Raw genomic sequence first — 57,671 nt, 5'->3', positions numbered from 1 at the left:
CTTTGGCTTTGCGCAGGGCTTGTTCAATGACGGTTCGGGCGAACCGGCCGTTGGCGGCGACATCGATGAGCATGTGTGGTTCACCGGGGCGTGTACTTGGCGTGTTGCATAGCCACTCAGCGTTGCTGCTGAAGCGCGAAAGAGCGGAGGGTTCGATGGCCACATGGAACCGCGCTGCGAACAGCTCAGCGATCCGTACCAGGTCGTCGGTGTCGCAGGAGGTGAATTCGAGCTGGAACGGGAACCGTGACCGCAGTCCCGGGTTAGCGCTCAAAAGCCGGTTCATTGGGCTGGCGTAGCCAGCCATGGCGATCATTGTGTCGTGGCGATGGTCTTCTGCCCACTTCATGATGACGTCAACGGCGATGTGGCCGAAATCGCGCTCATTATCCGGTTTGTAGAGTTCGGGTGCCTCGTCGATGAACAGTGCACAGCCTTTGGCAGCTTGCAAGATCGCTGATGTTTTCTTCTCGGTGCCACCGATGTGCTCGTCGACAAGATCCTTGCGGGAGACTTCGATGAATTCTGGCGATTCGAGGATGCCCAGGCCGAAATACATCTCGCAAATCAGCCGTGCTATCGAGGTTTTCGCGGTCCCCGGCGGGCCGACCAGAGTCATGTGCAAGGTGTCGCGCTCACCGATCTGGACGCCGCGCTCGGCCATCTTCTGGTCGTAGACCTTGACGAACTTGAGTTCCTTGACATGCTCTTTGACGCGGCGGAGCCCAATGAATTCGTCGAGTTCGCGTTCGGCGCGCTCCAGCACACGTACGGCTTCCTTGCGTTGCCGGGCTCTGCGCAGGTCGGCCACGCTCGGTCCAGAATCCGGGTCCCACCGATTGGACCGGGCGGCAATCACGTCTGGGGTCGTGACGGTGACGCCGTAGCCGGGGTCATCGAGCGCGGCGGCGGCGTCCGGGCGCAGTTGACCGTCTACGCTGGCTGCGCTGAACTCTTTGCGGGCGGCGGCCTCGTCCCCCAACGCGCGGTGGCACAAGCCGCGATATACGGCCGCCTCGGCCAGCAGGTGCGAGGTATCGATGCCGCTCTGGTCGAGCTTGGCCTGGTCGGCCTGCGTCACGACGGATGTCAATGTGGCCAGCGCCGCCTCGAACTGTCCCAGCCCGGTTTGGGCGATTCCTTTGAGCAGCCGTGTGGCGGCCTCCACGATTCCACCGCTGCTCGACGAGGCCTGCGAGGTCCACGTCAACAAGTCTGGCCAGCGGCGCGTCAGGAAAAACATTGTGGCCCCGATGAACCGGTGTATCTGCGCTTGCGCGGGCTCGACGGTGAGGTCAACCCCGTCGAGGATCTTTTCGGCCTGGTCGTAGTCGCCTTGGCTAACAAGTGTCGCCGCGTAGGCGATGGTGATCCCGGTCGGAGTGTGCGGGTAAAGGTCAATGAGGAATGGCGTAGACACGGTTGGCGCTAGCGCAGAATCTGCCAGGCCAATCCGACGCGTTTCGCGATGCAAAGTCGATAGCGCATCATATGCGCCGCGCATGGTGTTAAGGCTGACGTCGCCAGCAACCGCCAACCCCATCCACGCGTCGCACATGCCGGGATCCATGTCGGTGGCCTGCGTGAAGGCTTCGCGCGCTCCCGCGTGATCGGCCACGGGCCCACCGAAGCCCAGGCGGCTAATCCCGATGTCGAAATAGTCACGGGCACTCACTGGTGATAGTCCCTTGCTCGTGGTCGAGGTGGTGACGGAAATTCTACGGGCGACTCAGACAGCTCGAACGATCGCTGCTGCTCAGATGATGTATCTAGCGGCAGGCCGGGGTCCTCATCAGGGGTTGCCGACGGGGGCGCCTGGTGGCGACCCACGCCCTGGGCCGGGCGGCGCGGATGGCTCGGTAGCGATGGCAGCCCATCTGAGCCGGCCATCGGCGCCACCTCGCCTTGATCTGGTTCCCCTGGCTGGCCGTTGCTGAGGGCATTGGACGCCGCCAGGTGCGGGCTGGTGTCGCTGTCCGGGACGCCTTGTTGGGACCCGGGGTCTGAGCCGTTGCGGTGGTGGTGTCCGCGGATGTGCTGGACGGTCTTTTCGGTGATGACGGCGGGAATCACCACCTCTGGCGCGGCGGCCGCGGCGGCGCCTTCTGCCGCTGTGGCGCCGGCCCCCTCTGCTGCCGCAGCCGCGGCATGTCCACCTGCGGTCGCCGCGGCCTCGCTCGCCCCGGCCTTTTCTGCTGCCATCCGGGTGGTGGTGGCCCCGGTCGTCCGGGTCGCCGTGGTCTCCTCCTCACCGCGCATCCGGCTGGGCCGAGGTTTGACCGCATCGAACCCCGGCGTTGAGGTGTCGGCGTCGCCGTTAGAACCGTCATCGTCGCCGGCGCCATCGCTATCGCCGCGTCGCGCGACCCGTCGAAACAGCCCGCGCGCTTTGCGTCCCGCCTCGGCGTAATCGTTGTACTCATCGCGCACAGCGCCGCTTGTGGAGCACCACGCCCCAGTGATGTGGTGGGCGATCGTGCCCAAACTGTCTGTGTAGAAATGCTTGTCGATGTAATGGAACAAGAAGATGCCTACGACCGAACCCAGGCTCACCAACAACAGGCGCGGGACCGCGGTGGCGCCATGCCCCAGTTGCGGCGTGGTGAGCGCCCACCCCATCCCGACCGCACTCAACGCCAAAAAGACAGTGAAGATCATCATCTCGACGCCATGCAACAACACCTGCGAGACGCAGCGCACCGCGTATTTCTTGCCGCGCTGCCAACCGCTCATGCCGACCATCGCCGCGGGAACCACCACGATGCAGTAGTAGGTGGCTTTGGCACCGACCAGCAACGTGCTCACCCCGACGTACCAGATGAACAGGCCGATCCAAAACGCGGCGAACAAGAACACCAGCCCCAGCACAAAGTCGTTGGCCCCCAATTGTTGAGCGTGCGCCAAGGCTTGGGGAGCACCGCATCCGGCCATCGCGTGCGCCGGTCCAGGACCTTGGCTATGCGCGGCCAAGATGGCCTGGGACCAGGCCTGGCGGCAGGTGCCCACATCATCAACGACCATGCCGAAGTTCTGTAACTGTAGAGCTGGTCGCGCCGTCGAAGACACCAGCTGCGCCAGCAGGGCGTCGAGCTGGGTATCCAATGACTGGCCCGGAGCGTACGAACTCTGGCGGGCGTCCTGGGCGATCTGAAAGCCTGTCGCTCGACCCATGCCCAGCAGGCCGTGATCGCTGACTAGATCGTCAATGGGGTCACGAAAGACCGTCCACACCAATGCAGCTAGCACCGCGGCGGTGCCTAGCAGATTGCGGGCCTGGGCCGGCCGCCCTCGCTGTTGGTGATACCCCGCCAACACCACACAAACCGCGACCGCCAATGGCCCCAGCCACATCTGGTTGACGAGCATGTTCACTGTAGCGAAAACGGGGCGCCCGATTTGAACGAGGGCCAAGAGCCACGAGCTCGACATTGCAAATCGCAGAAGCCACAGCGCAATCCCGATAGCGAATACGACAAGAGCAGCTTCATTGGTCAGCCACCAGGCTGCGGTGGTATGCGCGATCGCGGTTTGGGTGGCTTTGACGATCCACGACCCCCACGATTCGGGATCGAACGCGCTGACGTGTTGGCCGTTGTTGAAGGTGGCTTCGGTGGTATCGACCATCGAGAGGAAGTAGTCAGCGATCGGCACGTTGTCCAAGTCATGCAGTCCCGTCCACCCCAGAGCAGCGGCACCCACCGCCGCCGAGGCTTTAGGTGCGGCCACCACCGCCCACAGACACAGCACGTAGACACCTGTCATCGCGCCGATCACGCGGCGCAACCGTGGGTGCTCAACTAGCCAGACTGCGAGGGAATCGCTGGCAGTCATGCGATCACCGATGCGGTGCTATCGAATGCGCGTGCCTGCTCTTCGGTTGGCGCGCCGAAAAATTGAACGCGTGCGGGACGTCCAAGTTCGTCGACTAAGAATCCCTCGCCGAGTCGGGCACGATCGACCGCCCCGGCCTCGGTGGCGTAGCCGCCCCATTCCCCGCGATCAGAGAACACGTCTTCATCAGCGGTGGAGCCAGGACTGGTGTCCTCGCTTAGTGCGCTGACAAGCTCTGGATACATTTCTGGGTCGATGCGCGCCCACTTCAGTGTCGCGTAGGCCAGTTCAGGGTCTTGAACACGAAAGATCCATTTTTGTGTGACAAACTCATCCCCCATGCGGGCAAGGTCCCTGAAATCCTGTGTGATGAACCAGATTCCACTCGCGTGCTTACGGCCCCGCCGAGTGAATTTGTGCGCAATGCGTGCCGTGGTGGGAAAGGCAAGCAGTTCGGCGCACTCCTCGAAGATCATGACGTCGAATACGTCGAGGCGGTCGAACATGTATCGCTGCTCTAGCTCAATGAGCAGGCCATAGATAGCCATTCCGGCGCGCTGGGTCCCCGACAGTTTCGCGTAGAGATCGGCGTTGGTGAGATCCTCGGTGCTGGGCAAGCCCAGGTTGCCGGTCAGGTAGACCGTGGCCGGGGAGTCTTCTGGCCGGTAGGGCGGCAAGTGGTCATCGAAAAGCCCGGGAAAATCCTCCTGGGCTGTTTCTAAGCGCAGCAGCAACTCGTCGTTGTCGGCGTCCGGCTGTGAACGCAGATAGTCCAGCAGTGTGCGGTGGCTCGTAATCCCTTGCCTGGCCCGGGTTTCCGGTCGCACCAAACGTCGGTAACGCTTGGCAAGCAGGCTGTCATAAGACAGCCCAATCCAGGGCAGGATGTGCGAGGCCGCGATGCGCCCTGCCAGGTGCGCTGGGAAGATCACCAGCGGGTCATACAAGTACTGCGGCGTTGTCGGGTCGATGAACCGTACACCCTCGATGGGTGTGAGGGCCTGCTTCCATTCAGCGATTGTGTCTGGCTCGAACACCACAACGCGTCCGCCACGCAGGATCAGTTCATACGCCGAGAGTTTGGTGCGGTTGGACTTCCCGCCGCCGGGATCGCCGACGACGGCCAGCCCGGTGTTCTTGTTTCGGCGCGCAGTTCCCTCGGGATCGTGAAGGATGATCGCCGGTCGCATCGTGGTCTGGTCGATGGCCAGCGCACTGCCCTTGACGTTGCCCACGCGGCCCGAAATCAGCGGCAAGAACAGCGACCACTTATGTGCGCTGGTGGGATTGCGAAATTCATCGAGCGGGCAGGTGTTTTCACTTCCGGTATTGAATGCCTTCCACAGCAACGCCTGGGCGCCACGGTGGCGTTTGACAGCGATGCCGACTGTGTCAAGCTCCTGGCGGACCTGTTTGACCGCATCCTCCAAGACCCGCGGTGAGTCGGCACCGACCGCAATCATCACCGTGTGGTCAAGCTCGCGTTCGGCGGGATTGCCGTTCAGATGCGATGTGTAGGCCCGCGTGCGCGCTAGCTTCCTTGGCAATTCGTCGTTTTCAGCTCCGCGGTGACCACGCTGACGCATCTGGTCTTTGATGTTTTTGGTGTAGCGGAAATTGCGGGCTTGCGCATCCTGGGGTGTGCGAATGTAAATATGTTGGGTCCACTCAATACTGGCCTGGGTGTTCACGTTGAGCAGCGCATTCAGATACGAAGCGCGTGGAAAGGCCAGGCCTGTCTCCGGGAAGTGCTCGACGGTCAAAAACGACTGGTAGCTCGATCTGCAGGTGGGCTCGTGGGGATCATAGACGCGAACCAAGGCTTTGAAACTGGGTCGCCACCATGGCCGCCCGGCGTTGTCGCCTTCATCGAAAGCGATGGTAGGGAAATCGTGAGCGCTCAGTGAGGACGGCCCCGTGCTGGCCGCTGGCATCGGCTCATGGATGACGCCGAGCATGGCGCGATGTCGCCGATACCAATGGATTTGCGCTGGACTAGCCGCGCGAACGTGAAACTCATCAGGTAGGGCACCACAGATCTGGCGGGCAACACTGGCGTAGTGCTGAATCGATGTGCTTGAGTCTTTGTCACGCCCGCTGACCCAGTCCCAAGCCCGCCTGCCCTGTCCGAGCGGTGTGCGTCCCGCGGTGCCAGCATCGACTGGCACCGTTAGCCAAAACCGTGGGCGCACGGGACCGCGATATCCCTTGGTGATCCACTTGTTCGCTTGGGCGATAGTTGGGACCCAGTGCTTGCACTGCCCAATCCATGTCGACTTGTTGGTGTGCGGACCCACCATTGCCCGCATGATGGCGTTTTGGTCCTCGGCGACCAGCAACCCGCGCACTTGCGAGCCTGAGGGCAGGTAGCGCCCCAAGTTCCGCGTCAGCCTGGCGGCTCGCCGGCGCGCGTCAAGCGAGCGCATATTGACCGACAAACCATCGATCAAGAATTCGGCATAGACGCCTCCGCCGGTGAAGACCAGATTGTCCTCGACACGTTCAGGAGGGTCAAAACTGGAGTCAACACGCAGCTTCCTCTCAGCGGCACGAGGCTGCGAGGTGATCAGGTGAGGTGGCCGAATAGTGTTGCGGGCAAAAACGAGACGTGCTGAAAGAGATGGACGTCCCTTGGGCAAAAGTAGCCGCATCAGCCCAACGGTCACCACACAGAGCACCACCCCGCCGGCGAGGACCGGAAGCGTGGTTCCGGCGGGCTGGCTGTCGACCCATAGCAGCGTGGGACCCGCGATCGCGGCAATGGCCACCCATTCCACCCCGCGGTAGGGCCCGCCGGGCCATTCCTGCCCGGGAGCGGCTTCCCCGATCTGGATGTCGATGTCGCGGATGCCCGACCACGCTTCGGCCTTGTCGACGGGCCGTGGTGGGGCAACTGGGCCGGTGGTCACCATCCGCGGGTATTGGAGTGGCCAACGCTGCCGGGCAGGTGCTCAAATTCCTGGTTACCGCGCTGATACAGCCCGACGATGTGGGCTACGACAACTGCAAGAGCCACCCCGCCGGCGATTGCCGACAATCCGGCACCGGTGCCGCGCTTCCAATGGTCTCTCATACCGCGCACGATGCCGCTGCCCAGGAAGTATGTGCCGCCGACTGCGACGATGATGTAAAGCACTTCGTGGCTCATGTTGATCACGCCGGCCCCGGCAGCCACATTTGTCGTGTGGGTAGCCAACGTCTGTAATGTTAGCTGTCTAATCATGATCAATCCCTCTTTCTCTCAACGTGAGTGATGGTCAGTGCGGTGCTACCGCCGTGGTGGGCACCGGTGTCGGTGTCGCGTCAGCCAACAGCGGGATCGCGTCGATCTGGGCAACAAACCAGGTGCCGCCCACCGAACGCAGCGTCAGGGAATAAGACAGCGATACGAGGGTGTAATCGGATCGGCGCGCCGAAACATCGATGTGCGTGGCTAATTCGTTGTTATCGGAGGGAGCATCGGGTGGAGTGTTGTCGGCCTGAGCAGCAGTCACTGTGGCCGAGGAGTACGACCCTACGGCTGTGATGCCCGAGTCGGTGGTGATAAACCGTTCCAGTCCACCCGAGGTGGTTAAAAACGACGTCGCAAACCCAGACAGCATCGTAAAAAGTGGGCTGTTGGCAGCGATTGGTGCTGAATAGCCCAGCGGCACATAGGCTCCCGGAGGCGGCATATCGACTCTGCTGATCCGATCAAGAGCCTGAATGCCCATATCCCGGTATACCGCCACCGGCAGCTGGTAGAAAGCCGTCGTCGGCGGCGCCGACGGGTAGGGCAGTTCGTCGATTTGAACCTTCACGCTATAGAGCACGATGTCGTTGGAAGAGGTCTTGCGCTTAGATGCCCACGCCGCCGGGTTCGACACCGTCATCGACGATGTCGTGGGCAACTCGTACTTTTGTCCCCCGGGAAAGCAGCGTGTCAAATTCGAAGCACCCGAGGTGGTTCCGACAAGTAGCCCTTTCACGCAATTCACGGCGAAAGCCTTCACGGGATCGGTCTCGTTGATCACGTCGCGGGCCACCGCCGCCACTGGTGCTGGTTCAGGGGGAAAGACAAACCCCCACAGCAGGGCGATACCGTTGATGGACGAACTGGCCACAAGAATCACAAGAGCGACCCGGCCGGCGCTGTGGCCCAGCACCGTGATGCGCTTCTTCCATACGTTGCTGATTCTCACCACATCGTCCTCATGTCGCCTGGTGCCCAATGACTTTGATGCTCGACACCGCGAAGGTTCCATCACTGGGATCGGTGTCGTGTCCCGACCCAAAGCCGGTCGGGTCAGGCCCGTTGGTCGGTTCCGGGCCGGTGGCCGGGGTGGGCCCACCCAGGATTCCGCCGAACGGTCCGCCGTCTGGGGCCGACACGCTGGGCTGGGGGGCTGCGACCGGACGGCTGGTGTGCCGAATGATCACAGTGATTTTTGAGGCGCTGATCCCGGGAATCAGTTTGACCGCTTCGCCGTGAGCATTGCCGGTGTCCTGGTCGACGACCGTGTGCGCAGTGTCATTGAACTGCCACTGCAGCAACGTGACCACCCGATGCTGTAGCCATGGGTCACCGCCGGACCCCTGGGCCGCAGCAGTATCCCCCGGCACGATACTGACCGCCGTGATCACGTAAGCGCGTTCGATTCCGGCGGGCCCGAGCGTGATATAGAGCGGTTGTCCATCCGTATGCCGCACGCAGATCCACGGCGATGGCTTGTCGGGATCGGCAATCGATTTCGCCGAAGTTGAGGCGCCCGCCGGGCAGTCGGCTGAGGCGGTAAACGGCAGTGGGTGATCGCCGCCATCAGCAGGAGTCGGCGCTGGTGCTGCCGCCATTGTCGGTGCGGGGCCCGATTTGACTGCGTGCTGGCGCAGACTCGGCGAAGGGTTGTCGGGACCTGAGAGTGTGACGCCCAGCGTGGTTATCACCGTTGCCAACAACACGACGCCAGCGAACGCGCCGAGTACCCACGGCGTAAATCGGCGCGTACGCCGCTCCGCCTCGTGATCTAAATCAGCGTCGGCACCGGGGCTTTCGTTTTCTGCCGAGTCGGTGTGGTCGTCGCCGTCGGAAACGAACGCACCCGCAAAGGCGTCGGCACTTTGATCCTCGCCGAAGGGTGCGGCGTCGTTGTCGCTGATCGCGCCATCATCATCGGGATGCTCGTCGGCTGACTCCCCGGCCGCGCCGCTGTCGAGGGTGTCTTGGTCGTGTTCTGCATCGGCGTCGAGATTCACCCCAATCTGACGCAGCCATTGCTGATCAGAAACCGAGCTCACGGCCGCCGCCGCCCCGAACGGTGCCCGCTAGCCCGGCGCGGCGTGAATTTGCGCCGGTGATGGTAGGTGGCCGGCAAACGCTGCACACGCGGCAATGCCGTCGCCGAAACCTTGACATAGCCGTCGTCGCGGTCAGAGGCCAAGCCGGTGTCCTCACCGCGCACCACATACATGCGTTCGCGATGAGCAATTACCGGCGGCAGCGGTGTGGATGGCGCCGCCTGCGGTGGGCCTTGGGGAGCGGTCCGGCTCCAGTCCTGCTTAAGACGCTCCTCGTCGGCCGCCCCTCGGGCGCGGTGTGCGCCTATTAGCTTGGCCGCTCCCCACAAGCACGCCGCCGCGACCAGCAACGGAGCGAGTTTGATGAGCAGTTCGACGATCGCCAACACGATCGCGGCGATGACTGTCATCAGCACTGCGGCCGTCGCCACAAGCCCCTTCATCGCGGTGTCCCTTCGTCGTCTCGGCGCCGCTAAATCGGGTGGGCGCCTATGCACGCAACCGTAAGCGGTAATAGGCAAGGTTGTCCACATGGTTAGACGATAATGGTTGCGTTTAGGTAGTTTTGTGGGCGTGATTGCACCTAATGATGGGCCAGCGCGACTCGACTACTTCGTCTCTGAACGGCTGGCGGTCCTGCACATGTCCCGTGTCGAACTGGCCCGCCGCGGCGGACCCAACCGCTCGACACTGCACAAATCCAGTAACGGCTCACGCACCATGTCGCTGGCCACGCTGGCCCGACTCGATGAGGCGCTCGGGTGGGCCCACGGGTCGTCAAGGGCGATCCTTGACGGCGGGGTCCCAGCCACACCACCGCCCCAAGACACCCACGTACACACCGTTTTGCACGCCGTCGAAGGCCTCGTCGAGCAATGCCACTCAATCTTGGCCGACGCCCGTCAGCTGCTCACCGAACTCCTGACAAGCCGGGACCCGGCCGAGCATGCCCGCTGACATTTTCGACGACCAACGCCGAGCATGGATAGCCGCACACGCTGGGATATTTGTCTTCCAAAAGCGTCGCGCCGAGCTGCTCGCCAAAAAGATTCGCGCTCGCACACGCAGCCATGTTGGTGCCCGACCCGACCCACACGACGACGTCGTCGCCCTGCCACTACCGATGCGCTCCGCCACCTCAGCCAGCGGATCATTTGAAGTCGCACTGGTGCTAACCTGTGCGGCCATCGCGCCGCTGGGCTGGTTGGCCGGCAAACTCGCCTACGGACTAATCGTCACGCTCATCCCCGAGCGGCTCCGCGCTTACCCGATACCGGCACTGCTCTGGGGCGCCGCGCTCGCAGCGCTGCCCTTGCCGTTCTATAACCCCTCCCCTAGTCTCTGGGGCGAGCTGATCATCCCCTGGCTTCTAACACAACTGCCCGCAACCCTGCTCACCGCAGCCGTCTGCGGGGTCCTCGAAGGCTGGCTAGCCGTGGAAGGATCCAGCGACTGGTGGCCACTGACACCCCAAGCTGTCGAGGTTGACGACGACCTCATTCTCGGGCCGACGCTGCCCATCACCACCGTCTTAGATCCACTCCCCGAACCGGGCTCCGCCCGCCGCATACCGCCATCCCTGCACGCGCGCCGGCGAACCCCACCACCTATCCACTGGGTCCCCATCCTTGGCGGGACTGCGGTCATCGCAGCGATCTCCATCTGGTGTCTCATTTGCGCAATCAGCGTCCTGTTCGGCTCCACCAACCAGCACCTCGACACGGTCAGCTCCCGGTCAACCTCGATGCAGCTATTCGCGAACTGAGTTCGCTGCTCGGGGCCAACTCTGGCGCGCTGATGCCTACACCGCTTTGCAAAAATTGGGGTGTGAGCGGGGGGTGGCGGCACAGATACGGTTCAAGGTATGGATCGGGGTACGACCGTAGACGCAGTTGTGCATCGGGTGTTAGCCGCGCTCGAGCGAGCTGGCCAGGTTTGTGACACGCCGCCGGGTTCGCAGTCGCTCGAGGCGATGCGGCAACAGATCATTGCCATGCTCAGCGATCCGCCGTGGTATCTCAACACCTCGGCCGGGCAAGTGCTGTTCTTGAAGATCCTGCGTCAAATCGCCTCAGACGCAAGCGATATCGTGAAAAACACGCGTCAGGACCCAGGGTCATGTGAGGGCAACATTCGTCGGTAGGTCCGCAGCTGGAGTGCTACTGCGGACACGGCCAGCGTCGAGAAACGCTTGATCGCGTCGACAGCAAATTAGTTGCAGCACAGGCAGATTACACGGTGCAGCTACCCGGAGCTGCCCAGCGGTCGCACTTGGGAAGCTGGACGCGAGCACCGAGACCAATGCGTCAGTCATAGATTGCGCCCGTCGCGGCAACCGCCCGTCAACCCCACTGCGCCTTTTTGATTCGCCGCTGAACCGCCTGGTCGAACAGAGCCAGGAACTCGGTCCAGTCTGGAATATGAACTCGCTCGCCAGCCGTGCCGCGCTGCAACAGCTGGGCTTCTTCCCGGCTTTGGGGAAGCAGTTCCTGCCAACCGATCGCCTGGCCGAATTGCGACGATTGGCCCCGACTCCCCCCTGTGGGCTCATAGGCTTCGGTACGTCGGGTTGTCTCTCCCAGCCAATGTGAGGCCTGTTCGAGCAAATGGCGCTCGTGAGCTCCATACATGATCAGCGTGCCCGGAAACATCTCCCGCAGCGCTTCAGCGTACTTGGACCCAAATACAACGTCGAAATGCGCCGACGCCTGCACCGTCGCCAAGATGTTGACACCCAGTCCCGCTGACTCCCCCACGTAGGTCAACAGATCCGGCAACGGACATGAGTTACATACCTCGTCGAGTTCCAGCAGCAGCGGATGCGTCAGTTGATGATTGGCCATCTTGCGGCGGAAATGACGCACGATGGAATCGATCAGAGCCACCGCGGCTCCGGCGACCGAGCCGGTGTTCGGGGCGATCACAAACAATGTGGCGTCCGGCTCATCAAGCATGTGGACGTCGAATGACTCCACAGCGACACGTTCGACCGCGCTCAAGTACGGTGCTCCCTCGTCGGCGCTCAAACCCAAGCGCAGCCACGGTGTTACGGCCTTGGACACCGTGATCTTGATGCTGTCACGCAGCCGGGAATCCATCCCGGCGATAACAGAATACAGCGGGGCCGCGAGTTTCGGTTGTTCGCAAAGCCCGTAAGCGGTCAGCCACGACGGGCGTCCGAGCTCGGGGATGGGTTGGTCGCCGCCGGTTTCGTCGATACCGAAATCCTGCACGGCATCGAGCACCCAGGGCATTCCCAAACTGTTGCCCTGCGGGCTGGCCGCGTACAGCAGGCATGCCAACGGCGGTGCGGCCTGACTTTCCCAAAGCCCGCCCGCAGCAACAGCGTTGCCGCCCGATGCGCCACTGAAACCCACGCCCGAGGTCGCGAGCATGGTCTCAGCAACGGTCAGTGCTTCATGGGCGCTGGCGATCGTGCGGGTCGGGTCGGTGACCATACGCCTAACCCCGGCCGGCCATACCTCAGTGTGCTCAGGCCGCAGATCAATCACACCGGTAATCCCGATATTGCGTCGTGTTAGAACAAGCTCTGCCAGGTCGGGTTTCGACGACACCAAAACTTCCGGCCCAGGATGCACGAGCGCCGCCGGGGCCAAAATCCTGCGTGTTTTACCCGTACGTGTTGGTGCGCTTACCAGAATGTGAGGTGCTGTCTCCGCACGCACGGCAACGTTTTGGCGATTGTAGGTGAGGCCGCAGTACGGGGTGTACGGTTCGTTGACCACTACGTCATCATGGGCGCCACTGGCCGCGAACGTCTATCAAAGCAGCGACATTCGCGATCGCCGGACGTAGGTCACTGCGGCGGAAGCTTCGGGTTTACACCGCCGCTGCCGAGTGGAGCGCCGTCGCCAGTATCCGGTTCACCGTTGTGTGGTGCAGCTTGAGTTCCTCTGAGATTTCACCCGGCTTTTGCCCGTCAGCGTGGCGGCGCAGCACAGCGTCAATGATTTCTGCAGGCTGCTTGGTTCTTTTCGATGCCATCACTGTGCGTACGGCGTGTTCATGACGCTCTCGCGGGGGCACAGCGGCGTCCACTCTTGGAACCGATGACAGCGACCGGTCCGGCTCGACCGCCACCATGGCCCTATCACGCTCACCTGCTGAGGACCCAGCGACTGGCAGAGGTGTCGCCGACAGGGACACCGGGACGTCCTCCTCGACGAGGGCCGGCGGCGCCTCGGCGCGGCTGTGTAGGAGCCGGGTCAGGGCTACCAGCGCAACGGTGGCCTGCGCGGTCGTGACGTCAATGATCAGCGGCCACAACCATGCCAAGCTTGGGCGGATACCGCACCGGATAGCCAAGCTGCACAACGCATCAAATGACAGGCGAAACGCACCGGCCCCCAGTAACAGCGTCATGATCACCGCCGCCCAGAACGTCAAGGTGGGCCGGCGGTGCACCTTGATGAGCAGCGAGAGCCCTTCCGTGGACCCGAGCAATACCAGAGGTGGGGCCGTGGCCACCGCGGCCGCCAGCGCCGGGGCGACGTGATCGGCCTGCACGATCGCGTGTAACGCGTTGCCAGCGATCGAGGCCGCGCTTGCTCCTATCAACACCACCCAAAAGAAACGCACTGCGCGCCGGTGGGTTTTCGGATCGGTATCGGCGGGAGTGCTGCGGGCGCTATCGCAAGCCATACCCGCAATCGTGCACTCCCACCCCGGTATTCGTCTACCAAAGTCAGCCACATTGGGAGGATCGATTACCGCAGATAAGCATCCTCGTTGCGGAATGTCACAGACCTCAACGTGGTGCGAAAACGCTGTGTTTTCACGGTGATTCGCTCGCCCCGCTGTTCGATACGGATATCGGGTGCAGCGCTGGCGGGCACATCGCCGACCGTGATCGATGTGCGCGCGGGTGGGTAGTTGTTGACGCGACCATTGTGTACCACCATCGTCGGAGGACGTGGCGGCTGGGCTGTGACGTCGCGCGTCGTCCAGATCCGTGGGGAAGCAGACGTCATTGTCCAACGCCCAGTGGGGTCGTAAACGGCGACCTGTTCGCCTGCTGCGGCCGCCCGGCGAATCAGCCGTTTCACCGCCTGGTCATCATCGGCGTGCAGAGCAATTCGGGTGGGGGCCGCGGGATCTGATATCGGCATCAACAGCATAGCGTCTCGCAGTTCACCCAGCAGAACACCCGATGCGCCGGCTACGACAGCTGTGTTGAGTTCGGTAGTTACTGGCGTTGATGGCAACCTCAGCCGCCTGCACCCAGGCAAGGTCAGCGCCAACGCTTCCCACTGTCGGCCCGCCATCGGGTTGAGCACCAGCCGCGGCGAGCTGGCAAGCGGTTGCACGGTGGTCAACCGGACGAGGGCTGAAGCCCGCACGCCGGCAGGATCGCTGCGCAACGCGATCACCAGGGTCGTGTGGTCGCTCTGGTAGGCCCACACGTCGTCGAGTTGAGCAGAGCGCACGTCACTGGCGCTGAAGAAATACGCTGTGACATAGGCCTTCCCGCCGCGCTGCAGATTCGTCCAGCGGTCCTGGTAAGAAGCTGTCGCGTTTTCGGGCCCACCCAGGCTGGCCGCTACCGCGTCGTTCATCTGCGCTGCGGTCAAAAGCCTTGCACGACAGTTTGTTTGGCACAGCGCTCTGGTGATGCGCTGAGAAGCCGCCACCGCCGCGCCGATCGTGTCTCGCCGCCACAGCAGTCCAGGCAGAATGCGGTCGCTGCGCGTATCGAAGCGGACTACCAACGTCACGCTACGCTGACCGGCCGCCGGCAGCCCCCGTAGCGCCGCTTCATACAGTTCGGCATAGTTGTCTCTGGCTGTGCGGCTGCCCTCGCAGATGATGTCGACATCAACACTCAACCCGCAGCGCTGCATCTCTTGTGCGATTACGCTAATCGGCACGGTATTAAGTGTTTTGGTGTGGTCGGCGTGCAATAGGGTGGGGATGTAAGGCTTGCCCAGCACAGTGATCATCGTGGACACGGTGTGCCCGTCGATCACAACACCGACTGTGTGCTCGTTGAGGGTGACATCGACCGGTTGAGGCAGCTGGAGTCTGCGCACCCGGCGGCGCGTCCAGGACATGGCCCGCCACGCCCACTGCCACACGGTGCGCTCCCGGAAGGTCAGCACACAGATCACCAGTCCGGTCGCGGCGCCGCTGGCGACGGCGATCGGCCACGAATCCAGCGTGGCGCTCAGTGCCAGCGCAACCAGACCTGCGACCACTTCGCCGGTGACCACGGCGCGGGGTGCGATACGGGCCGAGACAAACCGTTGCTTCATCAGATTCGCTCCCTGCGACGCGAGACGGTCAGGCCCACAGCAAGTCCCAATACGCTGACGACGGCGAGACCGGTGATGGCCATCGCGACCCAGCCCGGACGTGCGTCGCGTGGCGGGGGCGGGGCCGGCACTTTCAACTGGGCGCGCTGAACCCCGGGGGCAAACGTCTCACCCGGCGGCACATCCCAGGTCAGCGCCGCAACGGGGTCCACAGTTCCATAACCGACCACGTTGTCACGTCCACCAGCGGGAGGGTGCGCGGTGGCCTCTAACCGGTGGATCACTTGATGGGCTGTCAGGTTGGGAAATTTGGCCCGCACCAAAGCCGCCACTCCCCCGACGAACGCCGAGCTAAACGAGCTACCAGCGATAGGGTGCAGCTTGTCGTCATCGACTGAACCGTTGATCACCTGCCCGCTCGTCGACAGCCCCACGATGTCGGCTCCCGGCGCAGCCAGTCCTACCCACGGGCCGTGCAATGAGGCGGCGTCGCCGCTGGCGGGAACGCCGGTCGAATCGGTGGCCGACACCGCCAACGCGTAGTCGCTAAACCATGCTGGGGTGGCGATCGTTTTGACTGACGACCACCCCCGAGTGGGATCACCCGGTAATGGGTCCGGGTTTTGCCCATTGCAGCCCTGGGCATGAACGTTGCCCGCCGCGGTCACGATCACCACGTCGCGGTCAACCGCGGCATAGTGGACCGCGTCGGCCAAGGCGCTTTGATCCTGGGGCTTGGCTGTCGAGATGCACGACACCACACTGATGTTGATCACTTTGACGCCCAGATTCGCCGCGTGCACGATCGCGCGAGCCAACGAATTGATGTCACCGGCGCGGCGAACATCCTCGGGGTTGTCGACCACGCCGGGATCAACCAGGCCGAAAGTCTGCGCGGTCTGGCGAATCGACAGCAGCACCGCGTCTGGGGCGATGCCGATCAGCCCGTCTGGACCACCACCGGGCGACGGTTCCAGCGGCGCCGGCCCGCGAGCGTGGCCGAGAGTAACCGGAGACGGCGGCATACCCACCCATGATGGCTCGTCGGGCGGCGGCGGCGGCGGCGGTGGTGGCGGCGGCGGCGCCACCGTTTGGGTCACCGTGACCGTCGGCGGAGGCGGTGGCGGTGGAATCGCGCGCGGCGGCGGAGCCCCGGCCGGCGGGGCCGCAGGCGCCGCCCACGCCGGCTTGGGGACCAGTGCGAGCCCTGAAGGCGCCGCCCCAATCAGTGAAGCCACTACTGTGCCGTGCCCGTCGCAATCCGATAAGCCGTCGCCAAACGGGCCCATGACATAGTCCCCGCCAGAAACTAGGTGCGGCAGCCGAGGTTGTGCAGCCACGCCGGTATCGATAACCCCGACGACCACGCCAACACCGGTGGATTCTTTCCACGCTTCTGGCATGTTCATCAGCTGCAGCGCCGCGGGCAACTCACGCAAATCACTGCCGGGCAACACGCCGGTTGTTGTGCACGCCGCGATCTGGCGCATCGGCTGATCCGGCCCGGGTGCGGGATCGGGCGGGGGTGGCCCAGGCGGCACCACCGGGGGATCAATCGCGCCGGCCACGCCGCCAGATACGGCAACCAGTGCTGCGGCGAGCCCGATCGCGCCCAGCGTACTCACGGCTTTAATCATCAGCCGTGGACCGCATTTCGTACCACCCACAGCAGATTCAGCAGCCAGATCGCCCATGGCACAACGAAAATCAGCAGAATGTACTCGCTGACTTCGACGGCGCGGTTTACCGGTGCGCTGATCCGCGCATTGGGCACCACCAGCGCTCCAAGCAGGCCCGCCCCGGCCAACATTAGCGCTGCGCCAACACATATCAGGGTGACAACCGGCGAAGCCGGGTTGGGAGCGCTTGCGTATCGTCCGATCACCACCGCTACCGCGACGACCGCACCAACGGCCAGCATCACCGATTGATTGCGATCAACAAACGAGCGCGCCCGGAGCAGAAAGATTGCGCAAATCCCCAACGTGAATGCCAAAAACCGCCACCCGCCGCCAGTTTCGGGCATCACTGCATAGCGCGCGGCCGCCACCAACACCACAGCGCCGCCAGCCAGCAGACCCGTCACGATGGCGGTGCCGCGCCGAGCCCACGTCGCGATCTGCTCAACGGTTTCATTGCCCGGACGCTCCACCGGCGACACCGTGTTTAGGGCAGCGCCTTCTCGAGTCTCAAACACCCCCCGGTTAGTGACCGAAGGAAACCATGGCCCGGGCACTCCGGCCCCCACGATCCCGATGCTGGTTGCAAACGTCACTAGCACCAGGTCCGCTACCAAGAAGACGACCGCCAGATGCGCTGGCAGCACTCGCCAACCGCTGGCGTGGATCGCCGCCACCGCGCCCGCAGATAACCCGACCACAGCCATCCCCGCAAACACAGTCAGATAGCGGCCGGTCAGCATCGTCAATGCCGCCACGCCGGCCAACACGGTGGCCGTCGCGGCCACCACATGCCAGCCACCGGGTGGTCCCGGCACCGACATCGCCGCGCCTGCACCGGCGCAAATCAGCGCCGACCACACCAGGAAGTCCGCCGATCGGCGTCGCTGCTCATCTCGTGCCCGCGTCGCCGCCCTCGCCGACACCAAGAAAACGGCGGCTAATCCCCACGACACCGCCGCGGGCAGCCAGCCGTGCTGTTGCCACCACAACTGCGCCAACATCACCTCGGCCCACGCGACCAGCGCTGCGAAAAGCCCCCCGGCTATCCGACGCGCGACCGTGACATCGACTGTGGCGAACTGCTGGCGTGCTGAACGAGCCAGCGCCGTCGACACCTCCTCAATGACAGGTGCGAAGCGTTCGGTGGCGTCAGTAGGCAAGAGACACAACAAGTCCCCGTCGTAGACACGGCTGTCATCAAGGGATCGCTGCGGATCGAGCGGAGTGGCGTCTGCACGGCACAGTTGAAAGGTCAACGTGTCATCAAGAGGTGCCCGCCCGCGATCTTTGAGAATCGCATTGACCCGCGGGATGAGGTCCTCGATCACCGCAATCAACGCCACCCCAGCAGGCAGGACGTAATCGATGAGCGTGTCATCCCCGACCAGCAAATGAACCTTGCACAGCCGAGGGACTTCCGGCGCCTGTTGTGCGGAATTGGCGGTGGTCATCGGGCATCGGCCGCTGTCGAGAACCCTGCCGCCAATGCGGCGGCGGTCTTAAGCACCGCCCTGGCGGTCTTAGGGTTGACCCTTCGAAGGTCCAACTCGCCCGCCGAGGCGATGTGGGGGTCAAAGGGTACCTCGATAATGCGATCGTTTTTGACCCAGCTCCCGAAATGCTCCCTGAGTGTGGCGACCAGTTTGGCCGCCTCCTTACGATCCTTCCGATTGCGCGCCGGGCGAATGTGGTTGATCACCAACACTGTTCGCGACAGCAACTGGTGATAGCCTTCGTCGCGCAACCACTCGAAATTGGTGCTCGCGCCTTCGGCGCCGTCCGGGACGGCCGAGGCCACCATCAACACCGCATCGGCGCGCTCGAACACACCCTTCATCACCTCGTGTTCGAGATCGACACCGCAGTCAACGAAAAGCACACTGTAGAACCGTTGTAGACGCATATGGCCCTTGCTGAACTCATCAGCGGTCAACCCCTCCCCGCGAGCGCCTCCATGGCGCGGGGAAGCCACAACGTCTAAACCAACTTGGTTGTGGCCCGTCAAGGCCCCAACATCGGCGTAGCGATGAAGATTAAGGTCGTCGTTAATCGCACGCAGCGATGACGCCTTGGGATCCACCCGAGCCGCCAAATTTGCGGCCTGTGCCGGATCGGCGTCGACAGCGACCACTTGGTCGTTACGATTGCGTGCAAACTCACTGGCGGTCGCGACAGTCATCGCGGTCTTGCCCGAACCGCCCTTGCCACCAAGCACCACGACGGTATAAGTGCCACGCAAATTGGCCCCGATCGCAGCCTTGAGGCCACGCACTGTGCGCTCGTCGCTGGACTCACCGACGTTAATCAGCCCACCAGAAACCTTGAGCAACGCCCTGCGCCACCCCTTGGATGGCGCCTCCTTGTGTGGGGCAATCAAGTCCGTGGCGCGCAGGTGCTCTCGCAGCGCGTCCGAAGACCGTGGCGTGCCCGCGGTGCGAGGCGACGGTTGGGGTGTTGGCGCACGCCAACCATGTTCTTCTGCCGGCGGATACGGACGCGCAACCTGGCTGGGATCTGCGTGACCGGCTGGCTGCGGTGCGCCGTGACGCCCACCGAGCGCCGCCTCCGACACTCCCTGCGGTGGGCGGCCCAATTGACTTGAGGAACCGTAGCTTTCGCTGGGCGTCCCCTGCTGATGGGGACCGGCCTGCTGCGCCCACGGAGGTGGCGGAGGGGTGTCTTGGCCCTGGGGTGCCAAGGTGCCCTCCGGGGGCGAAAACCGCGGCGGCTGCCAACCCGGGGCTTGTTGGGGCGCCGAAGACGGCGCCGGCGTCGCATCCTGGGCGGGGAGCCCAAGAGCGGCCTCCGGGGGTGAAAACCGCGGCCGCCCATCATCGCTCGTCGGTTCGCCGCTGTTGTTGGGATGGCTGGGCTCAACTGCGCCTGGCGCGGGCTGCGTCTCGGGCGGCGGACCTGCCGCCAGGCCATTGAAAAAGTCGCGTTCCTCACGCTCATGCGGACTTGTCATACCGTGTCCCCTCGTCACCAGACGTATTCGAATTTCGCTTAGCGCCACATAATTTGGCCACAGCGCGACAGTAACAACCACGGTTTTCATCCGTCTACAACGGACACCATATTCGCCTGTATCGAAATTTTATGTCCGCTGATGAGTCGCCCAGCCGCGTCCCGAGGGCAAAGTTTCGAGCAGCTCGACCACAGCCGTGTGGATTGCGTGATCGGCGCCGGGCAGCAGTGTGGTCCATTGCCTGCCGTCAGGACCAACGCTGTTGCTGACAACGACGCGGCCGATCAAGGTGTCAGCCACGGTCACCGCCATCGGCGCCCGCGCCGGGCCACTGATAGAGAATTCGGCCGCGCCGATAACCGCGCGGGTGGTGCCCCGGTCGGCGACCGCTTCGACTAGCCGCGCCTGGGGAACTGAAAGTCCAACCTCTACGAGGCCCGCGATGATGTCGATGGCGGGGTTGGCCTGCCAGGCCGACAGAACTGTATTGAGTACCGCTGCTTCGCTATTGATGCCGTGGAATTGGGCCGGGTCGGCCGGCCCTATCGTGTCGACGACGACGTGCGCGATCTCGGTCCCACCCAGCGGGGTGACCACAACCTCATCGCTGGTGTCTTGGCCCGGGCGCCAGAGCCGCGCGGCGGCCACCCACGCGTTATCGCGCCGGCACAATGTCACAACTCGCTGGGGAGGCCGCTGGGCGTACCACCGTGCCAGCGCCTCGGCGGCCTCAATCGCGTCCTCCGGGGCGGTGAAGACCGCTGGTGGGCCTTCAAGCCGCTCCGGTCGGATCTCGGGGCGGGTAATCGTCACGTCAATCTCGACGTCGGGACGCCCCAAGGCCCGCACCCAAGAGGCCACGCTGGGGTCAACCTCGCCGCCCTGACAAATCCCCGCGTTTTCGAGCACCTCCATCCCGGGGTGAGCCGCGATGGTGGCCTGCACCGCCCCAATGGGCCGGATCTTGAGGGCAGGTGGCAATTGAGCCACACCGCAAAGCGCGGCTGTCAACCACAAACCTTCCGACGTGGTCGACAGCCGCGCTGCAACCGCGGTTCCGGTCTCGGTCACAAGCCCCGGAAACCAGCCTGGACCGCGTGGTCGGTGCCCAGCGCATTCGTCGACGCGTGCCCCTGGGCCTGTCCATGGCGCTCGATCGTGGTGAACACCGCCTGGAACGCCTGATCGATCTCGTGCATGGCGACCTGGGCAGCGTCAGAACCATGCTGCGTCCAGACTGTGGCGACCTGGTTGATTGTTCCCATGGCCCGGGTACGCAGATCGTTCATGTGAGCGACCAGCTGCGCCTGGGCCGACACGTGATCGGCGATCATGGCGTGGTCGTAACGCATTGAATCCATAACCATTCTCCTCTGAAAGTCGTTCGATGTCTGAAAGATTGGCCGCGGTCAGGTCGACTGGATGGAGCCCAGCGCCGCGCGGTTCTGCGCGTTCGTTTCTTGGTACTGGTGCGCCGAGCGCTTCATTATGTCGATGACGCTCTGAAACCGCTGGCTGACCTGTTGGCCGGTCCGGTTGATGTCCTCGGTGGTGGCCATGGAGGCCAGCGCCGCATCACCACTAAACCCAGTACCGGTGAGGTTCTGGTTCATGGTGACATAACGGCCCAACGCCGACAGCACCTCTTGTTGAATGTTCGACAATTGACTTGCGCCCGAAAGCATCTGGGCGACATCGGCGTTCAACGCCATGATGGTGTATCTCCTTCACTAGCAAGTGGTTACCGCTGGTTCGATCAGTTCAGCAATGACCCGGGCCCCTGCCGGGAGTTATCCTCCCTGCCCGACGTGGACCACGCCCTCAGACGTGAGCACCGGCGCCGCATGCGCGGAGGCCGGTAGCGTGATCGTCTTATCCTGCTCGCTGACATCGGCATATTCACTGCCGCGTCCGGAGCGCCCCGTTGCCGCCATGGGTCCATACATTCCGGGCGCCATGGCTCCTCTGCCCGCTGCCGCGCCGCTTCGCAGTCCCGCAGCCGGTTGCTCGTCTGTTTCAGCGCCATCAGCCACGTCGGCCCACCAGCCGCCCGGCACGCCCACAGGCCCACCTAGCCCGCCAGCAGACGGTTTCGTCAACGCCGCGGCAACCGCTGACGCGCCCCCGGCGAAGCCGCCGTTGGCGCCACTTAGTCCCGACCACGGTGCACTGGCTGCGCTGAATCCCGGTGCTCCCCCGGCTGGGGGCCCACCCAATCCACCGGACATTCCACCGGTCAGCGCCGACAACGGGCCCATCAGGCCGCTTAGTTGGCCACTGGCACTCGACGGGAGCTGCCCCAGTGACTCCAGTGGTGAACTGAGCGAACTCATCATTTCGGTTGGCGCCTGGGTGAGTTGGCCGAGCAACGACTGTCCAGACTCTTCCAGGGGCGGCTGACCGCCTTGACCCGCCTGCAACGGTGGAGCTTTTCCCTGCGGCGCGTTACTCGTGACGCCCTGGCCGGTGCCCGTCGTTGCGGGCACGCCCTGCCCCGCGGTCGTGCCGGTGGTCGCTGGCTGCGGTGCCGGGGTTTGCCCACCAGTGGGCGACCCTGCGGCCTGCACGCCTGCTCCCGTGCCGTTGAACACGCCGCTCGAGATCCCAGTGGCCACGCCTGTGCTGATCCCACTGCCAGCCGACACCACTCCCCCACCGGCGCTAATGCCCGACCCTAAGGCCTGCACGCCAGCACCAACCCCGTCGCCGACCAACCCTGCCAAGCCGGCCGTCGCCCCCAGCGGATTGCTCATATCAGGCAACGTCGGCAAGGGAACGGTCAGCGCGCTCACGACAGGGGCCATAGCGCCCAAGTAGCCGACCATGGCCCCGGCGTTCTGCGACCAATACTCCCCATATTCAGCATTCGCCTCGGCGATCGCTGGGGTGTTGATCCCCATGAAATTTGTTGATTCCAAAGTGGCCTCGCGGACCCGGTTGGCCACCACCACTTCATGAGGAATGGTCGCGGACACGGCCGCGCTGTACGCAGTCAACCCAGTTTGGATGGTGGCCGCCGCAGTCTCTGCATGCAGCCCGGCGGTCTGCTGCCAGGCCGCCATCGGCGTGGCACTATCGAGCATCCCCATTCCGCCAGAGCCCTGGAAAACCGGCGCGGTCGCGATCGCGGTCACCGACTGCTGCATCCCTTGCTCGAAGTGCGTGGCCGCAGCAGCCGTGTAGGCGGTGATCTGTGGGACGTGCGCCGTTGGACCCGCGCCCATCCTGGTCAACCGAAATGCGTTGATCTCTGGTGGGATACCCCAGTACATCAGTGCACCGCCGCGCTACAGCGACAGCAGCGCCTTGCCGACCGCATCCATAGCGGTGTAGGTGGCCGCCGACGTAGCCACGGTGGCTGCGAACGCCTCCCGCTGAGCCACACCTAGAGCACCTGCCGCCAAGAACTGCGCGCCGTGCGCGGCGATAGCTTGAGCGAACATTGCCGACACTTCCTCGCCGCCCATCGGCAGCACAGCGCCCATCGCTGGTGCCCCAGCGGCAAGAGTGGCCGCCGTGGTCGCCCCGCCTGCGCCCTCTGATGCTGCCTGCGCCGCCAGCGCCGGCGCCTCAATGAACATCATTGCAATCCCACCCCTGTCCACATATCCCATTCGCCCCACGAGCAATAAAGCCGCCGTTTGATGCGACGATAACCGCCCCCAGGGACACCGGCAACCAAACCTCCGACATTCCACACAAGGCAACACCCCCTGTTTCCCGACACCCTCTACGGCGCCGCTCACCTGGCGAAATACCGCCACGCATCACCGAGCGACAAAGGCCCATGCCGACGCATGAATCGGTCCAGATCGACCGCTTAATCAGCTACTGAACCGCCCAGCACGAACTGCGCAGCCGCACGCGCACGCTCCTCGATGGTTTTCAGCCGCAGAATCGACTGCTCGGCAGCACCGGCGGCCGACCGCGCCTCCTCGGCAATCTCGGTGAGCCGCGCTGCGACGAGCTGGGCCGAGCGAGTCACCGGCGCGCGTGGACCCGGTAGGGGTTGGCCGGCCAACAAGGCCGCACACGTCCCGGCCTCCCAGCCCAGCGCCGAGCCGATCCTATCCAGCGTGGCCGCACGAGACGGGACCATGCCATGGTTGATCAGCCGCGAGATCGTAGGCCGCGCCACGCGCGCCAGGCGTGCCAGATCATGTTTGGACAACCCCTGTTCTAAGCGGGCTTGTTCCACCGCGTGGACGAGCAGCCACGCGGGGTCATCCTCGCTCAATGGGCGCTCGCCGGGAACGCGATCTGCACCGGCGCCACCATCCGGTCAGTGACGTACAGGCCACGACCGGGGTCAGCTGGCACGGCTTTCGTTTTGCCGACGATCGGCCCTTCATCAGGGTCGCCGTCCATTACCACGACAGGTGCTTTGGCCTTGAGCAACTCCCCGATTATCGGATTGGTCAGCGTGCGGCCCCACTGAGCGATCCGCCGCGACACGACCAGGTGCAGGCCGACCTCTTTACCCCGCGCAATAAACCGCGCCAGCGGGCCCAACGGGTATCCGGTTCCTGCCACGAACCCACCAGTGTCCCAACTAGCAAGGGTCTCTTCACGATCGATGAAGACAAAGATCTCTGGCCCGCTCCAACGCCGCGTCCCCGCAGCCAACTCCGCCTGGCTTAGGTCTGTCATCGGCATACGTTCAGTCAGGATCGCCCCCAGGCTGTCACCCAAGGCACGCACCTGGTCCTCCCGGAAAACGTAGGCGCCCAAATGTTCACCTTCGACCACGCGCAGCAACTCATTATGAGGGTCCACCACATAGATCTGGGCCTGCTCGGGCCCGTACACCCGCATCACAGCTTGGGCCACCGTGGCCAACCCGCTCGACAATCCACATTCAGGCCGACCGGTAAGCAGCAGATGCGGGGTCGCAGCGAAGTTCGCGACCGCCGGCTCCAAACCGATTTCTGAAATCCCGAACGGCACGACACCACTCCAGTCGACCCCACCCGGCCCATGCTCACGCTGCTCCCATTGCGCGAAGACCTCGTCGATACCGACGATTTTGGGCAGCATCCGTACCCGCGCGGCCGCACTGTCAGGTCCAGCGAGCCGCTGAATTGGCTCAACGGCTGCTGCCACGTCGGCGCGCCGCCCTTGCACGGTTATCTCCGGTAACCCGGCCTGAAAATGGTACCCCTCCATCGTCGTGCCGCGGCCCCTGATCTTGACCACGTTGACCTGCTCGACCTCACCGCCAGTGTCGTCCTCTTCGTCGAGGAACATCTTCTGCTCCCCGAAGGGAACGTCGCGCGCGACCTTCACATTGTTGACCGTCATGTCATCGTTGTCACCGAGCTTGAGCTCCACGTTGCTGGTGAAATTCTTGGTCATTCCTGACGGGAATTTGTTGGCCACCCAGCCACTGGTCGACACAATGGCGTGCACCCCAACATCGGGTCCTTTAGCCAAGATTCGTTCCACGTCAGAAACCAACAGCTCCCAGTTCTTCACAAACGTTGGCCAGCCATCGATCACCAAAAACACATCGCCGAACGAGTCTTGAGGCACCTCACCTGGCACGCCGCCAAATTTGCGTTCACGCAGCTTGGTTAGCGTCAGACCTAGCTTGGTGAACGCCTGCTCGCGCTGATCGATCAGCGCCAGCATCTCGGCGATGATTCGTTTGACCTGCTCGGGGTCCACCTCGCGTGCGAAACCACCGACGTGCGGCAAACCAGCTACCAGGTTGAGGTCCGGCCCGCTGAGTGCGATGACGTAGAACTGAAGCCGCCGAGGATGATACAACAAAGCGGCACCCGAGATCATCGTCGCGATGGCCACCGTCTTACCCGATTGCCCCATACCAATGACCGCGCAGTTACCTTCGGCCAGATTGGGCGCATAGACAAGCTGGCGGTGGTCGCGCGGCCTGTCTTCGATCCCGACCGGAAACATCAGCCTCGAGAGCTCGCTTTGGGCCGAGCCATAGTCGACATCCCACGGTTGGCCCCGCAACCGCCGCACCAGCTCATCAGCAGGGACCGGCTGCAGCGGCGGCAGCCACATCGCTTGCAGTGGAGGAAGATTCAGCCGATTCAAGCAATCCACCGTTGCCTGCACCTGTTTGACGGTGCGGCCATCGGCGCCAATGATGGCGCGTGGTTCCGGGATTTTGGTCTGCTCGCCCTCGCCGTCGCGGGCCATCTGCAGAGCAGGCATACCGACCGCCTGGAACTCTTGTGGCTCAAGGTAACCGGCTTCCTGCCTGGCCGCAGCAGCTGCTGCCCGTTGGGGCGGTACATAGCTCTTGAGCACGAACGCCGTCTGAAACCTCGTCAGGTTCTTGTTGGCACCTACCTTCAAAAGCCCAGCCCCAGCAGGTTTTTTGGGCAGATGATTGGCCTCATCGCTACCCAACACCTCGTGGGAATCGGTGTCGCCGACAGTTCGCAGCGCCACCCGCACCGGGATGTTACTCATGATGCCGCCCTGCATCTGGTGGCCCAGCCGCTGCGACCCCATCACGAGGCGAAGCCCCTGCGAGCGGCCCTGGCGGCCGACCTCGTCCATGACCGCTTTGGCTCCGTCATGTTCAGCGAACATCTGCGTGAACTCATCGACAATCAGCAGCAGGTGCGGCATCGGCCGCAACTTCTCCTTCTTGTGAATGCGCAAATACTCATATTCAGCGATGTCACTGACCCCAGCCCGGTCAAGCCAAGACTTGCGGCGCTCCATCTCGCCGTAGAGGACATCTTCCATCCTCACAATCCACAGGCGATCGTTACGCAAGTTGCTCATCGCCGCGACGCAGTGCGGGAATCCCGCCACCAAATGCGCCAACGCACTACCCTTAAAGTCAAACACCGCGACCTTCAACGAGTCTGGCGAATGCGTCAAACACGCCGACGTAATCAACGCCGTCAAAAACACCGATTTACCACTCCCAGTCGTGCCGACGACGACGACGTGATGGCCCATCCCCTCGAACTCGTGAGTCTCCTTCAAGTCGAGGGCCACGGGCTGTCCATTGCGTGGATCAATACCGATCGGGAACCGCATCCACTCCCGACCCCACTGCAATTCGCCCTCGTCGTCTTGCAGCGGCGGACCCAGCCGCGTCGCCGCCCAGGCCTCCTCCACATCGATATCGCCCGGATCAGCGTGGCCGAGAATCTCATACAGATCCACGACCTTCGATGCGGCGGCAGTCGAACTTTGCGTTACCCGCGAATCTGCATGGTATCTAGCCATTTTGCGCGCAAACGCGACCGCGGACGCCGTGTCCAGCGTATCGGGGAGCGCGAAAAACCCCTCCTCGTCATATGCCCCGTCGCGCTTGACATGCAATGTGAACTCAGTTGTCATCCGCCGCGCCCTCCTTGACCACTACACGCACAAAGGTCACGCCCGCGACCCCCCCAACGCCCCTGCGATTCAACGTGTCCCATTCACTATCCACACGGAGCTGGTCGTTGATCACAAGCCAATGCGGACGTACCCCGTCCGCGGCGCCAGGGTCCCCGTAATTCTTTCGAGCGCCATGCAATTCGTGACCAACCGCCGCATCCATCGCCGTCGGCGACGTCCACACCATTCGCAACGGCCCGCCACTATCAAAGAGCTTGTCGTGTTGGCAATGCGGCAACCACTTGACCCAATCCCATCGTGCTGGTTCGTCGGTGACGACCATGACTTTCAAGTCCTGCGGTGAATGGAAGCAGGCCGCCTGACAAATCATCGCCCGCACCACACCGTGGACTGTGTCCGGACCATCCTCACCCACCAACGTCATCAGCGGAATCACCTTGAGCGACAGCGGTTTAGCGATCCCACTAATCTTGGACTGCTCCAACAAAAACTTGCGCAGCGCGTCATAGCAGACTGGCTCATAATCGGCCGACTCCCCCAACCGAGGCTTAGCCAGCTTCTTCGCCAAATCCGAAGTACCGGTTCCGAAACGGACAAAACCAAAGTGCATCGCCAAGTCCTCAGCAGAACCCGATCGCTCCCACATCCGCGGCGACCCGACCAACCCACGCAGCATCGCCGGTTCGGGATGCAAGAACTGGTAATTGGCGAACTGACGCTCGGCGTCACTTTGAATCACATCACGTGTCTGGTCGAGCTCGTCCATGTAGGCACGGCGCTCTTCTTCCAACGCCTGCGGAGACAACGCCTTATCACCGCCACCAAAACGGCCCTGCATAAACACCCCGGCGAACGACACAATCATCATCACCGGCACAAACAACGAAAACAAACTCATCGGCCCCGAGCGCAGCCCCGGTTGAGTCAAGATCATGGCCATCATGCCCAAAAACGCCGCGCCCATGACTGCAGGCAAAATGATCTGCGCCTTCGTCATCGGCAACCGGCGCGGCGCGATCGGAGAATCGCGTACCGACTGCATGCCGCCATCAACTTTGGGCGCCCTCAGCCGCCGAGACGGGCTGAAACGAATCGTCGACAACCTTCTCCCCCTCCTATCCGCCGGCCCGTACGTTGGTCTTCGTCGGCAACACAGCCACCGCGTCCGACGGGCTATGCACCGTCAACGCGGCCGCCCGCGACAACTCCGGTCCCGCAGGCCACACCTGCAGCATCGACCACGGCGCCGGACGAACCTGAGATAACACCAGCCCCAACGCCTGCACGCTATTGTCGTCAAACGGCACACCATAGCGCGACCCGGTGGAGCTAGTCAGCCACATCGTCTCGCGCGCAGGCGAATCCAATGCCTGACCAGTAGTGCTAACAAACGTCGATGCACCATCACCGACCAAGACCTGATTCGCTTGCACCCCGCCATTGCCGGCACCCACCAACGGCACCATCTTCGCCCGCTGATCCGCGCGGATGGGCAACCCCCGACCCGAAATCACCGCGAGCCGCGCCTGACGCTCGCTCACACTCCACTGCCACGCCACACACGAAACCGGCCGACTGCCCGCATCAACCAGGCGCACAGGCGACCGCGGATAATAATCCACATCAAGAACATGACGCAGCGGAATATGCGCCAAATGATCCGGCGATATCTGCGGCGGCGTGGCTAAACCAAACGAATCATGCTGGCGCAGCATCGAAGCCACCACAGGCGAGACCTCTTGAACCCCATCTGCCAGCACCACATAAAAGCGGTCCGACTGTGCAGCCACATCCCGGCTCGCCACCACCGCACCGACAACAACCCCCGCCCCCAAATCCACCTGACCGGGCCCACCGGCGCCAGGCACCGCGGGAACAGCCAGCGGTCCCCCCGCCGGCAACGCGTCAAAAAGGGCCCGCGACATCCCCGTCGCCTGCGCCCCGGGCGCAATCCCCAGGGGCCCGGCGACCGCGGACTGAGACAGATCAATCGGCATCCGAACACCATTAGTCACCAGGTGTACCTGCGGCCCATAAGACAACAACAAGGCCTCGCTGCCGGCGAGCTCTCCCGCCGCCTCCCCGAGCAACAACTGCCCATTGATGCCCGTCACCAACGGCGAACCACCAACCGTCGTCGGCGCCGTGTCGCACACAGCCCAGCGCGAAACCTGCGGAGACACCACCGCCGGTGTCTCCACCGGAGCGCCCTGGATCCCCACCGTCGGCCCTTTGGGCCACTTCGCAATCTCCCCCGATGCCACAAACGTCGGCCGATCCGGCGACCCAGCAATCAGCTGCGCCGACACCAGATTCAACGCCGGATACAGTCGCTTGTCGACCACCACAAACAACGCCCCCGACGAACGATCAGCAACGATCTTCGACGAGTCGTCGATCACCCCCGCCGGGCGAAACCACCCGTACACGAACGCCCCCACCACGAGCACCACACCCAACACCGCCGACAACATCAACAGCGTGCGGTGCCAGCGAACCGGATTGATCTCCATGCTCACCGAACGGCGCAGCAACGCAAACGACAAGCGTCGCCGAACAAAGAAATGACCCGAAACCTGCGTCTTAGACGCCAACTTCAACGGCACACCGGCACCGTACCGCCCCCCGCTACACCCCCGCTACCAGCACGTCCAAATTGAATGAAAACCCAGAACACCGCAGTGGCGCCAGATCGCTACAGGTACCGGGCTTTCAGGACCTTGACCGCCAGCGATCGGAGTCCGCCCCAAAAGCGAAGTCGCCCTACCCATCAGGATCGCAGCTCACTCCTGGCCGCCGACCATCTCCTCGAGTTCGGCCATCGACTTAGTAAGGCTCGCCAGCCCGGGACGACGGCCCTATCCCGTGCGACGGCCGCCATGAGGCGGCGCGCATTCTCACGCGAACCTAGCAGGTACACCGTTTCGCGCCCCGAATCGTCGTCATCGGCGTACATGGGCCCGTCCGTAACCGTGACTGGCAAGCTGAATCTGTGGTAGGTCGTCCTCGCACCATTTAACGCAACCTGCGTCGGCGCCACCAGCCGGAGTACCCTCACGACAACTGTCCTGCTCAGAGTAGGATAAATGGTATGGCGAAAGCCAAAGTGTCCGTAATGATTGAAGAGGCCGTGCTGGCGGCGGCCGATGCGGACGCCCAGGCGGCCGGGCTGAATCGTTCAGAGATGATCGAACGAGCCCTGCACAACGAGCATCTCCGAATCTCGCTCGAGAACTACACAACACACACTGTGCCAACGCTCGACATCGACGCCTACGCGGAGAAGGTCTATCAGGCGAACCGGGCCGCTGGCCTGTGATCACACCCGGAGACATCACGCCAGGCCGCGACACCAACCAGGAACTGTACGTTGTCGTACTATCTAACACGATTCACCTCGCAGCCGCCACCGGCCAGGTGATCATCTGCCCCTTCATTCCCGGTGAAATCCCCAGCAGCACAATGGCTATGATCGTCACAGTGCTGCAACCCAAAGGGGTTGTCTTACCGGAGCTCATCCAGTGGCTTCCTGTCGCGGCCCTCGACCAACCCATCGGCAATATCGGCGGCATCGCGCTCGCTGACACGACCACGACCGCCGTCACCGCGCTCATTTCCTGACCCTCAACGTACTATCCCCGATCGCAACTTGCCCCCAATCCGATAAGAATGTCCCCGAGATTGCGTGAGAACAGACACCAATTTCTCGGGCAACCCTGCGCGCGTGGCCGCGGCGGTGGATGGATGGGTGCTTCCAGCGAATACCGCTTATTTCGTCACTGTGACGACTCGGCGTCTCTCCTCCAACGATCCGGCCATCACCTCGATCGCCAAATCGAGGCCCAGCTACCACGTACTTATAAGGCGTGCTCCTATAACGGTTTTCGCCAGCGCTCGGCGGTCAATCCTGATCACTGCATCCCACGTCGCACGCCGCGGCACCTCACGCTACGCCGCAGCCGAGCTCGGATTCGACCACGCGCCATAACAATTCAAATTTGGTGCCAAAATCTCCATGGGTAGGCCGTCGCCGCAGCGTAGACCATATCCGCTACGTCGACCGGTCGCCGCTCCCAACCCTGCAGCAACTCCATCGTGCGTGCGGTGACCCACTGCGCCTGATAACGCTCGCGATCTCCTGTGGAGGCCTCCGGCCGAGGCCGGTTCGCGCTGAGGTTCACGTAGTACACGGTTGAGGCGATCCGGTACTGGTTCCATACCTCCTCCGAGATGTGGTCGCCGGTGCCCAGCACATCCCACATCTGCCGCAGATCGAGCGTCATCTCCCCCGACATCTTCACAGCTTCGATCATCTGCACAGCCAGCGGCACAACGACCTGATTTTCAACCATGCGCGTCTCAGGTTCAGTGGAGGTCGTCTGCTGAACCCGGGCATACACCTCCGGGTGCAACGCTTCGAGACGATGCATATGCATATCGTCGAGAATCGGGCGGATGTAAGCACCGTCATCGAATTCGCGTTGACAAACCGCGTATTCGACCCCTGGCACCCGACCGTAGGGGCTGTCCGCGGTTACTGCCATGGCAACCAGATGCGTTCCGCCGCGGCCGCGCAGCCGTGCATATTCGGCTAGCACCTCGGCAGGATCGGATGACCCGAACCAGCCTTCCCGAAATTGGTTGTCTACCAACTTATCTGCCGTCAACAGACGGGCAGTACGTGGCAAGAACACTCCCCGCGGAATGTAACCAAAGCCTTCGTTGGACATCACCACGCACTCGGTGGCCCCGCCAGCCTCGCGGCGAAATACGCCCACGGCCCACTCAATGCACGCGTAATTAACAATGTCGCTGTCACGACGGAGCTTGCGCGCCAACACTTTTGCGGTTGCCAGTTCGGCTGACTCCGGTCGTCCACGGTTGCGGGCGCCAGCTCCGGCGCTGACAACACTTGCCGGCACAACCACCGCCCCACCCGATCCGACCGTCGATCCAGCTGCCGGCCCGGTTGTCGGCGCGGAGCCACCCGGTGTGGCCGTGTTGCCAGCAGGGGCGACGGGGGCTGCAGCACTTGCGCCACCCGCAGCTACGGGGGCCGCGGGAGCGCCCATACCCGGGGGCGGAAGCATCATCGCCGCCGGTGCAGCACTCGTCGGCCCGCCAGACGTGGCAAGCCCCGGCGCTGCGGGGCTGACTGCCGGAGGGGTCGCACCTGCTCCTGTCAACCCGGCCGAAGGAACGCCCGCACCCGAAGTCAGCCCTGCCGCTGGAGTTGCGGCTGCTTGCCCTGCGGCCGGCGTTCCAGTGCCGGTCGCAGGCGGCAGCGACCCCAACGCCGATCCGGCTGAAAGTCCTTGGGAGAACGCCGGTCCCAACTGTGCCGGTGCCCCGGCTGCTGGTGCGGCATTAGCGGGCAGGTTCCCCAGCCCGGCAGCCTGAGTACCGGGCAGCTGCCCCATACCGCCGGGCAGCCCGCCCAAGCCCCCACCAGAGCCCAGGCCTCCCATGCCACCCCCACCGGGCATCGATCCAAGTCCCCCCGTCATCGACGTCAACCCCGGCGGGAAACCAACAGACTGAATCCCGCTGCCACCACCACCCGGCATCGGCATCTGCCCGGCACCCGGATAAGGGCTCCCCATCACCGCAGGAGTGGATCCTGGTCCCGTCGTCGCCGGCTCGCCGTCCTCGCCCTTCGCTGCACCACTGTGGCGCGGCGTGTGCCCATTACCTATTCCCTGCGGATTGCCAGTGCCGTTGGGGTTCGCGGGGTCGCCGTTGTCATCACCTAGTCCGGAGCCCTCTTTGCCTGTGGGTACGGCTATTCCGCCTCCGCCGCTATGGGGCAAGACGGGGTCTTGAGGTGCCGGACCGCCTAGGCGTGAGGTAAGAGCCGTGATATCGGTGCCTGCAGTGTGCTCGAAAACTCCGGCCTTGGCTGTAGCGGCTCCTACCGCGCTGGTCGTCAGGGCTCGGGCGTGCGTGTGCCAGCGCGCCGCGATCTCCTGCTGTTGTATCGCGTTCTTGGCCTGCGACAGTTCAGCATTGGCTTTCATCAAGACGTTCCGTTGGGCGGTTTGCGCGTCGCGGTAAACGCCAGCGACTCCGTTGAAATAATCTGCCGCCGCGTTGTATATCTCGACCATCCGGCCGTAGTCTGCGGCCAATTGGCGATTCTTTTCGTGCCCAGCTTCCCAACCGGGCGATTGTGCGGCCTCTTCGCGCATCGCATTGGCGGCTTTGAGCTGCTGCTGCAGCTCACCGACTTTCTCCGCCAACGCCGCGTAGTGCGCCGCTTGGGTCTCCAACGGCTCTGCTGCTGGCGGCACCATATCCGGGGTGATGATGATGTTCCCAGCGATACTGGTTGCGGGCACATCCGCCACGGCTCCCTCTTCCTCACACTACCGGCAAGCGGCGTTTACCTTGTCTTCTGCGGTGTTTGCACGACCGATCGCGGCGTTTCGCAAGCTGCCCTTGCGATGCGTGGTGGCGTTTTCCATGTCCGAGCTGGCCGCAAGGTAGTCGTCGATCCCTGAGCGGATCGTTGCCGGTGTATCGGCGGGCAGTTCACGGCGCAGGTATGCGCTTTCCACCAGGATTACCCGCGCCTCGTTGGCCAAGGCCTCTTGGGTGCCAGGGTCATTCCAGTCGGCTGGAGCGTGGGCCACCGCGTTCGTGGCCGCGTCCATTGCTGTCGCGGTAATCCCCCACACTTGGCATGCCTTTGTGCGTGCGGCTGCCACCTGGTCGGAACTCGGGGCAGGTGGTGACCACGGCGCAACCACCGTACTGACGGGAACTTTGGATGGCGTCATCCACGCTACTGCGGCAAGGACGGCGGCTCCGACCGCAACGACTAGCGCCGCCGCCGTGCCCCCCACCGCCCCGCGGCCGGGCCCCGCCGGTGGCGGAAGCTGACGTGGCGGGAAAGCGGGTGGGAGCGGTGTCCCCGCTTGGGGCGAGTGCAGGGTGGCGGTCATATGCTCACCACCGGTGTCAGGTCCTGAGCGTTCTGGTTGTCGGTCTGAAGGTCTGCGGTCAACGATTGATCGTTGCGTTGAGCCACCTTTCCACCGCGTGGCGCCAGCGCGGCACCGGCTCCCGCGACTTGCTGGTTCACACCTGCGCTTGCTGCCACGCTCGGCGCCCACATTGAAGCCGCGTGAGCCCCCCCGGCTGCCGTGGCCGCCGCGCCATGGGCCGCGTGCTCGGGCACGGTCGTAGCAAACTCGACCGTTGCCGAACCGGTCAGCATGTTCGCCGACTCCGCCGCAGCGGGAATGACCTGCAGAATGTCATCGGTTCGCATCACTCACACACCTTGTCGAGTCGATCTCCCGCACTTCTAAGCGCTAACACGAACGGCTGGGCATCGTGGTCGGACAGCTCGCGGGTATTGGCGTCGACCAACCGAATTACTGCGGTGACATATTCATTGGTCGCGTCTAGCACGTTCTTCGGGGTAGCCGGCGGAAGATGCTGTTGGATGTACTGCGTCTCCAGTATCACCACAAGCTGGAAGTTGCCCAGTGCAGGATGGTATTGAGGCGATTGCCGGTCTCGCGCAGCGTCGAAGAAGTTCTTTTGAGCAGCAATTATCGATTTGTCCGCCGTATCGCTGGCGTCGCAGGCTTCCTTCTTGGCCGCCGCCACTTGCTCCGGGCTGTAGCTCACCGGCGGTGGGGGTGGCGCCATCACCGTGGTGGTTGTCGCGGCCGGGTTTGATGCGGTCAACTTCATCGCACTCATCACCGTTGCGCTTAACGCCAGTAGCAGCGCGAGCGCCAGCATTACCCATACCGCCAGCCAGCCCGGCCCGCGTCTGCGGTACACCGGTGGCGGTGCAGGAGCTTGTGGGGGTGGCACGTAGCTGGGCGGTGGTGGCAACACCGCGGCACCGGTCGGCACACCGACCGTACTCGTGGAGGTGGGCGGGCCGCCGGTCGCAGCGGGGTAGCTCGGCTGCCCAACTGCCTGCGGATTCATGCAATCAGCGTACTGTCCTGCGGCGACATCGGGCTACCGTTGGACGCGAATCCAAGACGAAACCGGTGCTCAGGTGGCAGTCCAGATCTCACTTTCGGGATTGATGAACGCTTGCACAGCAGCGTCGAGCGCTTCCTGGTCTTGGCCGCCTCCCACGCTCGCTGTTTCCTCGGCCGCGGCGTTGACTGCCTCGTCGATCGTGGTGTTGATCAGCTCGGCCAAAGCCCCGTGTGAGTAGCGGGTGGTGCAGCCCTGCGCCAGCGACAGCGAGGTGAGTTGTCCTTGGGAGTTCACCGACAACACGACGTCGCCATCGCCGCCGATGGCTTCCAGGTCGATGCCATCCATCTCCTCGAGCAGCTTGGAAAGCATCGTCGACACCCGTTCCATGCGCGCTATGACACTGGCGGTTAAATTCTTATCCGCCTGGTAGCCGTCATACTCGTACACCGTCACGGGGCCTCACCATCGTCGTCGGACGCAATTTCATCCTGCAGGTCGGGCAGGGCCATCGACACCGAATCGAGCTGGGCCATCACTTCAGCGACCAGATTCTGATCGGACTGATAGCCGACGCACCCATTCACGCTCACTGGTCATCACCGCTGCCCGGGTCGCGGTCGACGCGTCGGCTGCGTGACCGAACGGTCACCGTGCGCTTCGGCCCGTCTTTGGGGTAGGCAGCGGCGTCAACGGTGGCCGTGTGCCGAATTGGGTCTCCCCGTTCGCCTTTGATCGGCTCGGAATTAGGGCGCGATGGCATCTCGATCGACTTGTCCGGGTCCTTTACCTTGCGCTTGGCCGCCCCGGCGCCAGCGCCCATGCCCCCCATCGGGGGCATGAACATTGGGGAGCCGCCCATACCGCTCTCAGCGGCGGCAGCGGTGGGACTCGGGGTGGCGCTGGCCCCCGCCAACGGGGGCGAGGTGGGGGAACTCATTCCGGAGATCGCTGAAGCCGCCGGCTTGAGATCTGCGCCGCCGCTGGCCGCCGGGGCGGTAGCGCCGTCGTCACCACCGCCTCCGCCGGCACCGCTGCCCAGGGAGTCTGCTGGCTCAATTTTGGCCGCGTCGTCCAGCCCGTTCTTGCCTGCCATTCCTTGTGCCAAACCTGCAACGCTCTGGGTGGCTTGCTGGGCCAATCCCTGCAGCTCTTGGCCTAATTTCTGCGGTATCTGGGTGGCCATCCCGACCCCGGCGCCCAGCAGGCCGGTCAACATCGGCGGCAAAGATGAGGCCATTCCCGGCATCGCACCCGTTCCCGCAGGCGCTAGCGGGTTAGCGGCGGGATCACCATCGCCTGCATTGAGACTCTCGTCGAGGCCGGCGGGGTCGGTGTCGGGGTCGACGTCGCCGGCGTGGGTGGTGCCCGGGTGATCGCGTGTCGGTTTTGGATCCGCTCCCTGCTGAGTTGGAGACGGCGGGGTGTCCCCTTGTCCGGCACCAGGTTCCACGATTGCTGGGGCTGGCGGTGGCCCCGGCGGAGCCTCCGGTATCGTCTCGCCGGTGTGGTAGCCAGCGGCCACAACCTGGGTGTGGTTCGTTAACTGGGTCAAATTCGTGTGTGCCTTAGACACCGCGGCCGCCGATCCCGGACTGGGATAAGAGCTGTTGAGTGCGATCGCGTTGTGGAGCTCGCGGTGACGGTTAGCGAACTCCGTGGTCGTCGGAGTCGCCTGCTTGGCTTGTGTAAATCTGTTCTTGTGGCTGCCGGCGAGCTTTCCAACGGTGTCGGCATGGCGGGCCATCTCCTGCGCCCAGTCCGCGTAACGATTCAACGCCGCCGAAATACGCGGTCCTGCTTCCCCTTTGAGATGTTCACTGACCGTGGCCGCCCCGCGGCGGGCCGATCGCGCGGCAGCGCTAAATCCTTCTGACAGTGCCGCACAGTCGGCCACAAACGCATCCCCGGCAGCGGGCTGACCGGCTTCCATGATCGCCGCCGTCGTTTCGGCTGGGCGGGGTCCCGGCGGGGCGATCGGCACATCAGGCGCAACAAGATTCACCGTCACCGCCGGGGTGAAGCCCGGCGTGGAGGGTGCAGGGTTACCTTGCAAGCTCACCACCGCTTGATTGGCCTGGTCCATCTGCCCATACGCGACTGCTGACTGGGTTATCGCCTTGGCGCCGGCCGCAAGGACCGTCGACCCGTCAGCAGCTCGCGATGCCATCACCGCCGCGTGCTCACTGAGGCGGGCAGCCACGCTCGTTGATGTCTCATCGGTGGCCAGCGGAGGGTGCACCGGCGACTGCGCGCCGAGCCTGGCAAGGCTGTTAGCGGCGGCGACCAGCCCCGCGACCGCACTCTGCAGTCCGGCAACATCGACCTGCAGCACTGCGGTCCTCCCTCCGTGTTCTAGCTGACGTTGCGACGAGTTCTCTCAGAAATCGATCAGGGCCTCATAGCTGGCAACCTGATCCTTGGTGGGCAACGCACTGGACACGGTCACGTGTTGAGCCTCCCACTCCTGACGCAGCGCCAACTGCGAGCGTAAATGAGCCAGCGTGTTCAATTTGATGATGCGGTTAGCCAGTTCGGCGTCGCTGAGCTGCATCGCCGCCGCCTGAAGCTCCACGCCTAACGAGTTGCCGCTGCGGCCCACCGCCACCACGATCGACTCATCGCGGCTTGCGACCTCGAACACCACGGTGTCGTAGTCGGTCGACGGCGCTTCAGACATGTTGCTAATCCGTGGAAATCGTCAAATTGGCACGGTTGTCAGCGTTCATCTCCGCCATGCGCGCCGCGGCGGCGCGAAGCTGCTGCGCCATGGCCCCGTGCCGCTCTTGTTGGTCGCGCAATGCGGTCTCGCGGTCGTTGACCGCGGCCACTGCAGCACGACGCGCCTCGTAAAACAGCGGTCCCCACGATTCGGCCGCAGCCACGGTGCGGGCATGGTCAGCACGGGCCTGCCCGCACGCCTCGGCGGCGCGTTCGTGGGCGATCGCCCATCGGATCAGGTCATCGGTGTTGACCTGCAAGGCCTGCTCATTCACGGTCATTACGGTACTCCCTCACGTTGCAGTAAAAGTTCGCTTAAGTGGTCGGCGGCGCCGGTGCGGGCGCCACGGCCGGTGCCGGGGCGACGGCCGCCGAAGTCACCGTTGTCGCTGTTGGGGCCGACACGCGTGTCCACCCCAAGAAATTCGGGCCAGTGTCGAGCTGGTCAATCGGCGTGACCTGGCCATTGAGCCAAACATGGTCTTTGTCTAGAGCCATGACCCGATGATCGGTGTATTGGCCCACATCGCCGAATTGCAGCCGCGAGGGTGCCATGGGTGAACTCACCGGCGAACCCAGCGGCGGCAACTGAAGATTGGCCCCTGCAAACGCGTCGTCGATGCTGTCACCGGAGAGCACCGCGCGTCCGGCCTGCGCGAGTGCGCCATTGGCCGCGGTTCGCACCGATTGGTCGGGCAGCTGGACCTGAGTCGACGGTGTTGGCGTCTGACCTGGCGCTGCCGGCGCTGACGGCGGCGGGGTGGATCCGCTGCCAGCGTTTTCTGTCCCCGCCTTGTCCCCTTTGTCTGCTTTGTCCCCTGGGTCGTGCAGTCCGGCCGGCTGGGTGCCATCTCGCGGTTTGTCGTCACCGGTGTGCGATCCGGACGGGTCTTTCAACGAATCGACGTGCTCATCAGAGGCCTGGTCCGGATCGTGGCCGCCATCGCGTAGCGCCCCACCGATCGCCGAACCCAAATCCCCCAGCCCGCCGCCACCGCCTCCGCCGAGCGAGGGAATCGCTGAACCGAGCGCACCTGGCAGCGAGCCAAGAGCGCCCATCGCAGGCCCGCCCATCATGCCCAACCGCGACATCAACGGATCTGAGGCCAGCCCGTCCAGTAGCGGGTCATTGCCACTGCCAGTGCCGTCACCGGTCCCGGCCGGAGAATCGGCACCACCACCCGGTGTAGTGCCGGTTGAGTCCGGGTTGCCGCTGCCAGTGCCGTCGCCGCTCGAACCCTTGGTGTGCGGGTCATCGCCGGGTTTCTTGTCTTGCAACGCCTGATAGCGCGCCGAGAGACCATCCAACACCCGCGCTTGTGAATCTGAGTCCAGCCCAGCGTTTTTCAGGACGTTGAGGATGTCGTCGGTTTTTCCCTGCAAGAACTCTGCCAGCTGCTGTTGGCCGGTCGCAGTATCCAGCGATGACCCCAGCTTGTTGACCTGGTCGATGATGTCTTGCTGCAAAGCTTGGAGCCGCTGACGACCATCAGCGCTAGAGCTCGACGCTTTAAGCAGAGCGTCGGCCAGTTTGTCGTCAGCGTCATTGAGCGCCGAATGATTTTTGGCCAGTGCCTCGTCGAGCCGTTTGGCTGCTTCTGCCCCTGCCCCGCTCAGTCCCGGTGGCGGTGGCGTGCCCGCCGGGGAGGTCGGCGCCGGCGACTCCGGCGGGGGCGGCGGGGGCGGAGGCGCTGCGGGTTGGTCGCGGCCCAGCGCCTGGTTGATTTCGGGCATCGGAGCCGTATCCGGGTTAATGCCCATGTAAGTGAGCTTGGCTCGGTCGAGCTTGGTGAGCTGATCGCGTGAGGTGACCGGAGCCGTTGGGGCCGGGTCTAGTGGCATCGGGCCGCCGGGCGCCGGGCTTTGAGGGAAGGGTGACCCCAATACCTCGGATACTCCGCCGAGCACCTGGGACAGCGCTACATCGGTCCAGCCCGTCATGTTCGGGACGATAAGTCCCGAGTCGCTTTAGCCGCTACCAACAACGCCACATTCACCAAAAACCGGCTACGCCAGCATGTCCACACGGCTTGTCGACTTTTGTTTTCTTTCAAGACACGCCGCACCAGATGCGTCCTGCAACTTCGCACACCTGCGTCAATCAGTCCGGAGATACGGCACACAGGAGTGCCTTAAGCCGGGGAGCCTCGCGACTGTGAGCGTAGCCGGCGAGCCAATCGGCGATCTTAGCTGCAAGCTCCACCGGCAACGATCGCGTGCTCTACATCGGTAGCATCGAGCACCGCGCGCATATCCATCGGCGGCAATGACTTTCGGGTTCGCAGCGGGCCCATCACGGGTTGCGCCTCCTCGATACTTCTCGCCGCACGCCCCTTCCCCGCAGTGGAATCCCCGGCTGCACAAGCAGTAGCCGCCAACACCGACATACGCGCGCGAAAGCCGACGCACCTCTAGCAGGACCAGCCTGGACAAGAGCAGGGTCAAATTGTCACGGTGACGAATCAGCCTGGCGCACGGGGCGCTATTGCAACCCGGGCGGGCGCCGATCATCTGACCGGTGGCGCCGAAGAAGCGGCCTTGCGGCTGGCAGTAAGTACGTCCTGGATTTCCGCAATCTTCATGTCGACGTCTTGCACGACTGCGTGCGTGATGCCCGGATCGTCGGCTAGCTTAGCGGGGATACCGTCGCGCAAGCTGGCCAGCTCGTCGGCGATCCACTTTATTCGACGCGATGCGAACTGGTCGCCTTCGACAAGTGGCATCGCCCGCGAGGCCAACCTGACACCTCTATCAGCGATCCGGGCGCTGCACCCCTTTGGTTCCAATGTTAAATCCCTTCGAGCGCTGCACTTTCCACCAACGCTAGGGCAACTTATCGGCCTAGGCGACGGTCACGGTCAAAATTCCCGCCAGAACTTTGACGCGCGAAGGTTGATCGCCGGCCTTGGGGTAGATCTGCATCGCGACGGGCCATGGGGGCTGTACGCCGCCCGTTGTTGGCAGGCCGTCCCCCGGGTGTGGCTTCTAGTTAGTAGTTAGTGGCCTTCCTGCGGATAGGTTGGTGGCCCCAGAGGACCGGAAGGGTTGTACGGTTCGGGGGTTAAATCGCTGTGCCACATATAAATCCCGGACCCTGGTAACCATTCGTCGTATCCGTAGGGTGGCAGTGGGTTAGAGCCAGGCGGATAGATTTTCGCTCCCGGAAAGGCCGACTGCGGTACCCACACGCCTGTGTTTGGGCCCAACTGGACATATGGGTCTGGATTGCCGCGTTCGTCGACGACCGTTGGTGGCCCTAGGGCTCCGGGCGGATACACCTTGTAGCCGGGGATTTCATCGGATCTGACAAAGTAGTGCGGAACTTTGTCGGGGTCGTCTGCTCCTGACCGGTCCCATATATCAACCCACGGCGGCGAATCAGGAAAGTTGGGCGGGCCCATCCCACCCGGGCCGGCGTCATAGGGCATATGCCGCTTATCACCCGGCTTCCACGTGCGCGAATCCAGCGGCGCAGCAGGTGGTGACTCCTTGCCGTGGCTACCGGAAAGGCGCCCGTAGTCAGCGCTTTGGATGGTGCCGGCTATTTCAGCGTTGCGCTGCTGGAAGTTTTGCAGCAATCCCTTCGCCTGGTTGAGCTGACCCTGCAAAAAGCTGGCGAGTTGCTGCTGCCCTGCGGCGCTACGTGTGCTGGGGGCCAGTGCGCTAACCCCCGCGCGGGTCTGAGCGATCAGGTTGTCCATGCTTCGTGCTCCCGCCGCGGCGGCCTGTCCGGCATGGGTCAGCGCCGGATTGACTTGGCCATCGGCGGCTACCGTGCGGTCTAACGCATGGACCTGATCGGCGTTGGTCGCAGCGTAGGTCGTCGCTGCCTCGCCTTGCCAATTGGCAGCTGCGGCCTGCCCCACTGGCGCTACAGCTGCTCGGCCCGCCATCAACTGCTGCGCCGAAGGCAACGACGCTTCGAGGGGCGCCGCGCCGAAAAGCCGGCGAGCATCACTGAGCACGCGACCTGTCTCGGCCACCAGTCCATCGAGTGACGACATACTGGCCAGTATTACCCAGATCCAGTGCGGCTTCTATCGCCGTCTCCGACTTCGTGCTCATGTGGTGTGCGGGGCGTCGGCGACCGGATCGGCCAACTGCTCGTTCATTCGGTCTCCGGCATGCACGTGCTGGCGTACGAGCGGCGTCGCAGCTTTATTCAATGCTGGGGCTGCGATCCAGGTCAGGGGTGCTGGGGTGCGCGGCGTGCACAGGTCGCTAGTGAGTGCGCGCGCTTGTCTGATATCGAGCCGGACGGCGGACTTTTGTTCGGGCGTGCTCGTGGCATCCAGAAGGAGGGCCCGCGCGCGTTGCTGGACGGCATGGACGTGCTCGCGGCGGGCGAGATTGTCGGGCAAGGCTTGCGCGGCGCGGATGTCTTGTTGGGCTTGAGCCGAAGGTCCGGATTCGGGCATGCCGCACAGTAAACCGCGGGGCTGTGCCGCGCGACAAAGGCTGCGAGGTTTCGCCATGTGTCGGCATGCGGTGGCGACGGCTCGAATATGCCGCGATGAAAGGGCACGGGGAACTTCAGCGCCACACAAGGGACCGTTCGAATGTAGTGTCTAACTTCCGGTTTGGATATTCAGAAGTCGTGCTCGGGACCGGCGAGGCCTTGCTGGTGGTCGTGTTGTTCGAGGGCGAGGCGTTCTCGGGCGCGGACAATTTTGCGTAGGGCATCGGCGCTGGGGTAGCCGAGTTCTTCGACCAGGGCCGGTGTGGGGTTCAGGAGCAGGCTCCATCCGGGTTTGCGGCCGCGGGCGGCCATGCGTTGTTCGGCCGCGGCGGCTTTGGCTTTGGCTTCGGGGCTTTGGGCGGCCATGCGCAGCTCGAGGGTGAGGGCTTTAAGTTCTGCGTCTTTTGTGGCCAGTTCGTCGGCGTGTTCGAACGGTGCTGGGGGGTTGGTTACAAAGTCGTCGAGGGCGGCCTGGTCGCGGTCGCGTTCGTGCTGCAGTCGTGCGTGGTGTTCGGGTAGGCCGGTGTAGAGGTTTTCCACGCGGCGCAGCAGTCCGAGTTGTTTGGGGCCGTTGACGTCGGAGCCTGGACCTGCGCCGGTGGATAACAGTTCAAGGCCGGAGATTTCTGCGGTGCGCGACGGCACGGCTAGTCGTAGTAGCAGTTGGTCGTGGGTGAGGTCGCGGGCGGCCAGGATGTCGATGCCGTAGATGGTGGCGCCGATGGGTTCGAAGCGGCTGGCGCCGCGGTCTTTGCCGGCGGTGTAGGCGCGCCGGCAGGCCGCAGCCAGTGCGTGGGAGGCGGGGACGCGCTCGGTGTAGGTGGTGTCTGCGACGGTCAGCCGTGGTGGCCCGCCGGCGGAGGCATGCGCGGCGGCTGCCCTGGCGAATGGAGTGAGCTCGTCGATGGCGCGTTGTTTGTTGGGAATCGCGCGCTCGAGCACACTGACTTGCCAGTCGCGGTTGCGCACCGATTGACTGTGTGCGCGCTGCAGGGCGGTGAGGCGTTTGACGGTGTCGTCGAGTTCAACTTGGTGTATGTAGCGCGGGTCGCCGGTGGCGATGGCCTTGGTTTCTGCGGCGGCGGTCCCGATGTCACCGCCGGAAAGGTCGTCGATCTCGATATCGAGGACCTCGTTGCGGCGCATCTGTTCGATGAACAGCGTTTTGGCTTGGACTTTTTGCCACATGACGGTGTCGTAGGAGCCTTCGGTGACGTAGATGAAGATGTCGATGCCGTCGAGGTTTTGGTTGCCTTGGCGCTGAATGCGGCCTTCGCGTTGTTCAAGGTCGCGCGGGCGCCATGGCACGTCGACGTGATGCAGGGCGGCGGCTCGGGCTTGCACGTTGACCCCGGCGCCGATTTTCTCGGTGCTACCGATCAGCACTGAGACGTCTCCCCTAATGCACTGGGCGAACAGCGTTTTGATCTCTTGAAGATTTTTTGCCTCGTGGACGAAGCGGATCGCGGCTGCGGGCATGCCGCGCGCCACGAGTTCGTCTTTGATCGCCTGATAGATGGTGAACTGGGCGGGGTCTTTGGATGGGGTGCCGCGGTCGCAGAACATGATCTGCAGTGCCCCGGTGCCGGCCGGCGCGCCGGTGTCGGGATGGGTATAGGCGCGATGCGCGTGGCGGTAATGGACACGCATGGCTGCGTCGGCGACTGCGCAGGCGCGGCTGTGTCGGGGTTTGGGCAGGTGGGCCAACCGTGGATCCAACGACACGTTGCGCCCGTCGTTGCTGATTTTGAGTGGGTTGTCGCGTCGGGGATTGCGTGAGTCGAGATGATCGAGGCGGTAGCCCAAGTCGGTAATGAAGTCGACGACTTCGATGTCGGGGTGCAAGCTGATGATTTGGCGTTGCCCGGTGCGAAGCGGCGGCAGCTCGACGGGGACTTGGTCGCGGGTGACGACGTCGGTGTAGACCGAGGACAGCGCCAGCAGGGCGGGCAGGTTGGTGAACTTCCCTACTCGCGTGACGGGCCGCAGCTTAGTGCCCGTGGTGTTGACCTCGATGGTGGTGGTGGTCGCGGTAAACGCCGCACCCCAGTCCCCCAGGTCAGCGACCCCGGCGTGCTCTAAAAGGTCTGGCCGCAAGTAGGTTTGCATGACCCATAGCTCGCCTAATGAGTTGCTGATCGGTGTGCCGGTGGCGAAGGTCGCGACCCGTTCGACAACCCGGTGCGCGGGAATGCCTTTGGCCAGCGCCTCGTCGCGGCGCCGCTGGCGCAACACGGTGAGTTTGAGGGCGAGGTCCTCGGCACGTTGCGATGCGTTGGGGCACGATAATTCTTCAATGTTGCAGGTGCGGCCCAAGTTCTTGTACGTGTCGGCCTCGTCGATCATCAGATAGTCACAACCGGATTCCTCAAACCGCAACCCAGTGTCTTTGGTGTTGGCGGCTACAAGTTTTTCTAGCCGCGCCTTGGCGCTTTTGATGGCGAGTTCGATGCGCTTTTTGCTGCGGTCGGCTTCGGCGGATTGGAGTTGTTCGCGCAATGTATCGAGCTGGTTTTCGATGTAGTCGACGCGCATATCCGTGGAGACGTTGATCGCGGTGAACGCCGACTGCGGGATGACAACGAGATCCCAATCACTTGAGGCGGTTTGGGCGATGAAGCGGCGCCGTCCATCAGCGGTGGTGGCCGCTGAGCCGAGCAGAATCTTGGCGGCCGGATACCACTGTTGGGCTTCGCGGCCAACTTGTTCGGTGATCGCATTGGGTACCACGAGCCAGGGTTGGCGTACCAACCCCAGGCGCCGCAGTTCCAGCGCTCCAGCGACCATGCTTCCCGTCTTGCCCGCTCCGACAACATGATCCAAGAGAACGGCGGGCTCGGAGATGATGCGCGCGGCGGCGTTGCGCTGGTAGAAGTGCGGCGTGAAGTGATCCGACATGCCAGGAAAACGCATGTGTGAGCCGTCGTAGGCAGGCGCGCGCCGCGAGTTGAAGCGCCGGTTGTATTCGGCGACCAGGGTGTCGCGGCGGGTCTCGTCAGACCACAGCCAGCGGGTGAATTCCTCGCTGATTTTGGCCATTTTGGCTTGGGCGGCGAAGGTGGCCTGCAGGTCGAGGACACCGTCGTCGTTGTTGACGAGGACGGCTTTGGAGTTGCAGGCGGCCTCGAGCAGGCTGACCGCGTCGCAGCCGCGTCGGTCGGTTCCCCATTCGTCGGTCATCAGCCGGCCGTGGCGTTTGTAGGAGGCAACGTCGACGACCCAGCGCCCGCCGATGTGTTCGGCGACCACACCGGTGGCGTCGAATGTTTTCTCGGCGAAGGCGGCGACGACTTGGGCCGGGATCCACGGTGCCCCGGGGCGCATTTTGATGTCTTGGGCTTCACGCTGGGGCGGCAGCACCTGTTGCAGGGCGGCGGCGTAGTCGTTGTAGATCGGGTTGGTTTCGGCCGCATCGAGCGCGCGGGCGAGTTTGGTGCGCACGTTGCCGGACAGGGCACTCACGGCGGGGACGAGTTCGTCGGGGTCGTCGAGGCTGGGATAGACCAGTCCAGCGATCAGGTCACGGGCGTCGTCGACTTCGACTTCTAGCAGGTTGGCGATTAGGTCGACGTCGACGCGCTGGGTGCGGTCCAGGCACACCGCCAACGCTTCTTCGGGGGTGTCGGCGGTGGCGCGCTCCAGCGGCGGGGTGAGCAGGTCGGTGGAAAAGATGGGCGATTTCTGGGCGGAGCCGGTGTCTTCGTCGAAGATTTCCAATGAGGCGACCAGTGCCCATCCGGGGTCGTGGCGCATTCCGCCGTCGAGGTGACGCCGCTTCTTGTAGGGCGCGGGCGCTTCGGAGGCCTCGGTGTCCCATTGCGCGGCGACGTCGTCGGGCACGGGCCCGGTGTAGGGGCGCTCGGGGGTGCCTTCGGCGGTGCGCCAGGCGGTTTCGGCGGCGGCCAAGCGCTGATCGTGGCGTTCTTGGGTGACGGTGGGATAGACCCAGGTGAACCGGTTGAGGGGGCCATGCTGGCGCACGTAGTTGTCGTAGAGGGTGTTGAGGTGTCCGCGGAGCTGGTCGCGCTCGGCGGCGGGCTGGCCGTCGCGTTGGGAGGCGATGAGGCTGACGGCGACGTCGCGCAGGCCGATGAGTTCGCGGGTTTCTGCTAGCAGCGTTTTCGGGGTTTTGTGGGGTTCCCATTGGTGTCCGGCCCAGTATTCGATGCCGCGGTTGGCCTCGCTGTAGCGCAATGTGTAGAGCGGGGTGTCCTCACCGCGGTCGGCCGCGGTGATCAGGCCGGGGTCGAAGACGTCTGCGGAGACCTCGGTGAGTTCAGCCGGCGTGGCGGTTAATCCGAGCCCGTGCTTCATGGCCGAGTCGATGAGCAGGTGTAGCCGGTCGTGCAGCTGCTCGGCGAGCTCGGTGCCGCTGGTGCCGCTGGTGCCGCTGGTGCCGCGCACGACGAGTTGGTGGGAGCCGTTGAGTCCGCGGCCCAGGTGCATCTGGCCGAGCACGTTGTGGGGGTTGGCGACGAAATGGGAGTTGATGTGCAGGGTTTCGCCGGCGCCGGTGTCGGGGTCGGTGAGTTCGATGGCTTCGGTGTTGATCCAGGCGGGCAGTTCGTCTGGGGAGGGGGTTCGGGGATCGCGGCGGCGCAGGATGAGCAGGTCGGTGACGACCTCGGTGCCGGCCACCCGCGTAAACGCCTTCGACGGGAGCCGGATCGCGCCGATGAGGTCGGCTTTGGCCGAAATGTCACGCCGGGCGACCGATTTCGCCGCATCCAGGGTGTAGCGGCTGGTCAGCACAGCCACGTATCCACCGGGGGCAATCAGCGCGAGGGATTTGACGATGAAGTGGTTATGGATGGAGTGACGGGCGGGGTTGTGGGCGGGGTCGGTGACCGCGTAGCGGCCGAAGGGGACGTTGCCGACGGCGGCGGCGAAGCTGTTTTCGGGGACGTGAGTGGATTCGAAACCTTCGTGGCGGATCTGGGCCGATGGGTAGAGCAGGGCGGCGATGGCTGCGGTGGTGGCGTCACTTTCCACACCAACCATGACTGCCTCATCGGGGGCGTGAGCGATGAATGTTCCTGCTCCGCAACCTGGTTCGAGGACCTTGCCACCGCTAAACCCGGCCCGACCTAGTGCTTCCCACACCACGGCGGCGATGGCGGGATCGGTGTAGTGGGCGTTGAGGATGGAGGCCTCTGCCTGGCGGTATTGGTCGCGATCGAGCAACTCGGCCAGGGTGTCCCGTTCGGCGGTGAGGTCGCTGGCGCGGGGGTCGAACACCTGGGGTACCGCACCCCAGCCTGACCAGGTGGCCAGGACACGTTGTTCGGCTGGGGTGGCCGGCCGCTGCGCGTCTTGCAGGGCGCGCAGCAGCTGGACGGCGGCAATGTTGGCGCGGATGCGTGCTTTGGACCCCGATGGCACCAGGGTGTCGAGGCTTGCCGGAAAATCGGTGGGGCTGGTGAATTCTTCTATCCGCTGCTCGGCGGCCGGAGTCGGTTCGTCTGATACAGCCGGGCTTTGTACGGTGCCCGCCGGCGGGTCGATTGGCTGGTGGGCTGGTGTGCGCGGGTTCGGCCGCGGCAGCGGGGCGCCGCCGGGGTCAATCGAGCGCGGATCGGTGGGCTGATCGGCCTCATCGAACAGTGAGGGCTGGGCGTTTACCGCTCGGGTATGCCGTCGTCGCGCAGATCGGTGTAGACCATCTGAGCCAGCGTGCTCGTGAGCGGATCGTCCGGGCCGCTCGGTAGGGGCAGGCCATCCTCGGCCCGGGCGGCTAGCAGGTATCCGGCCTTGATCCGAAACACCGCCGAGTAATTCGGGTCCGGCCACAGATCCGCGATCAGCGCCTCGATGTTCTGGCTGGGGTCGCTGCGATACTGGGGCCGGGTCCAGCGTTGATCCCAGGGCACCTGACTGCGATCGGGCGCTGGGTCGTTGTGCTCCCCCCACAGGTTGCTGGGCTGGCCGTCCTCGGTCGGGATCTGCTCGTAGAGCTCGTTGTTGAGCACGATCTCCATCGCCTGGCTGCGTGCGGTGTTCAGCATCCCTGCCTTGGTCAGGTAATCCGGATGCTCGCCGCGGCTGCGGGTCCACGCCCCTACCGCCTGGGCGCCCATCTCGGCCGCCAGCTCGGCGACCTGGTAGCTGATCCTGGCCGCCTGGCTGTCCAGGAATGTCTCGCGTTGGGCTGGGCTCCACTGCGGGGGCAGCTCGAGCGGGCCCGCGTAGGCCTCCGCCACGATCTGGCGTATCTCTGGGCTCGTCACCACCACCGTCCCCGCCGAAGATGTCGAACAGACCCGGCTGGTGTGGATCTGGCCGCGTCCTCCGTGCCATATTGTGCGCTCCGATCGGCTCGAGTCGGGGTCGGGGTAACCGTGGTTAGCCATAAACTGGCGCAGCCGACGCTCAGCGACCCGTCTTCGTGCCGCAGCCGAGCGTGCATCGGGGGAGGTCATGTCGTTGTGCCGCAGTCGAATAATGTCGGGGTGAAGATCTTCCGGTTGGACCACGAGACCTCGGTACGCGCCGCGTAGGCGCCGCTTTGCGATGTGGCAGATAGGATTTCGACTCGGTCCCAGTCGCGCAGCTCGATGTCATACAGGGTGTTTGCGCTCATTGGGTTGCCTTTCGGTTACTGGGATCGGGGGCAACTGCCTGGTGGTGCAACCATGGGGGCACGATTTGCGCCAGTGGCGGTGCGGATGTGAATGCTGCAGGAGGTCAGCTGCCGGACAAGGCGCAAGTTGTGACCAACCTTGCCTAGTGCGCGCGCATAGTCATCGGGGTTGACGTAAACGCGGATGCGGCGCTGTTCAGGGTTGATGACTTCGGCGATCGCAGACTTGATTCCCAGTGCGTTGATCACGTACCTGGCAGTGTCGCTGTCGTAGGCGATGATGCTGACATGTTCGCCGCAGAGGCGCTTTTCGACGTCGGCGATACGCAGGCCGCCCCACCCGATACAGACGGCGACCGCGTTGATCCCGCGAACACGTGATCGGACCGCGACTTTAGCCAACAGTCCGGGCTCGCGTGCGACCGCAATGATTTCGACGGAGCCGTTGGCCAGTTCGGGCACCCGAGCTGTCAGCGCCGCTCGAACGGGACATGTGATCATCGGATGGCGCCCTTTCAACGTGGCGCCGGCTGGCCGTCCGAGGCGCTGAAAGCGGCTTCCAGGGCGGCGATTTCGCGGTCGGCGGGGTTGGCGGCCGCCGTCCAGGTGACCTCGCGGCCTTCACGGCCACCGCGGGTCAGCAGGCCTTGACGCTCAAGGCCGCACAGCACCCGGTAGATCTGCTCGTGGATCGGGGCGCAGGATATCGCGACCCCCGCGACCGGCACGTCAGGCGCGTGCAGGCGCAACTGTGCCGTCGTGAGGGGCCGTTGCGCGATGCGGAGTTGGGCGAGCAGGTCGTCGCGCAGGACGCGGGTGGCTGCGCTGCTGCTAGGCACTGGCCTTCTCCCTTAGCGTCGCACTTGCCCTGGACGCGGGTTTAGCCGCTTGTCGGCGGCGCAGGTCGCGCTGGGTGGCCGCGAAGTGCACGGCCTGACGGATTTGCAGGGACCGCAGCCGTAGCGCTGGGGGTTGGTTTCGGTAGCGGGCGATGACCTCGCGTAATTGCGCTCGAGCGGCCTTGAGGGCGGCGACGTCACGGGCGCCGGGCATGGCCACGCTCGCCCACACCCCATCGGTAGCGCCAAATCTGAGGGCGTTCTGGGCGCAGGCGACGATGATGGGGCAGTTGGTGCAGATCGCTGCCGACTCTCGCTCCCCGCTATATCCCCTGAACCAGGTGTCGGGGTCTTCGTACTCGCACAGGCCGGTGTCGGCTCGCAAGGGTCGGATGGTGGTCACGGCGCTCTCCATTCCTAATTATACCTGTGCATCATATTGTGTATGTTGTGTACTGACTACGTTTATAGCTGCTCATGCGCTGATAGGCAACATCAGTGCAGATGAAGGTTTCGGCAGAGTAAGTCGACACAGTTCAAGGGCGTACAGCGTATTGGCACCCCTGCGCATCTGCTGCGCGAAACCATGCTTTTCTGCCTTAAACAGGCTATTTCTGTGCATCTCTCGCGTGGCACATCTGTTGGGATCCCGTGTCCGACCGTGGCTGAACGTGGTCAACTTCTATAGTTAACTTGCAAGTATCCGAGAGGTCGTCGGTCGACGACGGCGGCGACGATGGCGAAGGACACGGTGAGCACCAAGGCGACTCCACCTGGCGAGAGCCCGCTAGAGCGGGTCGGCAAGGCCGTTGCCGACCGCCGAGTCGAAGTTGGGCTGGAAACGCAGCGAGAGCTAGCTGACGCGGCGAATGTGTCGCTGAACACGGCCGCGTTGCTTGAGCGCGGCAAGTCATTTCCTCATCGGATCAACCGCGTGAAGTTCGAAGATGCCCTGCAGTGGCCGCGCGGCACCCTCGATGCGCTACGCCGCGGTGAGCCCATCCCGCAGACCCAACCGCGCCCGGCAGCGGCGCTCACGGCGCAGCCCTCGTTCGAGTCGGTGTCGACCGATCCGCGCACCACGTTGCAGGCCTTGGGAATCGCTAAGGCGATAGCGGCGATATCTGCGATATGCGCACAGATTCTGGTGCGCCACAGCAACAGTGCACAGGCGAAGGCAACGCTGCGCGACCTCGACGATCAACTGTTGCAGTTAGAGTCGCTCATTGTCGCGAGTCTGCCGCACGTGCGCGGAAAGTCGTTTAGCGAGACCATGTCGGCGCTGACCGAGCTGCACGAGTATCGCGACGTCATCCGCGACGCCGCCGGGGACGCGCAGGCCTCGACCGAAACTGCTACGCCATCGGCCGGCGCGCCACGTACGAGGCTGGCATCGGCGAAATCCTGACCGGCACACCGGATTGCTGGGCTTCTACGCACTGCGTTGGGCTGATGGCGAGCATGACGTGCCCTGCTTCGGGAAAGATCAGGTCTCCGGCTTCGACGTTTCCATGAGCTACCTTGGCGCCCTGGTGAATCTGGGTGTATGTGTCGGGACCCAAGGTGATGCCGGCCTGAGCGTAGGACCAGTGAACCAGGCCGGAGCAGTCAAATTGGTTGGGCCCCTTGGCCCCCCAGACATAGGGGCACCCCAAGCGGGTTAGTGCGGCTTTGACCGCGATGCGCGCTAATGGCCCTCCCCCAGCGATCGCGGCGTCGTGGTCACCGGCGAGTTCGGGGTTGGTGTGGTGGTGGTTTCGGGTAAGCCCGGACAGGGCGGTGTCGAGGCCGGGGATAGAAAGTGGGCTGCCCACTCCCCCGCCGGCGGCGCCCAGGCCGCCCATCGGCATGCCACCGGTCATGGCGCCGGCGCCCATCGGCATCGCGCCCATCCCTGCGCCGTAGCCGCCGGCACCTCGCCCGATCAACGCCGCCAGCTCCATATTGCGCCGCTCACAGATGCGCAACAGGGCCTTGGCCCGATCCAGCTGGCTTTGCAAATGCGTCACCAATTCCCGCTTGCCTGCCGGGGTTCCGGTGGCAGGAGCGATCGCGGCCACCCCCGAACGGGTATCGGTGATCACCCCATCCATGCCCCCGCCACCCGCGGCAGCAGCCTCTCCCACGCCGGTCAGCGGCGGGCCGGTCCCCGCGTCGGCGGCGATGGTGTGATCCAGGGAAAATAGCTGCCCAGTGTTGGCAACGCCGTACCCGGTGGCCGCCGCACCACCCCAGCCTGCGGCGGCGGCCTGTCCCGCGCCTGCCACAACCTGGCGACCCGTCACCAGTCCCGACGTTGATGACCAACCCCCGTTAATCATCGGCGCCGCCCCGAAAAGCCTGCGCGCATCGCCCAATACACGGCCAGCCTCAGCCACCACCTCATCGAGCGACATACCCGGCAGTATCACCTAAACCGCGCCCACGCGGCTATCACCAGCACCAACTTCGCCGCTCACGCCTCCCAGCGCTCCCAGCTGTGAGCGTTGCCGTGGGGTGCGTTTGGCTTTCGGCTCGCCGGTGTTGACGCCGACAACCACCACCTGCGATATCGAACGGTGCCACCGAAACCGCTTGACGCCCAACATAATTGAGTGTGGCTGAGCGTGCAGTATGCCACGCCACCTCGATGGATGGGTCAGCTTTCCACGGAAAACTGACCCTCGCGATGCTATGTGAGCAACTTCCTGAGCTGGCCGACCAGTGTCCTGGCTCCTTTATCGCCAAGTTGATCGCGCAACGCTATCGCCAGGGCGCGTGGATCCGCGTCGAACTTTCGAAGCGCCCGCGTCACCGAGCGCAGCGGCGGCGCCGTTGGTTCGTCTCGTGCCGCCGAATCCGAATTGCCGTCTTCGGTTTCATTGGCGGTGTTGGCCCCTTCACTGCGCCGGCCGCGAGCGGCCTTCCACCGGGCCACCTGCTGTGCGAGCGGAACCTGGGCAAGTGAACGCGCTTCGCGAATCGCCAGATCGCCCCTGCGGGTGGCTTCCTGAAGATCGGGTGCCAGTTTGAGTAGCGCGCGCCGATGTGACACCCACGTCTTGCTCTTACGAAGATGTTCGGCCGCGGCGTCAGCGCTGCCGTACTCCCCCACTAGCCTCTCGACAGCTTTGGCTTCCTCGATCACGTCGAATCCCGAGCGGTCGACGTTCTCGGAGATTACAGCCGTGAGCAGCGTTGCGCGATCATTGGCGAGTTCGTCTTTGATCACGATGTCGAGCTCGGGTCGGCCGAACTTGTGCGCGGCGGCCAACCGCCGGTTGCCGATGATTACTACCCACCGCGCCGAAATCGTGGTCTCGGGGTAGATGTTTTGAAATGCTCCTCGGGTGACAACAACTACGGGCTGTAGTTGGAAGTCAACGATGGAGGCCAACTCGTCGAGGTCACCGACCGAATCGCGCGGGTTGTGTGGGTTGCCGACCAGGTCTCGTAGAGCCACCGACCGCGACAGGCCCGACCGTGGGGCGACGACGGGAATCTTCGCGTTTCCGTCAACAGATGAGTTGTCGCCAACAGCATCGACGAGATCATCGAATGTCTTGACACCACCGCGCCCCATTACCGGACTCCTACCATGTTCAGTTCGTCGGCGAGCTTGTAGAAGTCAGCCGCCGCGTTGGCCGCCGAGCCACTCTTCTTGTACTGGGTGACCACGACGCCCTCGCTGCAGGCATTCGTGTGAATCTTGTAGTGCCGCACTACCGTCTCGGCTAAGGGCCATCCCTGTCCGCGAATGAACTTCTGCGTTTGCTTTAACCAGTGTTCGCCATCGCGCGGGTCCCAATCATTGATGAAGACCCGGTAGGGGATGTTGCGCGGTTCGAGAAGCTTACGGATCGTGCGCGCGGTTGGGTCGAAGCACATCGGCGCCGGCAGCACCGGGACGATCGCTTCGGCGGTGACGTCGAGGACGGTCCGCAGTGCATCGGCGGAGTATCCGTCACCTAGACCATCTCGAGAGGAGTCCGCGTCGAGGTCGAACCAGCCGGCGGTATCGACGTAGACCTCGACAATACCGGGCAGGTTGTTGAGCTGCTGCAGCCATTCGAGGGGATCGTCGTGCGCTTGGACAAGATGGAAGGGGAGTGCGTCGACCCGGTTGGCCCACCATTTTGCCGACCCCTGCGGGTCTATCGAGACCGCAGCCACCGGCGAGAACGCGTCGGGCTCGAGATATGCGGTCAGTTTTTGGGCTCGTACGGCGGCCAGATTGACGGTCGCGGTGCTCTTGCCGACACCGCCTTTTTGGTTCAAAACAGTGACAACTTTAGTCATGGGGAGAAGACCTTGGTGCGCTTGGGCCGCGGCTGCGGCCCACTCCGGGAACCGGCCGCCAGGAAATACGTCGCTGACCGAACGACCGCCCCTCAGACACGCTGAATTGTGCATTACATCTCGCCAGTTTTCCGCGGAAAACTGCCCAGATCCAACCGGAGATCGCATGCCGTCTTTCGCGCCTTCCCGGTCCGTCAATCACATCAGCGAGTCCATGACTTGCGTCGATTGACGAGCGACAGGCCAGTTTTCCGCGGAAAACTGGACATGCCGGGCTCAGATCATCACCCCAAAAGTCACGCGATTCCGCCGCGGCAGTGAGTTGTGCGCGCGCCTCATCGACTCGCCGCTCCCGATGGCATCCGGCCACATCATGACGTTGGCCGGCAGCCGCCGCCGAGAGGGTGACCACTTCCTCGGGCACTCGTGGATCGGGGCGTTGATTGCGCCGGGGCCCCGCACGACGTAGGAGTCGAACCGGCGGCATCCGCTGGCATGCACAACCGGGTCCACCCACAAAGCGCCCCCATAGTCGTTCGCACGTGCACCGACGCTTGACGACCTCACCGACACCGTCGGTCGACGGTTCACGGCGCACCAGCACCTAGTGCTTGTGCCGCCACGTTGTTGGGCACGCCACCGCCGACCTCTCGCGCGGCGGCGTCTACCGAACCTAGTGCTTGCGCCGCGGCGTCGGTGGCTGCGCCACCGCCGGCTTCCGGCACCGCGCCCTCTCCTGCGCCCCGCGCCGCGCTGCCTTCCGCGCCTAGTGCATCCGCGCGTGGCGCTGCCTGCGCGTCGGCAGACTTCAACACCGCGCGCACCTCACCGACTTTGACTCCCGCCAGTTCAGCGATCGCAGTGAGGCTTTCACCACGGCCTTGCATCCGGGCCACCGCTGTCGCGCCAGCCTGGCGGTGTTCGTGACGGCGCCGCTCCCCCTCTGCGCGTATCTCGAGGATACGGTTGCGCTCCCACTCGTCGACGGCGACCAGCCGCCCAATCTCGACGAGAAACGACGCAGCGTCATCGACATTTTGACGCTCACGCTCCAGACGTGCCTCGTTGGCCTTATGCTGCGCCTCCCGGACACGCTTGCGCGCCGCCGATTTCGAATTGATGTTCACCACGTGGGAACCATAGGACACACCCATCGTCGCGCTCTACCAACCTGACCAACATCATCTGTGTCCCCATTTGTCCGCACCCACTGTCGCCAAATCAACTGCCCACCAATGCAACACATCCGCACCGATCCGCACCACTCACCACAACCACCTGTCCGATCCGGGAAACGGTCGGGTGCGCTCGTTCACGCGCTACGACACACTTATGCCAACGAGACCCGTACCACAGCAGCCTGAAACCCGCTATCTGCACTGGTCGGCACGCGGTGGTTTCGCTTGGTGTGCGATGGCGCTATATGACCAGCTCAGACACCCCTTCTGGACCTCAACCAGAAGGGCTTGACCGCTCTCCTAAAGCCGGTCTCGCAGATTCGACCCCCTGACCGCACTCGACGGTGCATTTCCGATCGAATGTCGCACTGCTGGTAGCGGGAATCGAGAACTATGCCTCATGATCTCGGTATGACCTGCCGGCCAGTACCAACGGCGGGAGACGGGGTTGGAGACGATGACTATAGAAAATGCGTCGGTCATGCTCACCGCTCATGAAGTTCGAGCAATGACCGGAGTTCCGGTCTCAACGCTGCATGATTGGGCGGCCAGGCGGGAACGTGGGATTGATGCGCCTGGTCCACATCACCTCAGGCTTAGCGATCGGCACCGTCGATGGTTACTGGATGACGTCAAAGATTGGCTGGAATCGACTCGGGTGTAGAGCGATTCGCCCTCACCCACGACTTAGCACAACCGCAAATTTTGAGCTAACGATCAAGCTTGCACACGCTCACTGCTGGCTGCAGGCACTGATCCTCAATTCCCCCAACGTCATTCCGGAGGAATCTTGGCCATAAAGCGCCGCGAGACGAAGGACGGCGTGCGTTATGACGTCCAATGGCGCCTACCGGATCGTTCGAAGCGCAAGAAGAGCTTCCGAACAGAGCGGGAGGCGCGCCAGTTCGAAGCAAGGCTCGTCACCGACAGCGCCGCGGGCGTCAGGGTGGACCCACGCGGCGGCAAAATCCTGCTCCGCAACGTCTATCGATCGTGGCTAGCCTCCCGACCCGACCTGAGCGCGAAAGTCCGCCGCGGATACGAAGACAACTGGAGGCTGCGTATCGAGCCACAGTTTGGTTCGTGGCCGATCGCAAGAATCGACCACGAGTCGATCCAACGATGGGTGAATGCCATGTCAGCGTCGGGTCTCGGACCGCGGACCGTGAGGTGGACGCACTCGGTCCTCAAGATGACCCTTGACCGCGCCGTCGAGGAAGACCAGCTCCTCGGCAAGAACCCCGCATCACGCACCAAATTCCCACCGATGCGGCAAGCCACACACGTCTATCTAACCGTCGGCGAAGTCGCAACACTTGCCCAAACATGCGGCGCTCAAGGTGACGTCGTCTTGCTCCTGGCTTACACAGGCCTACGATTCGGTGAACTCACCGGCCTCAATGTCGAGGATGTCGACCTGGGCGCTCGTCGAATCCGTGTTCGCCGGTCGATGACCCAAGTCGGCGGCAAACTCGTTGAAGGGAACCCGAAATCGCAAGCCGGCCGACGTTCTGTCCCAATCCCCGAGCGCTTGATGCCGGCACTTAAGGCGCGGCTCGACGCACGACCCTGTGGCGCGCCGGCGATCGCGTCGCCGAAGGGTTCCCGGCTGAGCCTGGAGAACTGGAAGCGTGCGGTCAACTGGCGGAAGTCTGTGACTGAGATCGGCCGGGACAACTTGCGTGTGCATGACCTACGGCATACCTACGCATCGCTGTCACGACGGGCCGGCGCCGACTTGCGACTCCTGCAAAAGGCAATGGGCCACGCATCAATCACCGTGACCGCACACACCTACGCGGATCTCTTCGACGACGAGCTTGACGACATCGCAACCGCGCTTGACTCGCTCGACGATACTTTTCGTGCGGGCCGCAGCTGATCCGGTTTGGCCCTGTTTCGTCCCATTTCTCAGGGATCGAGGTGGCGGCAAGGCTGTCTGGCAATCGCACGGGAAGGGAGACCCAATCGTTAGACCCCGGCCTCAAGCCAGGTTGGCGAGGCCGGGGCCATTCGACTAGAGCGCAGACCCGGAGGTCATCCCCAACGCTGGTCCCGAAGCCGTTTGTTTAACCGGCCGCATCGGAGCGCACTTCATCAAGTGTAAAGGACTCAAACCCAATTGAGCGGAGGCCACACGCCCCCGCTGAACACAGCCGACCCCGGGGTTATGCGACGGTCAAGTCCAGGGACGTGGTGTACGACGTCGTCGTGTGATTCTTCGACTTGGTGGTTTAGGCGGTCAGTGCCGCCGGGGTGTCCTCCTGTTCTGTTGATGGCGTGTGGTCGGCGCGGGATTTGCTG

General features: G+C 63.8%; 52 protein-coding genes and 1 pseudogene (1 of these 53 running past the window's edge). 7 read left to right on the top strand and 46 right to left on the bottom strand.

Annotated features, from left to right (window positions below):
* From BRW65_RS19790 to BRW65_RS19760, 7 genes are all read right to left on the bottom strand, one after another.
* Positions 1-1,675, bottom strand: partial view of an AAA family ATPase gene (locus BRW65_RS19790; protein WP_007172172.1) — the 5' portion only. It extends 131 nt beyond the left edge of the window; only the first 1,675 of its 1,806 coding nucleotides appear in the window; it begins with the start codon at positions 1,673-1,675; its stop codon lies beyond the left edge, outside the window.
* A complete protein-coding gene (locus tag BRW65_RS19785; protein ID WP_139273186.1) occupies positions 1,672-3,762 on the bottom strand; it encodes a hypothetical protein in 2,091 nt (696 codons plus the stop codon). Before BRW65_RS19785 ends, BRW65_RS19790 begins: the two co-directional genes overlap by 4 nt.
* Before the next feature lie 65 nt (positions 3,763-3,827).
* Positions 3,828-6,743 carry an ATP-binding protein gene (locus tag BRW65_RS19780; protein WP_244168144.1) on the bottom strand — a complete coding sequence of 972 codons (2,916 nt, stop codon included), beginning with the start codon at positions 6,741-6,743 and terminating at the stop codon, positions 3,828-3,830.
* Complete coding sequence (locus BRW65_RS19775) at positions 6,737-7,027, bottom strand: hypothetical protein (RefSeq protein WP_225325409.1); 291 nt, start codon at positions 7,025-7,027, stop codon at positions 6,737-6,739. The genes BRW65_RS19780 and BRW65_RS19775 overlap by 7 nt, the downstream gene beginning before the upstream one ends.
* A 61-nt stretch (positions 7,028-7,088) precedes the next feature.
* Positions 7,089-8,012 carry a conjugal transfer protein gene (locus BRW65_RS19770; RefSeq protein WP_073877513.1) on the bottom strand — a complete coding sequence of 308 codons (924 nt, stop codon included), beginning with the start codon at positions 8,010-8,012 and terminating at the stop codon, positions 7,089-7,091.
* A 10-nt stretch (positions 8,013-8,022) separates the two neighbouring features.
* Positions 8,023-9,105 carry a hypothetical protein gene (locus tag BRW65_RS19765; protein ID WP_046182038.1) on the bottom strand — a complete coding sequence of 361 codons (1,083 nt, stop codon included), beginning with the start codon at positions 9,103-9,105 and terminating at the stop codon, positions 8,023-8,025.
* Positions 9,102-9,548 carry a hypothetical protein gene (locus tag BRW65_RS19760; protein ID WP_007172165.1) on the bottom strand — a complete coding sequence of 149 codons (447 nt, stop codon included), beginning with the start codon at positions 9,546-9,548 and terminating at the stop codon, positions 9,102-9,104. The genes BRW65_RS19765 and BRW65_RS19760 overlap by 4 nt, the downstream gene beginning before the upstream one ends.
* Before the next feature lie 130 nt (positions 9,549-9,678).
* On the opposite strand from BRW65_RS19760, the gene BRW65_RS19755 reads away from it, so the two are divergent.
* The 3 genes from BRW65_RS19755 to BRW65_RS19745 all read left to right on the top strand — a co-directional run bounded on the left by BRW65_RS19755 (position 9,679) and on the right by BRW65_RS19745 (position 11,248).
* Positions 9,679-10,062, top strand: coding sequence for a helix-turn-helix domain-containing protein (locus BRW65_RS19755; RefSeq protein WP_073877511.1), 384 nt, complete (start codon positions 9,679-9,681; stop codon positions 10,060-10,062).
* Complete coding sequence (locus BRW65_RS19750; RefSeq protein ID WP_007172163.1) at positions 10,052-10,870, top strand: hypothetical protein; 819 nt, start codon at positions 10,052-10,054, stop codon at positions 10,868-10,870. The genes BRW65_RS19755 and BRW65_RS19750 overlap by 11 nt, the downstream gene beginning before the upstream one ends.
* 99 nt (positions 10,871-10,969) lie before the next feature.
* Entirely contained in the window at positions 10,970-11,248 is a 279-nt protein-coding gene (locus BRW65_RS19745) for a hypothetical protein (protein WP_007172162.1), read from the top strand.
* Positions 11,249-11,447: 199 nt separating this feature from the next.
* On the opposite strand, the gene BRW65_RS19740 is transcribed toward BRW65_RS19745, so the two are convergent.
* The 16 genes and pseudogenes from BRW65_RS19740 to BRW65_RS32360 all read right to left on the bottom strand — a co-directional run.
* Positions 11,448-12,851, bottom strand: coding sequence for a type IV secretory system conjugative DNA transfer family protein (locus tag BRW65_RS19740; RefSeq protein ID WP_040624275.1), 1,404 nt, complete (start codon positions 12,849-12,851; stop codon positions 11,448-11,450).
* Positions 12,852-12,945: 94 nt separating this feature from the next.
* Entirely contained in the window at positions 12,946-13,818 is an 873-nt protein-coding gene (locus tag BRW65_RS19735; RefSeq protein WP_139273185.1) for a DUF2637 domain-containing protein, read from the bottom strand.
* Between the two features lie 14 nt (positions 13,819-13,832).
* The gene (gene eccE / locus BRW65_RS19730) at positions 13,833-15,377 is read right to left on the bottom strand and encodes a type VII secretion protein EccE (protein ID WP_007172159.1); all 1,545 of its coding nucleotides are present in this window, start codon (positions 15,375-15,377) and stop codon (positions 13,833-13,835) included.
* The gene (locus BRW65_RS19725; protein WP_040624272.1) at positions 15,377-17,014 is read right to left on the bottom strand and encodes a S8 family serine peptidase; all 1,638 of its coding nucleotides are present in this window, start codon (positions 17,012-17,014) and stop codon (positions 15,377-15,379) included. Before BRW65_RS19725 ends, eccE begins: the two co-directional genes overlap by 1 nt.
* Complete coding sequence (gene eccD / locus BRW65_RS19720; protein WP_073877502.1) at positions 17,014-18,510, bottom strand: type VII secretion integral membrane protein EccD; 1,497 nt, start codon at positions 18,508-18,510, stop codon at positions 17,014-17,016. Before eccD ends, BRW65_RS19725 begins: the two co-directional genes overlap by 1 nt.
* Positions 18,507-19,388 (bottom strand): MinD/ParA family ATP-binding protein, encoded by an 882-nt coding sequence (locus BRW65_RS31815; RefSeq protein WP_007172156.1) that lies wholly within the window; start codon positions 19,386-19,388, stop codon positions 18,507-18,509. Before BRW65_RS31815 ends, eccD begins: the two co-directional genes overlap by 4 nt.
* A gap of 768 nt (positions 19,389-20,156) precedes the next feature.
* On the bottom strand, positions 20,157-21,038 hold the full coding sequence (locus tag BRW65_RS19710; protein ID WP_157859019.1) for an ESX secretion-associated protein EspG: 882 nt from the start codon (positions 21,036-21,038) through the stop codon (positions 20,157-20,159).
* A gap of 56 nt (positions 21,039-21,094) precedes the next feature.
* Positions 21,095-21,388, bottom strand: a complete 294-nt coding sequence (locus BRW65_RS19705; protein WP_042910680.1) for a hypothetical protein — start codon at positions 21,386-21,388, stop codon at positions 21,095-21,097.
* A gap of 48 nt (positions 21,389-21,436) precedes the next feature.
* Positions 21,437-21,739 carry a WXG100 family type VII secretion target gene (locus tag BRW65_RS19700; RefSeq protein WP_007172153.1) on the bottom strand — a complete coding sequence of 101 codons (303 nt, stop codon included), beginning with the start codon at positions 21,737-21,739 and terminating at the stop codon, positions 21,437-21,439.
* Positions 21,740-21,817: 78 nt separating this feature from the next.
* Positions 21,818-23,299: a PPE family protein gene (locus BRW65_RS19695; RefSeq protein ID WP_007172152.1), complete on the bottom strand. Its 1,482-nt coding sequence runs from the start codon at positions 23,297-23,299 to the stop codon at positions 21,818-21,820.
* A 15-nt stretch (positions 23,300-23,314) separates the two neighbouring features.
* Positions 23,315-23,611, bottom strand: coding sequence for a PE domain-containing protein (locus BRW65_RS19690; RefSeq protein WP_040624290.1), 297 nt, complete (start codon positions 23,609-23,611; stop codon positions 23,315-23,317).
* Between the two features lie 236 nt (positions 23,612-23,847).
* Positions 23,848-24,264 (bottom strand): helix-turn-helix domain-containing protein, encoded by a 417-nt coding sequence (locus BRW65_RS19685; RefSeq protein WP_007172150.1) that lies wholly within the window; start codon positions 24,262-24,264, stop codon positions 23,848-23,850.
* On the bottom strand, positions 24,261-27,359 hold the full coding sequence (eccCb, locus tag BRW65_RS19680) for a type VII secretion protein EccCb (RefSeq protein WP_007172149.1): 3,099 nt from the start codon (positions 27,357-27,359) through the stop codon (positions 24,261-24,263). The genes BRW65_RS19685 and eccCb overlap by 4 nt, the downstream gene beginning before the upstream one ends.
* Positions 27,349-28,404, bottom strand: a complete 1,056-nt coding sequence (locus BRW65_RS31395) for a hypothetical protein (protein WP_007172148.1) — start codon at positions 28,402-28,404, stop codon at positions 27,349-27,351. Before BRW65_RS31395 ends, eccCb begins: the two co-directional genes overlap by 11 nt.
* A 73-nt stretch (positions 28,405-28,477) precedes the next feature.
* On the bottom strand, positions 28,478-29,968 hold the full coding sequence (gene eccB / locus BRW65_RS19670) for a type VII secretion protein EccB (protein WP_007172147.1): 1,491 nt from the start codon (positions 29,966-29,968) through the stop codon (positions 28,478-28,480).
* Positions 29,969-30,145: 177 nt separating this feature from the next.
* A pseudogene (locus BRW65_RS32360) lies at positions 30,146-30,318 on the bottom strand (type II toxin-antitoxin system prevent-host-death family antitoxin); the annotation flags it as partial.
* Positions 30,319-30,453: 135 nt separating this feature from the next.
* Here BRW65_RS32360 and BRW65_RS19665 point away from each other — a divergent pair.
* Both BRW65_RS19665 and BRW65_RS19660 read left to right on the top strand, forming a co-directional pair.
* Positions 30,454-30,681, top strand: coding sequence for a ribbon-helix-helix protein, CopG family (locus tag BRW65_RS19665; protein ID WP_007172145.1), 228 nt, complete (start codon positions 30,454-30,456; stop codon positions 30,679-30,681).
* Positions 30,678-30,983 carry a hypothetical protein gene (locus BRW65_RS19660; RefSeq protein WP_007172144.1) on the top strand — a complete coding sequence of 102 codons (306 nt, stop codon included), beginning with the start codon at positions 30,678-30,680 and terminating at the stop codon, positions 30,981-30,983. Before BRW65_RS19665 ends, BRW65_RS19660 begins: the two co-directional genes overlap by 4 nt.
* A gap of 371 nt (positions 30,984-31,354) precedes the next feature.
* Here BRW65_RS19660 and BRW65_RS31810 read toward each other — a convergent pair whose 3' ends face one another.
* The 19 genes from BRW65_RS31810 to BRW65_RS19575 all read right to left on the bottom strand — a co-directional run bounded on the left by BRW65_RS31810 (position 31,355) and on the right by BRW65_RS19575 (position 50,314).
* Positions 31,355-33,709, bottom strand: a complete 2,355-nt coding sequence (locus BRW65_RS31810) for a hypothetical protein (protein WP_007172142.1) — start codon at positions 33,707-33,709, stop codon at positions 31,355-31,357.
* An 18-nt stretch (positions 33,710-33,727) separates the two neighbouring features.
* Entirely contained in the window at positions 33,728-34,015 is a 288-nt protein-coding gene (locus BRW65_RS19650; protein ID WP_007172141.1) for a hypothetical protein, read from the bottom strand.
* Between the two features lie 287 nt (positions 34,016-34,302).
* On the bottom strand, positions 34,303-34,635 hold the full coding sequence (locus tag BRW65_RS19645) for a hypothetical protein (protein ID WP_033717256.1): 333 nt from the start codon (positions 34,633-34,635) through the stop codon (positions 34,303-34,305).
* Positions 34,635-35,312, bottom strand: a complete 678-nt coding sequence (locus BRW65_RS19640; protein ID WP_101930854.1) for a hypothetical protein — start codon at positions 35,310-35,312, stop codon at positions 34,635-34,637. Before BRW65_RS19640 ends, BRW65_RS19645 begins: the two co-directional genes overlap by 1 nt.
* A 69-nt stretch (positions 35,313-35,381) precedes the next feature.
* Complete coding sequence (locus BRW65_RS19635; RefSeq protein WP_007172138.1) at positions 35,382-35,768, bottom strand: YbaB/EbfC family nucleoid-associated protein; 387 nt, start codon at positions 35,766-35,768, stop codon at positions 35,382-35,384.
* Positions 35,765-35,905, bottom strand: a complete 141-nt coding sequence (locus tag BRW65_RS31805; protein ID WP_007172137.1) for a hypothetical protein — start codon at positions 35,903-35,905, stop codon at positions 35,765-35,767. Before BRW65_RS31805 ends, BRW65_RS19635 begins: the two co-directional genes overlap by 4 nt.
* Entirely contained in the window at positions 35,902-37,647 is a 1,746-nt protein-coding gene (locus tag BRW65_RS19630; RefSeq protein ID WP_007172136.1) for a PPE domain-containing protein, read from the bottom strand. Before BRW65_RS19630 ends, BRW65_RS31805 begins: the two co-directional genes overlap by 4 nt.
* A gap of 45 nt (positions 37,648-37,692) precedes the next feature.
* Positions 37,693-37,992: a DUF2694 family protein gene (locus BRW65_RS19625; protein WP_007172135.1), complete on the bottom strand. Its 300-nt coding sequence runs from the start codon at positions 37,990-37,992 to the stop codon at positions 37,693-37,695.
* Positions 37,993-37,996: 4 nt separating this feature from the next.
* A complete protein-coding gene (locus tag BRW65_RS19620; RefSeq protein ID WP_007172134.1) occupies positions 37,997-38,314 on the bottom strand; it encodes a type VII secretion target in 318 nt (105 codons plus the stop codon).
* A 34-nt stretch (positions 38,315-38,348) separates the two neighbouring features.
* Positions 38,349-39,794 carry a DUF4226 domain-containing protein gene (locus BRW65_RS19615; RefSeq protein WP_224112920.1) on the bottom strand — a complete coding sequence of 482 codons (1,446 nt, stop codon included), beginning with the start codon at positions 39,792-39,794 and terminating at the stop codon, positions 38,349-38,351.
* A gap of 746 nt (positions 39,795-40,540) precedes the next feature.
* Positions 40,541-40,756 carry a hypothetical protein gene (locus tag BRW65_RS19610; protein ID WP_007172131.1) on the bottom strand — a complete coding sequence of 72 codons (216 nt, stop codon included), beginning with the start codon at positions 40,754-40,756 and terminating at the stop codon, positions 40,541-40,543.
* A gap of 273 nt (positions 40,757-41,029) precedes the next feature.
* The gene (locus BRW65_RS19605; protein WP_007172130.1) at positions 41,030-42,037 is read right to left on the bottom strand and encodes a DUF4226 domain-containing protein; all 1,008 of its coding nucleotides are present in this window, start codon (positions 42,035-42,037) and stop codon (positions 41,030-41,032) included.
* A gap of 57 nt (positions 42,038-42,094) precedes the next feature.
* On the bottom strand, positions 42,095-42,451 hold the full coding sequence (locus BRW65_RS31385; RefSeq protein WP_132160395.1) for a hypothetical protein: 357 nt from the start codon (positions 42,449-42,451) through the stop codon (positions 42,095-42,097).
* A 170-nt stretch (positions 42,452-42,621) separates the two neighbouring features.
* Positions 42,622-47,874 (bottom strand): hypothetical protein, encoded by a 5,253-nt coding sequence (locus BRW65_RS19595; protein WP_007172128.1) that lies wholly within the window; start codon positions 47,872-47,874, stop codon positions 42,622-42,624.
* Positions 47,875-48,110: 236 nt separating this feature from the next.
* The gene (locus BRW65_RS19590) at positions 48,111-48,719 is read right to left on the bottom strand and encodes a hypothetical protein (RefSeq protein ID WP_033717261.1); all 609 of its coding nucleotides are present in this window, start codon (positions 48,717-48,719) and stop codon (positions 48,111-48,113) included.
* 188 nt (positions 48,720-48,907) lie between these two features.
* Complete coding sequence (locus BRW65_RS31800) at positions 48,908-49,072, bottom strand: hypothetical protein (RefSeq protein WP_007172126.1); 165 nt, start codon at positions 49,070-49,072, stop codon at positions 48,908-48,910.
* 15 nt (positions 49,073-49,087) lie between these two features.
* On the bottom strand, positions 49,088-49,534 hold the full coding sequence (locus BRW65_RS19585) for a transcription elongation factor NusA (RefSeq protein ID WP_007172125.1): 447 nt from the start codon (positions 49,532-49,534) through the stop codon (positions 49,088-49,090).
* Positions 49,535-49,587: 53 nt separating this feature from the next.
* Positions 49,588-49,911, bottom strand: a complete 324-nt coding sequence (locus tag BRW65_RS19580; protein ID WP_007172124.1) for a hypothetical protein — start codon at positions 49,909-49,911, stop codon at positions 49,588-49,590.
* Positions 49,904-50,314 (bottom strand): WhiB family transcriptional regulator, encoded by a 411-nt coding sequence (locus BRW65_RS19575; RefSeq protein WP_072501167.1) that lies wholly within the window; start codon positions 50,312-50,314, stop codon positions 49,904-49,906. Before BRW65_RS19575 ends, BRW65_RS19580 begins: the two co-directional genes overlap by 8 nt.
* Positions 50,315-50,647: 333 nt before the next feature.
* On the opposite strand from BRW65_RS19575, the gene BRW65_RS19570 reads away from it, so the two are divergent.
* Positions 50,648-51,319, top strand: coding sequence for a helix-turn-helix transcriptional regulator (locus BRW65_RS19570; protein WP_007172122.1), 672 nt, complete (start codon positions 50,648-50,650; stop codon positions 51,317-51,319).
* On the opposite strand, the gene BRW65_RS32685 is transcribed toward BRW65_RS19570, so the two are convergent.
* The 4 genes from BRW65_RS32685 to BRW65_RS32030 form a co-directional block, all read right to left on the bottom strand.
* Positions 51,267-52,196: a C40 family peptidase gene (locus tag BRW65_RS32685; protein ID WP_269467003.1), complete on the bottom strand. Its 930-nt coding sequence runs from the start codon at positions 52,194-52,196 to the stop codon at positions 51,267-51,269. The two genes, BRW65_RS19570 and BRW65_RS32685, sit on opposite strands and share 53 nt — an antisense overlap.
* Before the next feature lie 386 nt (positions 52,197-52,582).
* Entirely contained in the window at positions 52,583-53,473 is an 891-nt protein-coding gene (locus BRW65_RS19560; RefSeq protein ID WP_007172119.1) for a ParB/RepB/Spo0J family partition protein, read from the bottom strand.
* Positions 53,473-54,189 (bottom strand): ParA family protein, encoded by a 717-nt coding sequence (locus BRW65_RS19555; RefSeq protein WP_007172118.1) that lies wholly within the window; start codon positions 54,187-54,189, stop codon positions 53,473-53,475. The genes BRW65_RS19560 and BRW65_RS19555 overlap by 1 nt, the downstream gene beginning before the upstream one ends.
* A gap of 587 nt (positions 54,190-54,776) precedes the next feature.
* Entirely contained in the window at positions 54,777-55,319 is a 543-nt protein-coding gene (locus BRW65_RS32030) for a hypothetical protein (protein WP_174814220.1), read from the bottom strand.
* A gap of 838 nt (positions 55,320-56,157) precedes the next feature.
* On the opposite strand from BRW65_RS32030, the gene BRW65_RS19540 reads away from it, so the two are divergent.
* Entirely contained in the window at positions 56,158-57,249 is a 1,092-nt protein-coding gene (locus tag BRW65_RS19540) for a tyrosine-type recombinase/integrase (RefSeq protein WP_007172599.1), read from the top strand.
* Positions 57,250-57,671: the final 422 nt, after the last annotated feature.

It is taken from the genome of Mycobacterium paraffinicum (assembly GCF_001907675.1).
In the GTDB taxonomy this organism is placed as follows: Bacteria; Actinomycetota; Actinomycetes; order Mycobacteriales; family Mycobacteriaceae; genus Mycobacterium; species Mycobacterium paraffinicum_A.
Note: the sequence above shows the minus strand (reverse complement) of the source record. Positions and strands in the feature narration are given on the sequence as shown.

What these genes read in the sequence shown, in the direction of transcription:
- BRW65_RS19785 (WP_139273186.1), bottom strand. Translation starts at nt 3,762, where the DNA reads ATGACAGGTGTCTACGTGCTGTGTCTGTGGGCGGTGGTGGCCGCACCT.
- BRW65_RS19780 (WP_244168144.1), bottom strand. Translation starts at nt 6,743, where the DNA reads ATGGTGACCACCGGCCCAGTTGCCCCACCACGGCCCGTCGACAAGGCC.
- BRW65_RS19760 (WP_007172165.1), bottom strand. Translation starts at nt 9,548, where the DNA reads ATGAAGGGGCTTGTGGCGACGGCCGCAGTGCTGATGACAGTCATCGCC.
- BRW65_RS19750 (WP_007172163.1), top strand. Translation starts at nt 10,052, where the DNA reads ATGCCCGCTGACATTTTCGACGACCAACGCCGAGCATGGATAGCCGCA.
- BRW65_RS19745 (WP_007172162.1), top strand. Translation starts at nt 10,970, where the DNA reads ATGGATCGGGGTACGACCGTAGACGCAGTTGTGCATCGGGTGTTAGCC.
- eccE (WP_007172159.1), bottom strand. Translation starts at nt 15,377, where the DNA reads ATGAAGCAACGGTTTGTCTCGGCCCGTATCGCACCCCGCGCCGTGGTC.
- BRW65_RS19725 (WP_040624272.1), bottom strand. Translation starts at nt 17,014, where the DNA reads ATGATTAAAGCCGTGAGTACGCTGGGCGCGATCGGGCTCGCCGCAGCA.
- eccD (WP_073877502.1), bottom strand. Translation starts at nt 18,510, where the DNA reads ATGACCACCGCCAATTCCGCACAACAGGCGCCGGAAGTCCCTCGGCTG.
- BRW65_RS19705 (WP_042910680.1), bottom strand. Translation starts at nt 21,388, where the DNA reads ATGGATTCAATGCGTTACGACCACGCCATGATCGCCGATCACGTGTCG.
- BRW65_RS19700 (WP_007172153.1), bottom strand. Translation starts at nt 21,739, where the DNA reads ATGGCGTTGAACGCCGATGTCGCCCAGATGCTTTCGGGCGCAAGTCAA.
- BRW65_RS19695 (WP_007172152.1), bottom strand. Translation starts at nt 23,299, where the DNA reads ATGTACTGGGGTATCCCACCAGAGATCAACGCATTTCGGTTGACCAGG.
- BRW65_RS19690 (WP_040624290.1), bottom strand. Translation starts at nt 23,611, where the DNA reads ATGATGTTCATTGAGGCGCCGGCGCTGGCGGCGCAGGCAGCATCAGAG.
- eccCb (WP_007172149.1), bottom strand. Translation starts at nt 27,359, where the DNA reads ATGACAACTGAGTTCACATTGCATGTCAAGCGCGACGGGGCATATGAC.
- BRW65_RS31395 (WP_007172148.1), bottom strand. Translation starts at nt 28,404, where the DNA reads ATGCAGTCGGTACGCGATTCTCCGATCGCGCCGCGCCGGTTGCCGATG.
- BRW65_RS19665 (WP_007172145.1), top strand. Translation starts at nt 30,454, where the DNA reads ATGGCGAAAGCCAAAGTGTCCGTAATGATTGAAGAGGCCGTGCTGGCG.
- BRW65_RS19650 (WP_007172141.1), bottom strand. Translation starts at nt 34,015, where the DNA reads ATGGACGCGGCCACGAACGCGGTGGCCCACGCTCCAGCCGACTGGAAT.
- BRW65_RS19645 (WP_033717256.1), bottom strand. Translation starts at nt 34,635, where the DNA reads ATGCGAACCGATGACATTCTGCAGGTCATTCCCGCTGCGGCGGAGTCG.
- BRW65_RS19640 (WP_101930854.1), bottom strand. Translation starts at nt 35,312, where the DNA reads ATGAATCCGCAGGCAGTTGGGCAGCCGAGCTACCCCGCTGCGACCGGC.
- BRW65_RS19625 (WP_007172135.1), bottom strand. Translation starts at nt 37,992, where the DNA reads ATGTCTGAAGCGCCGTCGACCGACTACGACACCGTGGTGTTCGAGGTC.
- BRW65_RS19620 (WP_007172134.1), bottom strand. Translation starts at nt 38,314, where the DNA reads ATGACCGTGAATGAGCAGGCCTTGCAGGTCAACACCGATGACCTGATC.
- BRW65_RS19615 (WP_224112920.1), bottom strand. Translation starts at nt 39,794, where the DNA reads ATGGGCATTAACCCGGATACGGCTCCGATGCCCGAAATCAACCAGGCG.
- BRW65_RS19610 (WP_007172131.1), bottom strand. Translation starts at nt 40,756, where the DNA reads ATGCCACTTGTCGAAGGCGACCAGTTCGCATCGCGTCGAATAAAGTGG.
- BRW65_RS19605 (WP_007172130.1), bottom strand. Translation starts at nt 42,037, where the DNA reads ATGTCGTCACTCGATGGACTGGTGGCCGAGACAGGTCGCGTGCTCAGT.
- BRW65_RS31385 (WP_132160395.1), bottom strand. Translation starts at nt 42,451, where the DNA reads ATGCCCGAATCCGGACCTTCGGCTCAAGCCCAACAAGACATCCGCGCC.
- BRW65_RS31800 (WP_007172126.1), bottom strand. Translation starts at nt 49,072, where the DNA reads ATGAGCGCAAACACCCTGTATGACATCGAGCTGCGCGACTGGGACCGA.
- BRW65_RS19570 (WP_007172122.1), top strand. Translation starts at nt 50,648, where the DNA reads ATGGCGAAGGACACGGTGAGCACCAAGGCGACTCCACCTGGCGAGAGC.
- BRW65_RS19560 (WP_007172119.1), bottom strand. Translation starts at nt 53,473, where the DNA reads ATGGGGCGCGGTGGTGTCAAGACATTCGATGATCTCGTCGATGCTGTT.
- BRW65_RS19555 (WP_007172118.1), bottom strand. Translation starts at nt 54,189, where the DNA reads ATGACTAAAGTTGTCACTGTTTTGAACCAAAAAGGCGGTGTCGGCAAG.